At 67.4% G+C, this 53,903-nt stretch carries 56 protein-coding genes (1 of these 56 running past the window's edge); 25 read left to right on the top strand and 31 right to left on the bottom strand.

Annotated elements, in window-relative coordinates; all coding sequences use genetic code 11:
- Nucleotides 1-115: 115 nt before the first annotated feature.
- The 4 genes from Q0053_RS06555 to Q0053_RS06540 all read right to left on the bottom strand — a co-directional run bounded on the left by Q0053_RS06555 (nucleotide 116) and on the right by Q0053_RS06540 (nucleotide 2,122).
- Entirely contained in the window at nucleotides 116-388 is a 273-nt protein-coding gene (locus Q0053_RS06555; protein ID WP_298097672.1) for a hypothetical protein, read from the bottom strand.
- A 68-nt stretch (nucleotides 389-456) separates the two neighbouring features.
- Nucleotides 457-1,341 (bottom strand): twin-arginine translocase subunit TatC, encoded by an 885-nt coding sequence (gene tatC, locus Q0053_RS06550; protein ID WP_298097670.1) that lies wholly within the window; start codon nucleotides 1,339-1,341, stop codon nucleotides 457-459.
- Nucleotides 1,338-1,874, bottom strand: coding sequence for a Sec-independent protein translocase protein TatB (gene tatB, locus Q0053_RS06545; RefSeq protein WP_298097667.1), 537 nt, complete (start codon nucleotides 1,872-1,874; stop codon nucleotides 1,338-1,340). Before tatB ends, tatC begins: the two co-directional genes overlap by 4 nt.
- Before the next feature lie 29 nt (nucleotides 1,875-1,903).
- Nucleotides 1,904-2,122 (bottom strand): twin-arginine translocase TatA/TatE family subunit, encoded by a 219-nt coding sequence (locus Q0053_RS06540; RefSeq protein WP_298097663.1) that lies wholly within the window; start codon nucleotides 2,120-2,122, stop codon nucleotides 1,904-1,906.
- A gap of 104 nt (nucleotides 2,123-2,226) precedes the next feature.
- Here Q0053_RS06540 and rnhA point away from each other — a divergent pair, with 104 nt between their 5' ends.
- Nucleotides 2,227-2,670 carry a ribonuclease HI gene (gene rnhA / locus Q0053_RS06535; protein ID WP_298097661.1) on the top strand — a complete coding sequence of 148 codons (444 nt, stop codon included), beginning with the start codon at nucleotides 2,227-2,229 and terminating at the stop codon, nucleotides 2,668-2,670.
- On the opposite strand, the gene Q0053_RS06530 is transcribed toward rnhA, so the two are convergent.
- The 3 genes from Q0053_RS06530 to Q0053_RS06520 form a co-directional block, all read right to left on the bottom strand.
- The gene (locus Q0053_RS06530) at nucleotides 2,667-3,125 is read right to left on the bottom strand and encodes an NfeD family protein (RefSeq protein ID WP_298097659.1); all 459 of its coding nucleotides are present in this window, start codon (nucleotides 3,123-3,125) and stop codon (nucleotides 2,667-2,669) included. The two genes, rnhA and Q0053_RS06530, sit on opposite strands and share 4 nt — an antisense overlap.
- Nucleotides 3,126-3,128: 3 nt before the next feature.
- A complete protein-coding gene (locus Q0053_RS06525; RefSeq protein WP_298097656.1) occupies nucleotides 3,129-4,139 on the bottom strand; it encodes an SPFH domain-containing protein in 1,011 nt (336 codons plus the stop codon).
- A gap of 100 nt (nucleotides 4,140-4,239) precedes the next feature.
- Nucleotides 4,240-4,650 (bottom strand): NUDIX hydrolase, encoded by a 411-nt coding sequence (locus Q0053_RS06520; RefSeq protein WP_298097654.1) that lies wholly within the window; start codon nucleotides 4,648-4,650, stop codon nucleotides 4,240-4,242.
- Nucleotides 4,651-4,706: 56 nt separating this feature from the next.
- On the opposite strand from Q0053_RS06520, the gene Q0053_RS06515 reads away from it, so the two are divergent.
- From Q0053_RS06515 to gmk, 9 genes are all read left to right on the top strand, one after another.
- Nucleotides 4,707-6,113 (top strand): FAD-binding oxidoreductase, encoded by a 1,407-nt coding sequence (locus Q0053_RS06515; protein ID WP_298097651.1) that lies wholly within the window; start codon nucleotides 4,707-4,709, stop codon nucleotides 6,111-6,113.
- Between the two features lie 310 nt (nucleotides 6,114-6,423).
- Nucleotides 6,424-7,383, top strand: a complete 960-nt coding sequence (gene fabD / locus Q0053_RS06510) for an ACP S-malonyltransferase (protein WP_298097649.1) — start codon at nucleotides 6,424-6,426, stop codon at nucleotides 7,381-7,383.
- A 157-nt stretch (nucleotides 7,384-7,540) separates the two neighbouring features.
- Entirely contained in the window at nucleotides 7,541-8,281 is a 741-nt protein-coding gene (gene fabG / locus Q0053_RS06505; protein WP_298097645.1) for a 3-oxoacyl-[acyl-carrier-protein] reductase, read from the top strand.
- Nucleotides 8,282-8,440: 159 nt separating this feature from the next.
- Complete coding sequence (locus tag Q0053_RS06500; RefSeq protein ID WP_298097642.1) at nucleotides 8,441-8,641, top strand: hypothetical protein; 201 nt, start codon at nucleotides 8,441-8,443, stop codon at nucleotides 8,639-8,641.
- 149 nt (nucleotides 8,642-8,790) lie between these two features.
- Complete coding sequence (locus tag Q0053_RS06495) at nucleotides 8,791-9,030, top strand: acyl carrier protein (RefSeq protein ID WP_055830235.1); 240 nt, start codon at nucleotides 8,791-8,793, stop codon at nucleotides 9,028-9,030.
- A 107-nt stretch (nucleotides 9,031-9,137) separates the two neighbouring features.
- Nucleotides 9,138-10,418, top strand: coding sequence for a beta-ketoacyl-ACP synthase II (gene fabF, locus Q0053_RS06490; protein WP_298097639.1), 1,281 nt, complete (start codon nucleotides 9,138-9,140; stop codon nucleotides 10,416-10,418).
- Nucleotides 10,418-11,563, top strand: coding sequence for an endolytic transglycosylase MltG (gene mltG, locus Q0053_RS06485; protein WP_298097636.1), 1,146 nt, complete (start codon nucleotides 10,418-10,420; stop codon nucleotides 11,561-11,563). The genes fabF and mltG overlap by 1 nt, the downstream gene beginning before the upstream one ends.
- Nucleotides 11,560-12,444 (top strand): YicC/YloC family endoribonuclease, encoded by an 885-nt coding sequence (locus Q0053_RS06480; RefSeq protein WP_298097633.1) that lies wholly within the window; start codon nucleotides 11,560-11,562, stop codon nucleotides 12,442-12,444. The genes mltG and Q0053_RS06480 overlap by 4 nt, the downstream gene beginning before the upstream one ends.
- The gene (gene gmk, locus Q0053_RS06475; RefSeq protein WP_298097630.1) at nucleotides 12,434-13,075 is read left to right on the top strand and encodes a guanylate kinase; all 642 of its coding nucleotides are present in this window, start codon (nucleotides 12,434-12,436) and stop codon (nucleotides 13,073-13,075) included. Before Q0053_RS06480 ends, gmk begins: the two co-directional genes overlap by 11 nt.
- Before the next feature lie 78 nt (nucleotides 13,076-13,153).
- On the opposite strand, the gene Q0053_RS06470 is transcribed toward gmk, so the two are convergent.
- The 8 genes from Q0053_RS06470 to Q0053_RS06435 form a co-directional block, all read right to left on the bottom strand.
- On the bottom strand, nucleotides 13,154-14,485 hold the full coding sequence (locus Q0053_RS06470) for a terminase family protein (protein WP_298097628.1): 1,332 nt from the start codon (nucleotides 14,483-14,485) through the stop codon (nucleotides 13,154-13,156).
- Complete coding sequence (locus Q0053_RS06465) at nucleotides 14,482-15,009, bottom strand: hypothetical protein (RefSeq protein WP_298097626.1); 528 nt, start codon at nucleotides 15,007-15,009, stop codon at nucleotides 14,482-14,484. Before Q0053_RS06465 ends, Q0053_RS06470 begins: the two co-directional genes overlap by 4 nt.
- Before the next feature lie 275 nt (nucleotides 15,010-15,284).
- On the bottom strand, nucleotides 15,285-16,166 hold the full coding sequence (rsmA, locus tag Q0053_RS06460; RefSeq protein ID WP_298097623.1) for a 16S rRNA (adenine(1518)-N(6)/adenine(1519)-N(6))-dimethyltransferase RsmA: 882 nt from the start codon (nucleotides 16,164-16,166) through the stop codon (nucleotides 15,285-15,287).
- Between the two features lie 140 nt (nucleotides 16,167-16,306).
- Nucleotides 16,307-17,308, bottom strand: a complete 1,002-nt coding sequence (gene pdxA / locus Q0053_RS06455; protein ID WP_298097619.1) for a 4-hydroxythreonine-4-phosphate dehydrogenase PdxA — start codon at nucleotides 17,306-17,308, stop codon at nucleotides 16,307-16,309.
- Nucleotides 17,308-18,645 (bottom strand): peptidylprolyl isomerase, encoded by a 1,338-nt coding sequence (locus Q0053_RS06450; RefSeq protein WP_298097616.1) that lies wholly within the window; start codon nucleotides 18,643-18,645, stop codon nucleotides 17,308-17,310. The genes pdxA and Q0053_RS06450 overlap by 1 nt, the downstream gene beginning before the upstream one ends.
- A gap of 99 nt (nucleotides 18,646-18,744) precedes the next feature.
- On the bottom strand, nucleotides 18,745-21,174 hold the full coding sequence (locus Q0053_RS06445) for an LPS assembly protein LptD (RefSeq protein ID WP_298097614.1): 2,430 nt from the start codon (nucleotides 21,172-21,174) through the stop codon (nucleotides 18,745-18,747).
- A gap of 58 nt (nucleotides 21,175-21,232) precedes the next feature.
- Nucleotides 21,233-22,363, bottom strand: coding sequence for an LPS export ABC transporter permease LptG (gene lptG, locus Q0053_RS06440; RefSeq protein WP_298097611.1), 1,131 nt, complete (start codon nucleotides 22,361-22,363; stop codon nucleotides 21,233-21,235).
- Complete coding sequence (locus Q0053_RS06435; RefSeq protein ID WP_298097608.1) at nucleotides 22,360-23,427, bottom strand: LptF/LptG family permease; 1,068 nt, start codon at nucleotides 23,425-23,427, stop codon at nucleotides 22,360-22,362. The genes lptG and Q0053_RS06435 overlap by 4 nt, the downstream gene beginning before the upstream one ends.
- Nucleotides 23,428-23,627: 200 nt before the next feature.
- Here Q0053_RS06435 and Q0053_RS06430 point away from each other — a divergent pair, with 200 nt between their 5' ends.
- The 4 genes from Q0053_RS06430 to Q0053_RS06415 are packed head-to-tail and all read left to right on the top strand — an operon-like array spanning nucleotide 23,628 to nucleotide 27,661.
- On the top strand, nucleotides 23,628-25,103 hold the full coding sequence (locus Q0053_RS06430) for a leucyl aminopeptidase (protein ID WP_298097606.1): 1,476 nt from the start codon (nucleotides 23,628-23,630) through the stop codon (nucleotides 25,101-25,103).
- Nucleotides 25,104-25,125: 22 nt separating this feature from the next.
- Nucleotides 25,126-25,587 (top strand): DNA polymerase III subunit chi, encoded by a 462-nt coding sequence (locus Q0053_RS06425; RefSeq protein ID WP_298097602.1) that lies wholly within the window; start codon nucleotides 25,126-25,128, stop codon nucleotides 25,585-25,587.
- Between the two features lie 5 nt (nucleotides 25,588-25,592).
- Complete coding sequence (locus Q0053_RS06420) at nucleotides 25,593-25,898, top strand: hypothetical protein (protein WP_298097599.1); 306 nt, start codon at nucleotides 25,593-25,595, stop codon at nucleotides 25,896-25,898.
- 8 nt (nucleotides 25,899-25,906) lie between these two features.
- Nucleotides 25,907-27,661, top strand: coding sequence for a hypothetical protein (locus tag Q0053_RS06415; RefSeq protein WP_298097596.1), 1,755 nt, complete (start codon nucleotides 25,907-25,909; stop codon nucleotides 27,659-27,661).
- Nucleotides 27,662-27,667: 6 nt separating this feature from the next.
- Here Q0053_RS06415 and panC read toward each other — a convergent pair whose 3' ends face one another.
- On the bottom strand, nucleotides 27,668-28,540 hold the full coding sequence (gene panC / locus Q0053_RS06410; protein WP_298097593.1) for a pantoate--beta-alanine ligase: 873 nt from the start codon (nucleotides 28,538-28,540) through the stop codon (nucleotides 27,668-27,670).
- 75 nt (nucleotides 28,541-28,615) lie between these two features.
- Between panC and Q0053_RS06405 the strand changes: the two genes are divergently transcribed.
- From Q0053_RS06405 to Q0053_RS06395, 3 genes are all read left to right on the top strand, one after another.
- Nucleotides 28,616-29,266, top strand: coding sequence for an SPOR domain-containing protein (locus Q0053_RS06405; protein WP_298097591.1), 651 nt, complete (start codon nucleotides 28,616-28,618; stop codon nucleotides 29,264-29,266).
- Between the two features lie 117 nt (nucleotides 29,267-29,383).
- Nucleotides 29,384-30,223: a division plane positioning ATPase MipZ gene (locus Q0053_RS06400; protein WP_298097588.1), complete on the top strand. Its 840-nt coding sequence runs from the start codon at nucleotides 29,384-29,386 to the stop codon at nucleotides 30,221-30,223.
- 4 nt (nucleotides 30,224-30,227) lie between these two features.
- Complete coding sequence (locus Q0053_RS06395) at nucleotides 30,228-30,647, top strand: molecular chaperone DnaJ (protein WP_298097586.1); 420 nt, start codon at nucleotides 30,228-30,230, stop codon at nucleotides 30,645-30,647.
- Here Q0053_RS06395 and topA read toward each other — a convergent pair.
- The 7 genes from topA to ruvX form a co-directional block, all read right to left on the bottom strand.
- Nucleotides 30,644-33,253, bottom strand: coding sequence for a type I DNA topoisomerase (gene topA / locus Q0053_RS06390; RefSeq protein WP_298097583.1), 2,610 nt, complete (start codon nucleotides 33,251-33,253; stop codon nucleotides 30,644-30,646). The genes Q0053_RS06395 and topA overlap by 4 nt on opposite strands.
- Before the next feature lie 81 nt (nucleotides 33,254-33,334).
- Nucleotides 33,335-34,426, bottom strand: a complete 1,092-nt coding sequence (gene dprA / locus Q0053_RS06385) for a DNA-processing protein DprA (RefSeq protein ID WP_298097580.1) — start codon at nucleotides 34,424-34,426, stop codon at nucleotides 33,335-33,337.
- Nucleotides 34,423-35,064, bottom strand: a complete 642-nt coding sequence (plsY, locus tag Q0053_RS06380) for a glycerol-3-phosphate 1-O-acyltransferase PlsY (protein WP_298097577.1) — start codon at nucleotides 35,062-35,064, stop codon at nucleotides 34,423-34,425. Before plsY ends, dprA begins: the two co-directional genes overlap by 4 nt.
- 15 nt (nucleotides 35,065-35,079) lie before the next feature.
- Nucleotides 35,080-36,381, bottom strand: coding sequence for a dihydroorotase (gene pyrC, locus Q0053_RS06375; protein WP_298097574.1), 1,302 nt, complete (start codon nucleotides 36,379-36,381; stop codon nucleotides 35,080-35,082).
- Complete coding sequence (locus Q0053_RS06370) at nucleotides 36,378-37,361, bottom strand: aspartate carbamoyltransferase catalytic subunit (RefSeq protein WP_298097571.1); 984 nt, start codon at nucleotides 37,359-37,361, stop codon at nucleotides 36,378-36,380. The genes pyrC and Q0053_RS06370 overlap by 4 nt, the downstream gene beginning before the upstream one ends.
- Before the next feature lie 62 nt (nucleotides 37,362-37,423).
- Nucleotides 37,424-38,344, bottom strand: a complete 921-nt coding sequence (locus Q0053_RS06365; RefSeq protein ID WP_298097568.1) for an AEC family transporter — start codon at nucleotides 38,342-38,344, stop codon at nucleotides 37,424-37,426.
- Complete coding sequence (gene ruvX, locus Q0053_RS06360) at nucleotides 38,341-38,805, bottom strand: Holliday junction resolvase RuvX (RefSeq protein WP_298097565.1); 465 nt, start codon at nucleotides 38,803-38,805, stop codon at nucleotides 38,341-38,343. Before ruvX ends, Q0053_RS06365 begins: the two co-directional genes overlap by 4 nt.
- A 73-nt stretch (nucleotides 38,806-38,878) precedes the next feature.
- Between ruvX and Q0053_RS06355 the strand changes: the two genes are divergently transcribed.
- From Q0053_RS06355 to gatA, 3 genes are all read left to right on the top strand, one after another.
- A complete protein-coding gene (locus Q0053_RS06355; protein WP_298097562.1) occupies nucleotides 38,879-39,043 on the top strand; it encodes a hypothetical protein in 165 nt (54 codons plus the stop codon).
- 85 nt (nucleotides 39,044-39,128) lie between these two features.
- Nucleotides 39,129-39,416 carry an Asp-tRNA(Asn)/Glu-tRNA(Gln) amidotransferase subunit GatC gene (gene gatC / locus Q0053_RS06350; RefSeq protein ID WP_298097559.1) on the top strand — a complete coding sequence of 96 codons (288 nt, stop codon included), beginning with the start codon at nucleotides 39,129-39,131 and terminating at the stop codon, nucleotides 39,414-39,416.
- 1 nt (nucleotide 39,417) lies between these two features.
- Nucleotides 39,418-40,896 (top strand): Asp-tRNA(Asn)/Glu-tRNA(Gln) amidotransferase subunit GatA, encoded by a 1,479-nt coding sequence (gene gatA / locus Q0053_RS06345; protein WP_298097557.1) that lies wholly within the window; start codon nucleotides 39,418-39,420, stop codon nucleotides 40,894-40,896.
- Nucleotides 40,897-40,938: 42 nt separating this feature from the next.
- Here gatA and Q0053_RS06340 read toward each other — a convergent pair whose 3' ends face one another.
- Nucleotides 40,939-41,265, bottom strand: a complete 327-nt coding sequence (locus Q0053_RS06340; protein ID WP_298097554.1) for a hypothetical protein — start codon at nucleotides 41,263-41,265, stop codon at nucleotides 40,939-40,941.
- A 97-nt stretch (nucleotides 41,266-41,362) separates the two neighbouring features.
- Here Q0053_RS06340 and gatB point away from each other — a divergent pair, with 97 nt between their 5' ends.
- Together gatB and Q0053_RS06330 are read left to right on the top strand one after the other, a co-directional pair.
- The gene (gene gatB / locus Q0053_RS06335) at nucleotides 41,363-42,868 is read left to right on the top strand and encodes an Asp-tRNA(Asn)/Glu-tRNA(Gln) amidotransferase subunit GatB (protein WP_298097551.1); all 1,506 of its coding nucleotides are present in this window, start codon (nucleotides 41,363-41,365) and stop codon (nucleotides 42,866-42,868) included.
- A 4-nt stretch (nucleotides 42,869-42,872) separates the two neighbouring features.
- On the top strand, nucleotides 42,873-43,202 hold the full coding sequence (locus Q0053_RS06330) for a hypothetical protein (RefSeq protein WP_298097548.1): 330 nt from the start codon (nucleotides 42,873-42,875) through the stop codon (nucleotides 43,200-43,202).
- 207 nt (nucleotides 43,203-43,409) lie between these two features.
- On the opposite strand, the gene Q0053_RS06325 is transcribed toward Q0053_RS06330, so the two are convergent.
- Nucleotides 43,410-44,093 carry a chromosomal replication initiator DnaA gene (locus Q0053_RS06325; protein ID WP_298097545.1) on the bottom strand — a complete coding sequence of 228 codons (684 nt, stop codon included), beginning with the start codon at nucleotides 44,091-44,093 and terminating at the stop codon, nucleotides 43,410-43,412.
- 387 nt (nucleotides 44,094-44,480) lie between these two features.
- On the opposite strand from Q0053_RS06325, the gene aspS reads away from it, so the two are divergent.
- Nucleotides 44,481-46,262 (top strand): aspartate--tRNA ligase, encoded by a 1,782-nt coding sequence (aspS, locus tag Q0053_RS06320; RefSeq protein ID WP_298097542.1) that lies wholly within the window; start codon nucleotides 44,481-44,483, stop codon nucleotides 46,260-46,262.
- Between the two features lie 9 nt (nucleotides 46,263-46,271).
- On the opposite strand, the gene Q0053_RS06315 is transcribed toward aspS, so the two are convergent.
- From Q0053_RS06315 to Q0053_RS06305, 3 genes are all read right to left on the bottom strand, one after another.
- A complete protein-coding gene (locus Q0053_RS06315) occupies nucleotides 46,272-47,189 on the bottom strand; it encodes a pentapeptide repeat-containing protein (protein ID WP_298097539.1) in 918 nt (305 codons plus the stop codon).
- A gap of 36 nt (nucleotides 47,190-47,225) precedes the next feature.
- On the bottom strand, nucleotides 47,226-47,735 hold the full coding sequence (locus tag Q0053_RS06310) for a pentapeptide repeat-containing protein (protein WP_298097536.1): 510 nt from the start codon (nucleotides 47,733-47,735) through the stop codon (nucleotides 47,226-47,228).
- A gap of 64 nt (nucleotides 47,736-47,799) precedes the next feature.
- Nucleotides 47,800-50,205, bottom strand: a complete 2,406-nt coding sequence (locus Q0053_RS06305; protein WP_298097533.1) for a TSCPD domain-containing protein — start codon at nucleotides 50,203-50,205, stop codon at nucleotides 47,800-47,802.
- A gap of 207 nt (nucleotides 50,206-50,412) precedes the next feature.
- Between Q0053_RS06305 and Q0053_RS06300 the strand changes: the two genes are divergently transcribed.
- The gene (locus Q0053_RS06300; protein WP_298097692.1) at nucleotides 50,413-50,805 is read left to right on the top strand and encodes an NADH:ubiquinone oxidoreductase subunit NDUFA12; all 393 of its coding nucleotides are present in this window, start codon (nucleotides 50,413-50,415) and stop codon (nucleotides 50,803-50,805) included.
- Nucleotides 50,802-51,452 (top strand): DUF2155 domain-containing protein, encoded by a 651-nt coding sequence (locus Q0053_RS06295; RefSeq protein ID WP_298097531.1) that lies wholly within the window; start codon nucleotides 50,802-50,804, stop codon nucleotides 51,450-51,452. Before Q0053_RS06300 ends, Q0053_RS06295 begins: the two co-directional genes overlap by 4 nt.
- Here the strand turns inward: Q0053_RS06295 and aat are convergent.
- The 3 genes in view from aat to accB are tightly spaced (at most 7 nt apart) and all read right to left on the bottom strand, a layout consistent with a single transcriptional unit that may run on beyond the window.
- Nucleotides 51,419-52,114 carry a leucyl/phenylalanyl-tRNA--protein transferase gene (gene aat, locus Q0053_RS06290; RefSeq protein WP_298097689.1) on the bottom strand — a complete coding sequence of 232 codons (696 nt, stop codon included), beginning with the start codon at nucleotides 52,112-52,114 and terminating at the stop codon, nucleotides 51,419-51,421. The genes Q0053_RS06295 and aat overlap by 34 nt on opposite strands.
- Nucleotides 52,111-53,463, bottom strand: coding sequence for an acetyl-CoA carboxylase biotin carboxylase subunit (gene accC, locus Q0053_RS06285; RefSeq protein ID WP_298097527.1), 1,353 nt, complete (start codon nucleotides 53,461-53,463; stop codon nucleotides 52,111-52,113). Before accC ends, aat begins: the two co-directional genes overlap by 4 nt.
- Nucleotides 53,464-53,470: 7 nt before the next feature.
- Nucleotides 53,471-53,903 carry the 3' portion of an acetyl-CoA carboxylase biotin carboxyl carrier protein gene (gene accB, locus Q0053_RS06280; protein WP_298097526.1) on the bottom strand. Its footprint extends 86 nt past the window's final position, so only the last 433 of its 519 coding nucleotides appear in the window; its start codon lies off the right edge, out of view; its stop codon occupies nucleotides 53,471-53,473.

The raw sequence follows: 53,903 nt of genomic DNA, 5'->3' as shown, positions 1-53,903 counted from the left end.
TGCCGGGAAGGATCGACACACGCGGCAACCGCACGGTCCCGTCGTGTCCGTTGTGACCGCGTTGTGCTCGCCGTGATGAACCTTTCGGCCCGCTCCAACTGAGCCGACGAACGGTCTAGCGTTCGGTCGTCTCGACCTCGAGGCCATTCGCGTCGGCGCGGACGGTCGTGGAGTCGCCTTCGCGGCGGTCGCCCTCGATGACCACCGGCGGCGAAGGGACAGCGACCTCGCGCTCGATCACGATCGGGTCGGAGGGGACCTCGCGGGTCTCGATGATGGTCGTATCCGTGGCGCGGTCGACGGTGTTGTCTGCCGGCGTACAGGCCACGCCGGCGAAGGCGATGACACCGAGGGCGGTGAGGCTGAAGAGGCGATGGGCGGTGATCATGCTCGGACTCCTGGGGGGAATCCGATGCAAACGGCCAGGCTCTGACGAGGTTCCGGTGGGGCCTCGGCTCAGGCCAGCCCCTCGGCTGCATCCGCCTTCTTGCGCCGCAGCTCGATCAGCCGCACGCACCAGATCGAGAGCTCGTAGAGCAGCACCAGGGGTATGGCGAGCATGATCTGGCTGATCGGATCGGGCGGTGTCACCACGGCGGCGACCACGACCACAGCCATGATGGCGTAGCGGCGACCCTCTGCCATGATCCGTGAGGAGATGATGCCGGCGAGGCCGAGCAGGGTCATCACCACCGGCAGCTGGAAGCACAGGCCGAACGCCAGGATCAGGGCCGTGACCAGGTTCAGATAGTCCGACACCTTTGGCAGCAGGGCCGCCGAGACGCCGCCACCGGTGATCTGCTGGCTCAGCGAGAACCACATGACGAACGGCAGCATGACGAAATACACCAGCGCCGCGCCGAGGGTGAACAGCAGGGGTGCGGCCAGCAGGAAGGGCAGGAAGGCGCCCTTTTCGTTCCGGTAGAGGCCCGGGGCCACGAACCGGTAGAGCTGCCAGGCCAGCACCGGAAACGCCAGGACGATGGCCCCGAAACCGGCCAGCTTCATCTTGGTGAACAGGATTTCCAGCGGCGCTGTATAGATCAGATTGACCGTCTGCCCGTCGACGCCGGGCAGGGGGATCAGCCCCGCCGTGCCCATGATCAGGTCCAGTGGCGAGACGTGGCCATGGGCTCCCACCGACTGGTGAAAGGCCGCCGCCGCCGCAAACGGCTTGACGAGGAAAATGTACAGCGGCTCGGCAAAGGCGAAGCAGAGAAAGAAGGCGAGGACAAAGGCGACCACGCAGATCACCAGTCGCCCGCGCAGTTCGATCAGATGATCCATCAGAGGCGCGCGCGAGGCCTCGATCTCGTCCTCATCCGTATCGAGCCGGGTCACGACTTGACCGCCGTCTTGCGCGGCGCGCGCGGTTTGGAGGCAGTTGTCGCCTTCGCATCGGTCCCGGTCGAACGGGCCTTGGCGCGAGGCTTGGCCGGGGATGCCTCCTCAGCGGGGATGTCGGGTTTGGCCCCCGGCTTCTTCTGCCGGATCGGCTCGGCCTCAAGGGGCGTCATCACCGGCGGGTTGTCGGGCCATTCGTCCGGCGCGGCCAGCATGACGGGCTGGTCCAGCGGCCGGTTCAGGTCGTCGCGGATTTCACGAAAGGCGGCGTCGGCCTCGGCCCCCAGCGGGACCATGCCCTGACCGGTCCGAAGCGCCTGGACCTCCTTGCGCAGCTCGTCCAGCTCGGACTGGCGCGCCATCTCGTCGAAGCTCGAGCGGAACTCATGGGCCATGGCGCGGGCACGGGCCATCACCTTGCCGATCTTGCGCATCAGCAACGGCAAATCCCTTGGCCCCACCACAAGCAGGGCCACGATGCCGATCACGAGGATTTCAAGGCCACCGATACCGGGGGCGAGGCCACCCATCCGTCAGGTCTCCGACGTCAATGCGGGGCTTACGATTTCAGATCTTCTTTTTCGGCATTGGTGCGGGGCAGGGCACCGGCGCGCTCGTCCGACGGCTTGTCCGAATCCGTATCCTTCAGACCGTCCTTGAACGCCTTGATGCCCTTGGCCGCGTCGCCCATCAGGCCCGACAGCTTGCCGCGCCCGCCGAACAGCAGCAGGGCGACAACGGCGACCAGGGCCCAGTGCCAGATGCTCATAGTACCCACGAACCGTCTCCTCGTTCGGGCCCATGCGCGGCCCGTTCAAACACTTGCATCGCATATAGGCGGTTCGGTGGCGCGACGCCAAGTGAACCTGTTAGGAGGCGCGCATGAGTCACGTGATCATCCACACCGACGGTGCCTGCAAGGGCAATCCCGGCCCCGGCGGCTGGGGCGCGATCCTCCAGACCGGCGGCGGTCACGAGAAGGAGCTGTGGGGCGGCGAGCCCCTGACCACCAACAACCGGATGGAGCTGATGGGGGCGATCAGCGCGCTCGAGGCCCTGACCCGGCCGTGCCGTGTCGATCTGCACACCGACAGCCGCTACGTCATGGACGGCATCACCAAATGGATCGGCCCGTGGAAGGCGCGCGGCTGGAAGACGGCCGAGAAGAAGCCCGTCAAGAACGAGGACCTGTGGAAACGCCTCGACGCCGCCCGCGCCCGTCACGAGGTCAAATGGCACTGGGTCAAGGGCCACGCCGGCCATGAGCTGAACGAGCGCGCCGACCAACTGGCCAATCGCGGGATCGAGGACATGCGGGCAGGTTAGGCCGCCCGCACCTTCAGCTTAGGTCCGTCCATCCCCTCGACGATCACGCTGTCGCCCTCTGCCGGGGTCGCGCCCTCGATCTCGGCGACCCATTCGGCACCCGAGACGAAGACCCGGCCACGGCCGTCGACGAAGGCCTGGACCACCTGGGCCCGCTGGCCGATCAGACGGGTGTCGCGGGCGTTGATGTCCGGCGCATCCGATGGATTGACCTTCTGGATCAAACGCCGCGACAGCAGGGTCGTGGCGACGGTCAGGGCGGCGAACAGGGCGACCTCCCCGGTAAGGTCGAGGGGCAGGCCGAGTGCCGTGACCACGGCGACCACCCCGGCGGAAACTGCAGGCCACAGCAGCCATTCCGTCGAGAAGGCCGCCTCGGTCGCCAGCAGGACAACGCCCAGGGCCAGCCAGATCCAGAACGGCTGGGCCGCGTGCAGGTTAGTCAGGGCTTCCATGGATCAGGTGCTCGGAACGGAGGGACGCGGCGGGCGGGGCGGGGTGGTGCGGGGCGGCGCGGGCGGCGGCGACGGGGCGTCGCGACGCACGTCGCTGCGGCCCTGCTGTTGCTCCTTGGCCAGGCCGACCAGTTCACCCAGGCCGGCGATGGTACCGACCAGGCCGGACATCTCCGCCGGGACGATGACCGTCTTGGCTGTCGGATTGCGGGCCAGTTCGGCGAAGGCCTCGACGTATTTCTGGGCCACGAAATAGTTGATGGCATTGACGTCGCCGGCCGCGATGGCCTGGGACACCATGGCGGTCGCCTTGGCCTCGGCCTCGGCTTCGCGCTCGCGCGCCTCGGCGTCGCGGAAGGCGGCTTCGCGGCGGCCTTCGGCTTCGAGGATGGCCGCCTGTTTGGCCCCTTCGGCGCGGGCGATGGCGGCCTGTTTCTCGCCGTCGGCCTCGGTGATGACGGCGCGGCGTTCGCGCTCGGCCTTCATCTGACGCGCCATGGCGTTGGTGATGTCGGCGGGCGGGGTCAGGTCCTTGATCTCGATCCGGTTGACCTTGACGCCCCAGGGCTCGGTCGCCGCATCGATCACGGTCAGCAGGCGCGAGTTGATCGAGTCCCGCTGGAACAGGACCTCGTCCAGCTCCATCGAGCCGACCACGGTGCGCAGATTGGTCGAGCACAGCTGGGTGATGGCATAGGGCAGGTTCTCGATCCGGTAGGCGGCGGCCGAGGCCTCCATCACCTGGATGAAGACGATGGCATCGACCTTCACCATGGCGTTGTCCTTGGTGATGACCTCCTGCTGGGGCACGTCCAGGACCTGCTCCATCATGTTCATGCGGCGGCCGATCCGCTCAACGAAGGGCGTCAGTATGCTGATGCCGGGGGTGAGGGTCCGGGTGTATTTGCCGAATCGCTCGACCGTCATCTCGCGCCCCTGGGGCACGATCTTGACCACGCTGAACAGCAGCACGAAGGCCAGTGCCACCAATGCAGCCGTGAATAGAACCGACATATTGCTGATATCTCCCTGTCCGGTACAGGTTAGCACCCTGTGACCGGTACGCCACAGAAACCGGTCGCCCGGCTGATGACAACCGCGTCATCCGCGCCCTTCAGCGACCGGCGGCGGCCAGCCGGATGATGCGCCGGGTCTCCGACCATTCGATCAGGCTATCGACCTCATCCAGCGCCACGAACCGGGCCTCGAGGGCGTCGTCCCCGGCGACCGGTTCGCCGGACACCCACCGCGCGGCATAATCGATCAGGACATAGTGGCGGCCCGCCTCGGGAAAGAGCCCGTCGACGACGTCGATCAGGCCCGTGATCTCGGCCTCAACGCCGGTCTCCTCGCCCAACTCCCGCAAGGCGGCGTCGACCGCCCTTTCGCCGGGCTCGATCCGGCCGCCGGGCAGGCTCCATTCGCCCTGACGCGGCGGCGTCCCGCGCCGGATCAGCAGCACCGAATCACCGCGCAGACAGACGACGCCGACGGCGGGGACGGGGGTGGGCAGAAGACCGGTCATCCGACCAGCGTGGCTTGGCCCTTTCGCCGCGTCCATGACTTTGAGACAAGGCCTCTATGACCGCTCCTTCGCCTGCCGCCCTCGCCGCCCTCAAATCCGCCCTCGGCGCCGGCGGCTGGACCGAGGATCCCGCTGAGATCGCCCCCTGGCTGACGGAGTGGCGTAACCGCTGGCATGGCCATTCGCCGCTGATGCTGACGCCCCGCTCGACCGCCCAGGTCGCCGCCGCCGTCCGCGTCTGCGCCGAACACCGCATTGCCATCGTGCCCCAGGGGGGCGACACCGGCCTCGTGGGGGGCCAGATCCCCTATGGCGAGGTCCTGCTCTCGACCCGCAAGCTGCGCGCCGTGCGCGATGTGACCCCGCTGGACGATGCCATGACCGTCGAGGCCGGGGTCACCCTGCTGGAGGCCCAACAGGCCGCCGCCGCCGCCGACCGGCTGTTTCCGCTCAGCCTCGCCGCCGAGGGCACGGCCACCATCGGCGGCGTCATCTCGACCAATGCCGGCGGCACCGCCGTGCTCCGCTACGGCATGATGCGCGATCTGGTGCTGGGCATAGAGGCGGTGATGCCGGACGGCGAGGTCTTCAACGGCCTCAAACGGCTGCGCAAGGACAACACCGGCTATGACCTCAAACAGCTGCTGATCGGGGCTGAGGGCACCCTGGGCGTGGTCACCGCCGCGACGCTGAAACTGTTCCCCGTCATGCGCAGCCGGGCCACGGCCATGGTCGGGCTGGACCGCCCCGCCGCTGCGATCGAACTGCTGGCCCGCGCCAAGGGCGAGACCGGCGGCGGGGTCGAGGCCTTTGAGCTGATGAAACGCATCGGCATGGCGTTCGTGCTGCGCAACATCCCGGATACGCGCGAGCCGCTGGACTCGACGCCGCCCTGGTATGTCCTGATCGAACTGGTCTCGGGCGAGCCCGGCGCGGCCGATGCGGCCATGGAGCGGCTGCTGACCCACGCCTTCGAGACCGGCCTGATCAACGACGCCGCCATCGCCCAGAACGACGCCCAGCGCGCCGCCTTCTGGAAGGTGCGCGAGGAACAGTCGGCTGCCCAGAAGCCCGAGGGCGGCGGCTGGAAACACGATGTCTCGGTCCCGCTCTCCCGCATCGCCGACTTCCTCGACGAGGCCACGGCCGCCGTCGAACGCTTTCATCCCGGAGCGCGGGTCAGCGCCTTCGGCCATGTCGGCGACGGCAATCTCCACTATGACGTCCTGTGTCCTCCGGGCGGCGACCTGAAGGGGTTTCTGGCCCGCTGGGAGCAGGGCTCCCAGATCGTCCACGACATCGTCGCCCGCTACGACGGCTCGATCAGCGCGGAACACGGCCTCGGCCGCCTCAAGACCGACGAGGCGCGCCGCTACAAGTCACCGCTGGAAATCCGCACCATGCAGGCCGTCCGGCACGCCATCGACCCGCACCGGATCATGAATCCGGCGGTGCTGTTTTAAGGGCCATATCCGCCTCTGGCACCCTGCGTCGGCCGCCCGGGTTCATCACAACGACCACAACGAAGAGTCACAAGGGACACGACGGGAGCGTGTCCACGTCAGCCCCCGCGGGCCCTTGCCCGCAATCTGAATCGCTTGCGTCTCCCGGGCGGGAGCCGCGGGCCCGCCGGACCCGTCGTGTTCGTTGTGAATCCGTTGTGGTCGTTGTGATGAACCTCCCTCGGCCTGCTTTCCCCAGCGGGCGCGGCTTGCCCCCTCCGCCTGATCGTCCTACCCCTCCGGCTCGATTCAACACCGCCGGAGACCCGTCATGACCCTCGCCCTCTTGTTCCCCGGACAGGGCAGCCAGTCGGTCGGCATGGGGGTAGCGCTCGCCGACGCCTTTGCCTCGGCGCGCGAGGTCTATGCCGAGGTCGATGAGGCGCTGGGCCAGAAGCTGTCGGTGCTGATGCGCGAGGGACCCGAAGACCAGCTGACCCTGACCGAGAACGCCCAGCCCGCCCTGATGGCGGTGTCGCTGGCCGCTGTCCGCGTCCTGAAGGTCGAGTTCGGCGTCGACGTGACCCGCGCTGCCTTCGTCGCCGGCCATTCGCTCGGCGAATACTCCGCCCTGTGTGCCGCCGGCTATTTCTCGCTCAGCACCACGGCGGGACTGCTGCAGCTGCGCGGTCAGGCCATGCAGCGCGCCGTGCCCGTCGGCATGGGTGCCATGGCCTCGCTGATCGGGCCGAAGACCGACCTGGCCCTGGCCGAGGCCGCCGCTGCCGCGGGTTCCGAGGTCGGCGTCTGCGTCGTCGCCAATGACAACAACGCCGGCAACATCGTCATCTCGGGCGACAAGGCCGCCGTGGACCGCGCCATCGAGAAAGCCAAGGAACTGGGCGCGCGCGCCATCCCGCTGAATGTTTCCGCCCCCTTCCACAGCCCGCTCATGGAGCCCGCTGCCGCCGAGATGGATGCGGTCCTTGCTGAAGTCAGCGTCGAACCGCTCCGCGTGCCCCTGGTGGCCAATGTGACGGCCCGGCCTGTGAGCGGCGACTGGAATGAGCTCAAATGGGATATCCGCCGCCTTCTGGTCGAACAGGTCACCGGCCGGGTCCGCTGGCGCGAGAGCATGGAATGGATGGCCGGGGAGGGCGGCATCACCCGCTTCGTCGAGATCGGCTCCGGCAAGGTCCTGACCGGCATGGCCAAACGCATCGCGCCCGACGCGGAGAGCCTGGCGCTGAACACGCCGGAAGACCTGGAAACGTTCGCGAAGAGTTTTTGATACCCCGCCGTCATCCTCGGGCTTGACCCGAGGATCAGCGGTCTGGGCAAGCTGTGCGCCCGGGACGACCCCCAAACCGCGTTCAACTCACTGGCTGGGCGCACCTGATAGTCTGATCCTCGGGTCAAGCCCGAGGATGACGGAAGAAGAGGCAACGATGTTCAATCTCAACGGCAAGACTGCCCTGGTGACCGGCGCCACCGGCGGCATCGGCGGGGCCATCGCCCGGGCCCTGCACGCCCAGGGCGCGACCGTCGTCCTGTCCGGCACCCGCGAAGCCGTGCTGCAGGAACTGGCCGGGGAGCTCGGCGAGCGCGCCTTCGCCGCCGCCGCCAACCTGTCGGACGCTGAATCGGTTGACGGCCTGATCGCTCGCGCCGAGGAGGCCGCGGGAAGTTCGCTCGACATCCTCGTCGCCAATGCCGGCATCACGAAAGACGGCGTGTTGATCCGGATGAAGGACGAGGACTTCCAGGACGTGATCCGGGTCAATCTCGAAAGCTATTTCCGCCTCTCGCGCGCCGCGATGAAGGGGATGATGAAGCGCCGCTCGGGCCGGATCATCGGCATCACCTCGGTGGTCGGCGTCACCGGCAACCCGGGCCAGACCAACTATGCGGCGTCCAAGGCCGGGATGATCGGCTTCTCCAAATCGCTGGCGCAGGAGGTCGGCTCGCGCGGGATCACGGTGAACTGCATCGCGCCGGGCTTTATCGCCTCGCCGATGACCGACGTCCTGAACGACACGCAGCGGGAGACCATCCTGAAGGGCGTTCCGGCCGGCCGGCTCGGCACGGGCGACGAGATCGCCGCCGCCGCCGTCTATCTGTCCTCGGACGAGGCTGCCTATGTCACGGGCCAGACCCTGCATGTGAACGGCGGCATGGCGATGGTTTGACCCCGTTTGATCCGCTCATCCCCGCGAACGCGGGGACCCAGTCCTTTGGGTGATGTGGTCGGATTCCTTGGGCGTCAGCAGGTTGTCCTGAAACACCGGCGTCAAGCTGGACAGAACTGGGTCCCCGCGTTCGCGGGGATGAGCGGAAAGAAGAGGCCAATGATCATCCTTCGCATCATCGCCACCATCCTCAGCGGACCCTTGCTCCTGATCGGGATCATCTGGGTGCTGCAGGGGCTCAACGTCCTGCCGGGCAGTTTCATGACCGGGCAGATCATCTGGGCGATCTACGGCGCGCCCATGGCCGTGGTGGGTGCGGGGCTGGTCTGGTGGGTCAACCGGAGCGGTCAAACCCGGTAACGGGCTATTTCCCGCCTGCGCCGGCGTGCTAAAGCCTCTTTACCCGGTCGGGGTGAGTCTGCGTTCAAGGCTTGCGTCGCCGTCGCCGTCGTCATACGGCAGGATTTGAGACAACAGCCGCTGCGGCGGCCCTGAAAGCAGAGACACCCATGTCCGACACCCTGGAACGCGTCCGCAAGATCGTCATCGACCACCTGGACGCCGATCCGGAAAAGGTCGTTGAAAAGGCCAGCTTCATCGACGACCTGGGCGCTGACTCGCTCGACAACGTCGAACTGGTCATGGCCTTCGAGGAAGAATTCGACATCGAAATCCCGGACGACGCCGCCGAACACATCCAGACGGTCGGCGATGCCGTGAAATTCATCGATGAGAAGCTGGCCGGCTGATCGCCGCCCTTTTCGAACGGCATTGATGGCCGCCGCGGCGGACCCCTAGCGGGGCCGCCCGGCGGCCATTACTGTTTGCGGTCAGGATTCTGTTGCGAGGAGCGCTCATGCGCCGTGTCGTCGTCACCGGCCTCGGTCTGCTCACCCCGCTCGGCTGGGGCGTGGAGCACAACTGGAAGGGCATCCTCGAGGGGCGTTCGGGCATCGGTCCGATCACCAATTTCGACACCGAGGGCTATGGCTGCACCATTGCGGGTGAAATCCCGTGTGTGGACGGTCGCGGCGGCGGGGCCCCGGGCCAGCCGGGCGTGTTCGACCACGAACTGGTCATGTCGCCCAAGGACCGCAAACGGGTCGACGACTTCATCGTCTATGCCATTGCCGCCGCGGACGAGGCCCTGGCCGACGCCGGCTGGAAGCCCGAGACCGAGGAACAGCGCGAGCGCACCGGCGTCATGGTCGGCTCCGGCATCGGCGGCCTCGGCCCCATCGCCGACACCGCCATCATCCTCAAGGAGCAGGGGCCGCGCCGGGTCAGCCCCTTCTTCATCCCCTCGGCCCTGATCAATCTGACCTCGGGACAAATCTCCATCCGGCACGGGCTGAAGGGTCCGAATCACTCGGTCGTCACCGCCTGCGCCACGGGGGCCCATGCCATCGGCGATGCAGCCCGGATGATCATGATGGACGACGCCGACGTCATGGTCGCGGGCGGAGCCGAGAGCTCCATCGTACCCATCGGCATCGCCGGCTTTCTCGCCTGCAAGGCCCTGTGCACCGCCTCGAATGATGCGCCCGAAAAGGCCTCGAGGCCCTGGGACCGGGACCGCTCCGGCTTCGTCATGGGCGAGGGCGCCGGCATCGTGGTGCTGGAAGAATACGAACACGCCAGGGCCCGGGGGGCCACCATCTATGCCGAGGTTGTCGGCTACGGCATGAGCGGCGACGCCTACCACATCACCGCCCCGGCCGAGGACGGGGACGGCGGTTATCGCGCCATGCAGATGGCGGTGAAGCGGGCGGGGATCACCGCTGCCGACATCGACTATGTCAACGCCCACGGCACCTCGACCATGGCTGACTGGATCGAGGCCGGCGCGATCGAGAAGCTGATGGGCGACCACGCCCCCAACGTCGCCCTGTCCTCGACCAAGTCCATGACCGGCCACCTGCTGGGGGCCGCCGGAGCCATCGAGGCCATCTTCTGCATCCTGGCCATCCGCGACCAGATCGCCCCGCCGACCATCAATCTGGATAATCCCGAGCGCGAGACCGCCCTGAACCTGGTGCGCGACAAGGGGCAGCCGATGGAGATCGATGTGGCCATGTCCAACAGCTTTGGCTTCGGCGGCACCAATGCCTCGGTCATCTTCCGGAAGATCGGCTGATGGCGTTTGAGCCGCATTCCGGGCGCAAGACCGCCTTTCTGGCCGCTACGGCCACCTTCAGCACCTTCCTGATCATCGCCCTCGTGGCGGCATGGAGCGTCTTCTATGCGCCCGGCCCGGCCGCCCGCGAGGGGGAAACGACCATCGTCAGCCTGCCCAGTGGTGCCGGGGTCAGTGCCATCGCGGCGACCCTGAAGTCGGCCGGCGTGATCCGTTCGACCGACATGTTCAAGGCCGCCGCCACCCTGACCGGAGCCGACCGCAAGCTGCGCGCCGGCGAGTATGAGGTGCCCAGCAAGACCTCTCTGCGCTCCATTCTCGTCCTGCTGGTCGAGGGCCGGGTGGTCCGCCATTACGTCACCCTGCCGGAAGGCTGGTCTTCGGCCCAGGCGGTCGAGATCCTGAACAAACAGGCCATTCTGACCGGGACGATCGAGGCTGTTCCCGAAGAGGCCAGTCTCTGGCCCGACACCTATGAGATCAGCCGCGGCGAGACCCGCGCCTCGGTCATCGCCCGCATGCGTCGCGCCCGCGACGAAAATCTCGCCCGTCTCTGGGCGGCCCGAAGCTCTGCCACGGTCGTCCGTACGCCTGAGGAGGCCATGATCCTGGCCTCCATCGTCGAGAAGGAGACCGGACTCGCCGCTGAACGCCCGCGGGTCGCGGCCGTCTTCACCAACCGTCTGCGCTCCGGCATGCGGCTGGAGAGCGATCCCACCATCGAATACGGCCTGACCAAGGGGGTGCCGCTGCGCCGGGGTCTCAGGCGGTCCGAGCTGGACCGGCCCAATGCCTGGAACACCTATCAGATCGACGGCTTGCCGCCGACGGCGATCTCAAATCCGGGCCGCGACGCCGTCGCCGCCGTGCTCAATCCGCCCTCGACCAGCGACATCTTCTTCGTCGCCGACGGCTCGGGCGGCCACGCCTTCGCCCGGACCTATGAAGAGCATCGCGCCAACGTCGCTCGCTGGCGGGCCATCGAGCGTCAGCGCGCGGGCTTGCCGCCGGAAGCGCCGGCACCGGTCGCCTCGGCTACGGCCGAAGCCGGGACAACCTCCGGAGCCGCCGCCGTGCCGCCCGGCGTGACGGTCCCGCCGGGGGCAAAGGTCATCCGCATCCCCGCTCCGGCCCCCGCCGGATGAGCGCCATTTCCGGCATGACCGGCTTCGGCCGGGCCGACGGTGCCCATGGCGACTGGACCTGGTCGGTCGAGGCCCGTTCGGTCAATGGCCGCAATCTGGAGGTTCGTTTCCGCGGCCCACCAGGGTTCGACGGTCTAGAGCGCCACGCCAAGGCGGCCGCCCAGGCCCGGCTCAGTCGCGGCCAGGTCACCCTCGGTATCCAGGGCAAGCGTGCCGACCCCGGCGCCGCGGCGCTCAAGGTCAATCAGGACATCCTCGCCCGCTATCTGAACCTGGCCAACCAACTGGCGGAGGAGGGGGCCACCCCGCCATCGGCCCACGGCCTGCTGTCGCTACGCGGTGTGCTGGAGGCCCCGGAGGAGGTCGACGACCCCGAAGCCCGCGCCGCCGTCGAGACCGCCATGGCGGCTTCGATCGATCGGGCTCTCGATGCCCTGAAGGTTTCCCGCGACCGCGAGGGCTCCCAGCTCCTGCCGGTCGTCACCGACTTCATCGACCGGATCGCCGCCCTGACCGCAGCGGCCGAGACGGAAGCGGCCGCCCAGGCCGCCGCCATCCGCGAGCGTTTCGCCCGCCGCATGACCGAGCTGGCTCCGGACGCGCCGGGCCTCGAGGAACGGATCTTCCTTGAGGCGGCGTCACTGGCGACCAAGGCTGATGTGCGCGAGGAGCTGGATCGACTGACCGCCCACGTCGCCTCGGCCCGCACCCTGTTGCAGCAACCCCCCGCCGGCCGGAAACTCGACTTTCTGATGCAGGAATTCATGAGGGAGGCGAATACCCTCTGCTCGAAATCCGCTACGACCGCGCTCACCGGAATCGGCCTCGAGCTCAAGGCCGTGATCGAACAGCTGCGCGAACAGGTCCAGAATGTCGAGTGAACGCCATCCCCGTCGCGGTGTGATGCTGATCGTGGCCAGTCCCTCGGGGGCGGGCAAGACCAGTCTGTGCCGCCGCCTTATGGCCGACCATGGCGGTCTGGAGCTGTCCATCTCCATGACCACCCGCGGCATCCGCCCGGGCGAGGTGGCCGACCGCGACTATCATTTCGTCGACGCCGAGGCGTTCCAGCGGCTGATTGATGCCGACGCCTTCCTCGAATGGGCCGACGTCCACGGTGCCCGCTACGGCAGTCCGCGCGCACCGATCGAGCGCGCCCTCTCGGAGGGGCGCGACGTCCTGTTCGACATCGACTGGCAGGGGGCCCGCGACATCGCCCGGAAATGCCCGGAGGACGCCGTCCGCGTTTTCATCCTGCCGCCCAGCCTCGAGGAACTTCGCCGCCGCCTGGTCACCCGTTCGCAGGACGCCGACGAGGTGATCGAACGCCGGATCCAGAATGCCAAGGGCGAGATCGAGCACTGCGGCGAGTTCGACTATGTCTTCGTCAACGACGACTTCGACCGCAGCTATGCCGAACTGGCGCACATCTATCACGCCGAGCGCAGCCGCCGGTTCCGCAACATCTGGGTGGAAGCCTACAAGAACACCCTGCTGGACGAGGTGGTCTGAGCGGCTTGATGCCGTCATCTCCGGGTCAAGCCCCAGGCTGACGGCGTTTGGGGGCGGAGGGCGCTACACCCCACCCCCTCACACCACCCTCACCCTCGGCCCCAAACCGCCTCCGTCGATCAGCAGATCCGTTACCGCCCAGACCAGCGCATCCGCCCGGTCCGGCGATCCGCCGTCGTCGTCGCCCAGCCCCATCAACGCCTCCTCCAGTGCGCCCAGATCGGCGCAATGCCGGACGCGTCCCTGCTCGTACAGGGCCGCCACCGGCTCGGCCCGCGTCCGCTTGCCGAACCGGGCATGGACCCGCTTCACCGGGCAGCCGACTCCCGCCGATTTCAGCACCGCCTCGACCATCTCCCCGCCCTGATTGGCCTCTGCCACCACCCGCGCGGCATCGAATGTCTCGACCGCCCGCGCCACCACGCCGGCCCAGCCCTGCGGCGACTTTCCCCGGACCGTCCGGTCGGCCAGCACCCAGGCCATCCCGTCCTTCCGCCCGACGACCACAATCCCGCAGGCGTCGCCGCCCGCCGAGCAGGGCGGATCGACCGCGACAACGACCCGGTCCAGCCGGCCAGGCGCCGCACCCCGCGAAGCCACGATCATCTCCATCGTGAACAGCGCCCCATCCCCCTCGACCACCCGCCCTTCCAGCTCCTGTGCGGCCAGCCGTGTCCCGCCGTACAATGCCTCCAGCCCCTCCAGAAACGCCGGGGCCAGATGGGCCGCATTGATCCGCGTCGGCAGGTCCGACCGTGTGAGTCCTGGTTGTTTCAGCAGTCGGCGCAATGCCGCCGTGGGCTTCGGCGTCGTGGTCACCACCAGACGCGGCCGGTCCCCCAGCCGCAACCCCATCCGCAACAGGGCCAGCGTGGCCTCCGGTTTCCGCCACGCGCACCATTCGTCCGCCCACGCCGCCCCGAACTGCGGCCCGCGCAGCGACTCCGGGTCCTCGGCCGAGAAGGCCATGGCCACCGCCCCGTTAGGCCAGACCAACCTGCGCCGGCTGGCCTCCCAGCGCGGCCGCCCGCCCAGACCGTAGCGAGGCAGGGCCCGCACCCCCGACGCTCCCTCGATCATGACCTCGCGCACGTCATGCAGGCTCTGCCCGACCAGGGCGATGCGGCCGGTCCCCTTGGCACCCTCCCGCGCCCGGTCCGCGATCCATTCCGCGCCCGCCCGGGTCTTGCCCCCGCCGCGCCCGCCCAGCACCAGCCAGGTCGTCCAGTCGTCGTGCGGCGGCCTCTGTCCCGGGTGCGCCGCCAACGTCCAGTCCGCCGCCAACAACCTCCGCTCGGCCGGAGACAGGCGGTCCAGCCGCGCTTCCGTTTCCTTCTCCCAATGGGAGAAGGTGCCCCGCAGGGGCGGATGAGGGTCGACTGCGTCCGCGGTGGCCCAGCCGACCCTCACCCTCCCACGCCTCCGGCGCGGGTCCCTCCCTCTCCCACCGGGAGAGGGGTCTTGTCCGCGCCGATACCCAGCACCTTCCGCCTCACCGCCTCGAACGCCGACTCGTCCGGCTCCTCCGCCTCAGCGGGCTCTTCCCCCAGCCTTGCCGCCGCCCGTCCCATCACATCGGCTACCCGCGCGGCCTCGCCCGCCAACCCCATCCTGCCCCCGCGCAACAGCGTGACTGCCTCGTTCAGCGCCAGCCGCGCCGCCTCCCGCGGCTTCAAATCCCCGTCCAGCGGCCCCGCGATCATCTCCGCCGGCCCCGCGTCCGGCGGCCCAGGCGCCATGGCCTCGGCCAGCGCCCGCTTGGTCCAGCCCTGCCGCCCCGCCCGTGCCCGGATCGCCGCTTCGGTCACGTCGAACACCGCGGCCAGCCTCGGCGCGCTCTCGCCCGCCAGATACCGCTCCCGGATCAGGGTCCAGGTCCGCCTGCTGCGGATCTTGTAGTTTCGGCGGGGTCGGAGCGCGTCTGTCTGTTTCATCCCGACAGGATCGCTCCGCCGCTTCCTGAGGCGGGTTTGGGACGCTGGAGCTGGACGAAAGCCGTGTTCGATCAGGCGGTTAGCGCTCGGAATTGTGGTGGCCGCCACCGAAAGGCCAGCAATTGTCTAGGGTGTATCCTATGTCGCGGAAGTCGAGGGCGGGATGTCGAGGTTGTCCTGGGCGGTTTGTCTTGGTCTGGAGCCTGTACCGCGACCGACATCTCACACCGTTCCCTCTCGCTCGGAGAGGGAGACAGCAAACGACTGCCGCCGGCTCAGGTCCGCTTGCGCCGCATGAGGGTGACCCCGTCCCCGTCTGACCCGGGCGGCTCAAGGGGTTGGCCGAGAACCGCGCGTGCGAGCCGCAGGAAGCCGGCGCCATCGACGACCTCTGCCCGGACATCGGGCTCCAGCCCGGCCGCTTCGCAAAGGTCCGCGCCGCCCAGCGTCTTCAGGCTGGACCGCAGCATCTTCCTACGCTGACCGAAGGCCGCTGCCGTGACCCGTTCCAGGGCGGTCAACAGGGCCCGTTCCGGTCGATCCTCACGCGGAACCAGATGGACCACGGCGCTGGCGACCTTGGGCGGCGGGGTGAAGGCGGCGGCGGGCAGGTGCATGACCAGCCGGGTCTCGCAAACCGCCTGCGCAATGACCGCGAGCCGCCCATAGGCATCGTCTCCGGGCGCGGCGACGATCCGCTCGGCCACCTCTTTCTGGAACATCAGGGTCAGGGCGTGCGGGGTCCAGGGCCCGGTCAGCCATTTGATCAGCAGGGGCGTGCCGACATTGTAGGGCAGGTTGGACACCACATGCGCCGGTCCTTCGACCAGCTCGACCTCGCGGACCTTGAGAGCGTCGGCCTCGACGGTGACCAGTCGCCCGGTTCCATCGTCCAGTTCCGCCAGCAGGGGCAGGAAGCGCGGGTCCTTCTCGACCAGCACCACCCGGCCCGCATCGCTCTCCAGCAGGGCGCGCGTCAGTCCGCCGGGACCGGGGCCGACCTCGATCACGGCCCGACCCTCGAACGGCCCCGCCAGCCGGACGATCTTCCGGGTGATGTTCAGATCCAGCAGGAAATGCTGGCCAAAGCTCTTCTTCGCCAGCAGGCCGTGGGCGTCGAGCGTTTCGCGAAGGGAGGGGAGGTCGGTGGGGTTCACCGGTGTGTCATAGCCGGTAGAAGTGGTTAGTGGTTAGTGGTTAGTGGTTAGTGATTGCGGCCTCGACGCTTGCGGAAGGGCGGCGCGGACCGTGCCATGGCCCCGGCGTCCGCCAGCCACTAACCACTAACCACCAACCACTAACCACGCCTCGCCGCCGCCATCTCCCCCGCAAGCCGCACCGCAGCGATCAGGCTGTCGGCCCGCGCCACCCCCTTGCCGGCAATATCGAAGCCGGTGCCGTGGTCGGGTGAGGTGCGGATCACCGGCAGCCCCAGGGTCGTGTTGACCCCGCCCCAGAAGTCCAGCGTCTTGACCGGTATCAGGGCCTGGTCGTGATACAGGCACAGGACGGCGTTATAGGTCGCGCGGGCCTCGTCGTGGAACAGGGTGTCGGCCGGCCGGGGGTCACTGATGTCGATCCCTTCAGCGCGCAGGGCGGCTGCCGCCGGTATCAGGACCTCGATTTCCTCGAGCCCGATCGAACCGCTCTCGCCAGCGTGCGGGTTGAGCGCCGCAAGGGCAAGCCGCGGCGCGGCGATGCCGAAATCGCGCTTCATCGACTCATGCACGACGCGGGCGGTGCGGCAGACCCGCTCAGCCGTGACCAGTTCCGGGACCTCGGACAGGGGCGTATGGATGGTCACCAGACAGGCGCGCAGGTCCCTGGCGGTCAGCATCATCACTGGCCCGCGGGTTCCGCTGAACGGGACGTCAGCCGTCAGTTCGGCGATGAATTCCGTATGGCCGGGGAAGCGGAAGCCCGCGGCGTAGAGCGGGGCCTTGGCGATCGGGGCGGTGACGACCCCCGAGGCTTCACCCGACAGGGCCAGATTGACAGCCTGTTCGATCCAGTCGGCCACGGCCCCGGCGTTGACCGGTTCGGGACGGCCGGGAATGACGGATGCGGGCAGGGGGTGGTCGAGGACGGGAATGGCCCGGCGGAACACATCCGTAGCGTCAGCGGCGGAAAGGACCGGTTCGACCGGCTGGCCCTGCAGTCGCAGCAAGGCGGCGTCGCCGATGACGACGAAGGACGGCCCTTCGAGCTTCAGCGCCGCCCAGGCTTTTGCGATGACTTCCGGCCCCACGCCTGCCGGATCACCCATGGAAAGGGCCAGCGGCGCCGGGCCGGCGCTCATCATTTCATCTCGATCAGGGCGTCCTCCCGCAGGTCGCGCATATAGCGGCGGCCAAGCGTGGCGAGGTTCTGACGGAACAGGCTGTTCTCGACTTCCTGAGGGTTGGGCGCTTCCGCCCCGCCGACCCGGCGACCACAGACGCCCAGCAGGTGGACGCCCAGCGGGGTGCGTACCGGCGTGCTGACAGACCCGACTTCAGCGGATCGGGCGACCTGCTGGAACTGCGGGGCGAGGTTCTGCACATCGGCCTCACCCAGATCTGCGCCCAACAGCCCCTGCTCGGATGTCGCCCGGGCCAGCATGGTGTCGCAGGTCAGCTGCGGCCGCAGGGTCTCAAGTCGCTGGGTCGCTGCGGCGACCTCGGTTTCGGTGGCCGTGTCCGGCAGCTCGACCATGACCTGCTTGATCTGCACCAGACTGGCCGACGCCCCGTCCCGCTTGTCGCGCATATAGACGATGTAAACGCCGCCCTCGACCGGGATGGGGCGGGACAGCTGGCCCACAGCAAGCTGGTCCAGCGCCTGCTGCAGGGCAGGCTGCATCGTACCTTCAACGACCCAACCCGCATCGCCCCCACGTGTAGCCGAAGGTGCGGCAGAGAACTGCTGGGCCACGGCCTGGAAGGGCGCGCCCTGCACCATCTGCTGAACCAGCTGGTTGGCACCGTTCAGCGCGGCCTGTTGGCCTCCAACACGGGCGGACTCGATATAGATCTCGCCGATCAGATACTGTTTCTTGGTGGCAGCCTCGGCCACCTGCCGCATGGCCGCTGCCACGGCGGCGCGGCTCACGCGCGCGCGGCTCTGGAACCGGCCGCCGACCAGTTGGGACCAGCCGAGCTGGGTCCGCAGCTGCTCGCGCAGGGTGCTGGGGCGAATGCCACCCTGGGCAAGGAATTCAACATAGGCGGTGGGCGTGGCACCCACTTCCTGCGCCATGGCCGTGATCTCGGCCTGGACCTGTTCGTCGTCGACGACGAGGTCCTCATATTTGGTCAGTTCCTGCGCCTGCAGCCGCTCATCAATCAGGGCATTCAGGGCCTGCTGCTGGATGGCGGGGATATTCTCCGGCGTCGGCTGGACCTGGGTCATGGCGATCAACAGCAGCATCCGCTGCCTCAGGTCGAAGCCGGTGATGACGCTGTCGTTGACCGTGGCCAGGATGCCATCGGATAGTTGGAAGGCCGGTGCGGCCGGCGGTGGGACCGGCGCGGCCTCAGCCGCCGGATTCAGATTACCCGCGGCGGCCGGCTGGGCCGGTGGCGCGGTCTGCGCCATGGCTGAACCGGCCAGGAGGGCGGCGATCGCCACGCCCGTCATGTAACGCTGCAAACCCATGTCAGTCCTGGTTCCTCAAGCGGCGCTGGTCCGGCTTTTTTGCCGAATTTTCGAACCGCGCGCCCCTGGGGCGCACGGCCGTCAGCGCCCGTCGCTGCGTCAATACCCTGTACCGCCGAAAGTGGCGAGGTTTAGGCGCACAAAGACGCCTTCCGACGGTCCGGTCGGGCGGACGCGGGTGTTGTCGCGCCGGAAGCCGATCTCGAACCGGAAGCAGTCGTCATCGAACAACAGGGCGACTTCCGATCGGGTGATGATGTCCCGCTCCAGATCGGCGATCCCGGATACCGTCACGCCCCAATTGCCATAGACGAACTGCTGACCCGAAAACTGCACGAATTCGTAGTTCCGGTTCAGCGGTCCGGCCACAGGGTTCGAACGGTCGATGATGTAGCTTACGGTCGCCAGGTTGCGGCGGCCCCAGCGCCCGTCAAGCGCCGTCTCTGCTCGCCGGACCTCACCCGAATCGTCGAGCGTGGCGTGACCCCAGCCGCGGATGCGGTCCGATGGGGAGAAACTGCCCTGCACGACCCAGTCAGACGTCCGGGACGCCAGGCCCGTCGGATCATAGAGCCGTCCGGGCATATCGGGTGCGGGCGTCAGGAAGGCGGGCTCCGCCTGCGAGCGATAGCTGCGGCCGATGAACAGGCTGGCCTGTCGCCCTCCGGCCCAGCGCAGGGTGGCGCGCGTGCCGAGCGACACGCGGAACCCGCCCTCATACTGGTCGTAGCCCGGAAAGCGGTCGGTCCGGAACAGTGAACTCTCGTCCAGCTCAAGGGTCTGGCTGTCCTCGACCGGAATGCGTGGGTCGAGGTCCGAGGCGGTCGACGCGGACAGCTGCAACATGGGTTCGAGGATCAGATCGGCCTCGGGGCCCATGCGACGAAACAGGGGGTAGTTGATGTCCAGGCCCGCCATGGCCCGGCCGCGGGAGATGATGCCTTCCTCCACGCCGGGCAAGGGTGGCAGGTCTTCAACGGAATAGAGGTCGGCGCGAACGTCCGCGAAGGGCTCCCAGCGCACCCCGAGCGGAGAAATCAGGGTCCGTCGCCATTCGGCCTGGCCCGAGATCCGTCGGCTGTCGACCCCGGGCAGGCCGGCTGACGCGACCGCAGGGATGATCGCCGGACGCAACACCGGGCCACCGACATAGTCGCCGCGAAACAGTGCGACAGCCGATCCCCGCAGCCGAAGCCGTCCTCCGAGCACCGGTCCCGCCGGCTCCCAGCGGGCCTCGACCAGGGGCCCCACCACCGGCAGGGCTCCGTCAGCCTCAAACTCGTTCAGTGCCGGCGTGACGGCATCGAACCGGGTCACGCGCAGACTCTGCAGGCCGAAGGCCGCAACCGAGAGGTAAGACCGCGCGGTTTGCCTTTCGGCATACAACTGGCTGATCAGCCGCCGCTGATCCCCATAATAGAGTCCGTTGTCCTGATAGGGATCACGGATGTCATATCGGTCGAACAGGGTCTTGTCCGATACGCGCTCGATCGTGAAACCCCAGCGCCAGGGGCCCTGCGGATCGAAACGGCCGTGGCCCAGAAAATAGCTCCGGCTGGTTCGGTCGCCGTATTTGACGTTGCTCTCCGCATCGCCGTCGTTGTCGAGGTCGAAATCCCCGAAGCTGCGATCGTAGGTATAGCCGCCGCGGGCCACGACCGTTCCGTCCACGAACCGGCGACGCCATTGCAGGTTCATCAGGGGCGCGACATCGGTGTTGAACTGTGGGCTGAACAGCCAGTCCTCGGAGGGCGAAATGACCCGTAGATAAGGGATCTCCAGGCTCACGCCCCGGCCTTCGTCATAGCTCGGGGTCGGCACGAGAAAGCCGGAGGCCCGTTCGACGGTCGGATCAGGATGGGCGAAGGCCGGCAGGTAGAAGACCGGCACCCCGCCGACCTGGAACACGGCGTTGCGGTACAGGACGGCCCGCAGATCCTCGTCCTGGACCACCGTTTCCGCCTGGATCGCGATGCTGGGCACCTTCGGGTTCCCCTCGGCATCGCAGATGGGGCAGGGCGTGAAGAGGGCGTAGTTGAGCTGGTTGACGTTCTCACTGCGGCGCACCGCCGTTGCCGCCATCAGGCTCGCGCCGTTGCTGAAGCGGGTGGCAAAATCCACGGCCGCCCCGGCCTTCAGATCGGCATCAAGCTCGAGATGGCTGGCGAAAACGACATTGCCTGCGGGGTCGCTGAACTCAACCTGCCGGTTCGCAGAGGCGATCCCCAGTCCCAGATCATAACTGACAGTCCCGGCCCGCAGGGTCGCGTTACGGAACCGGGCCAGAACGCGGTCGGCACCGGCGCTGTCAGCGGTGATGACATCGCCGTTGCGGACGGTGGAGTCCGCCTCGATATAGACGGCGTCCGGGGTCAGTCCGTCAGCGCCGACCCCGGTCGTGCCGCCGGCGGCCGGGGCCACCTGCGCTAGGGCGCTTCCGGCCAGGCAGGTCCATGCAACGGCAGCCACACCGGACAGAAGCCGGTAGCGCAAGGCTCCCAAATCGGGCGCGCGGCGGACACGCTGCATACAGGAAATCACTCTGAAGGGCCTCGGATCCGGCCAGCCGGGGGGCTTGCCGGACCGATTAGCCGTCTTCGGTATAGAACAGCAAGGTGAAGGCGGCGAGCGCCGTCAGCAAGGGCGGTAGCCACGCCGCCAGCCAGGGCGGGATCACTTCCGCCGAGCCGAAGGCGGACGCCGCCTGGTTGACGAAGAAGAAGGCGAATCCCAGCACCACGGCCGCCACGCTCATCCGCGCCAGATCGCCGAGGCGCATCAGGCGCAGGGAAAAAGCTGCGGCCAGAATCGACATGGCTGCAAACATCAACGGCGTCGCCAGCAGTTGCTGCAGCCGCAGGCGATAGGCGGTCGAGGAGAAGCCCGCAGCCTCGATCCGGTCGATCTGGGCCGGCAAGGACCAGAACGAGGTCGCCTGCGGTCGGGCAAAGCGTTCGAAGGCCTCTTCATCGGCCAGGCTGGAAGGAAGATCCAGCGTGGCATAGCGCACGGCGCGCTGGCCGATCTCCGCGCCCACGGCGTTGACCAGCCGCCAGCTTCCGTTCGACAGGGACGCCGAGTCCGCATCGATCCGCTCCGAGAAGGTCCGCATCCCTTCGGCGTCGTTGGTGTAGATAAAGAAGGTGACGTCCAGCAGCCGGGCGTTGGAACGGTCCTGACGCTCGGCACGGATCACCATCTGGCGCGTATCGTCGCCCTCGCGGATCCAGACCGTCGGGGGGGCTTCCACGCCGGCCGCTGAACCCGACAGCCGCGTCCGCTCGCGCTGGAACAGGCCATCGGCCGAAGCGGCCAAGGGTCCGAGGGCTGTGACGGTGACCAGGCCGAATAACAGGGCAGCGCCTGCGGCCGGCAGTACGAATCGCCAGGCCGAAACCCCTGCCGCCCGCATGGCGATCAGTTCGCTTCGCCGGTTCAGGCCGACGAAGGCCGCGAGGGTGCCGAACAGGAAGACGAACGGCAGCAGCTGGATGATCACCTGAGGCGACTTCAGCAGCATCAGGCCGAAGATCCGGGCACCCGACAGATCGACGTCCGAGCCGACGCCCCGCGATATCTCGACGAAGTCGATCAGCATGATCAGCGCGGCGATGACGCCCAGGGCGATCCCCAGCGACCGGGCCTGCTGCACCAGCACATAGCGTTCGATCTGGCCAAGCCTCAGCCAGGACAGGACCGGCAGGGTACGACCGGTCATGCGAAACGCCCTTTCAAACGCCCGAACAGCCCGCCGACGGCTCGCGGCCGTGGCTTCAGAGCGCGGAACAGCAGTCTCAGGGCGATCGCAGTGGCCATGATCGGCAGCAGATACTGGAACACGTTCAGCCAGCTGTTCCAGGCGCTGGCCGAAACGATGCCGTAGCCGGCGACCCGCACCAGCAGGAACGCGCCTGCCGCTTTGGCGATTCGCAAGCCATAGCCGGTGCGGCTGAAGGGCCCGCCCATGATGGCCGTCAGCGCCATGGCCATGGCCATCAGGGCATACAGGGGGGCGGACAGTCGCAGATGGCCCTCGGCCATCAGCTCGCCCGCCGGGCCGACCTGCTCCAGGTCACGCGGTGACGGATTGAACAACTGGGTCAGATAGAGGTCGGTCGGCTTGTAACGAACCCTGTCGGTTACCTCGGTATATCGAGCCAGCGGCACGTCGTTGCGGCCGAACGAAATATACTCGAGCACCCCCCTCGAGGAATAACGCTGCCAGGATCCGTTCAGCAGCGTGAGATAGGGCTGGCCGTCGATGCGGCTGAACCGTGCCTCGGCCGCGTCCCAGGTCGTAACCCGGTCTCCGTCCTCCAGATAGACAAACAGGTTCTTGAGCAGGCCGTTCTGCTCGATCTGCTGGACATAGACGGTCAGGCCATTCGGTCCCTGGACAAACCGCCCCTCCTCAACCAGCAGGGCCGCCAGGTCGGTCCGGACGGCGAAGGCCTCGGCCCGCGCCTGCCGTTGAGCCCACGGCTGACCGACCGTCGTGACGACAAGGGTGAGGACGGCCGCAATCAGGGCGATCCACACGGCCGGGCGAATCGCCGACCACCGCGTGACACCCGAAGCGAAGACGGCCGTCAGTTCCTGCTCGCGCTGCAGACGGGTCAGCGCAATCAGGGCCCCCACGAACAGGCCGATCGGAATGATGACCGCCAGCAACTGCGGCACGGCCAGCAGGGTCAGCTTGACCATCACCCACACGCTCTGGCCCCGCTCGACAATGATTTCCAGCTGATCGAGGCTCTGGCTCAGAATGCCGATCGCGGCCAAGGCAGCGCACGCGCCGACGACGGGACGTGCGATCTGCCGGAAAAGATAGCCTTGAATCAGGGTCATATGCGGCAGGAAATCGCCGGTTGCAGGCGGCGGGGAGGGAGAGCATCTAATACACACCCGAACGCGTAGTTGGAACTGCGCGCACTTGCACCATCGATACAGAGCCGGGGCGTATCGCCCGGCGGGAGTTGTGAATGAAGATCGAGTTCGTCGCGTCCGCGGACGCCGCTGAGGTTCTGGCTGTCATGGTCCACGAGGGGCGGGCCCTCGCAGGCGAAGGCCCCCGGCTCGACACAGCAACGTCCGGCGCGCTTTCGAAGGCGATGACCGCCAGCCGCTTTACGGGCGCATCGAACAGCACCCTCACCGTCGCCGCGCCCGCGGGTGTCGACGCCGCGACCATCCTGCTCAGTGGTGCGGGTGACATCGCCAAATTCGACGATCTGGCGCTCGAGGCCGCTGCGGGGGCTGCCTATCATGCCGTCAAGCTGTCGGGCGCGAAGACCCTGACCATCGACGCCTCGCACCTTTCGGCCGATCAGGCCGCCCGCGCGGCATTCGCGGCCCGTCTGGCCAGCTACCGGTTCCTGAAATACCGCACCACGCTCAAGCCCGAGAAGACGCCGTCGATCGAGACGATCCGGGTCGTCACGGGCGATGTGAAGGCGGCCGAGGCTGCCTGGGCCACCCATGCCGCCGTCGCTTCGGCGGTCGAGTTCGCGCGTGACCTCGTCGCCGAACCCGCCAACGTTCTCTACCCCGAAGAATATGCGAAGCGGGTGAAGGCGCTCGAAAGTCTCGGCCTCGAGGTCGAGGTCCTGGGCGAGAAGGAGCTCGAGACGCTCGGCTTCCGCACCTTGCTCGGCGTCGGCCAGGGGAGTGTGCGCGACAGTCAGGTCGTCATCATGAAGTGGAACGGCGGCCAGAAGGACGAGCAGCCGATCGCCTTCGTCGGCAAGGGCGTGACCTTCGACACCGGCGGCATCTCGATCAAGCCGGCCGACGGCATGGAAGAGATGAAGTGGGACATGGGCGGCTCGGCCGCCGTCGTCGGCCTGATGCACGCGCTGGCCGGCCGGAAGGCCAAGGTCAATGCGATCGGCGTCATCGGCCTGGTCGAGAACATGCCCGATGGAAATGCCCAGCGTCCGGGCGATGTCGTCATGTCGCTGTCGGGTCAGTCGGTCGAGATCCTCAACACCGACGCCGAGGGCCGCCTCGTCCTGGCTGACTGCCTCTGGTACACCCAGGAGCGGTTCAAGCCGAAATTCATGCTCGATCTGGCCACCCTGACGGGCGCGATGATCGTGGCGCTCGGGCTCGAATACGCCGGGGTGTTCTCCAACTCCGACGAACTGGCGAACAACTTCCTCGCCGCGGGTCCCAAGGTCGGCGAGAACGCCTGGCGGATGCCGATCCCGGCCTTCTACGAGCGCCATATCGACACGCCGATCGCTGATGTGAAGAACACCGGCAACGGCCGCGCCGGCGGCTCGATCACCGCCGCCCTGTTCCTGCAGCGCTTCACCAACGGTGTGCCCTGGGCTCATATCGACATCGCCCCGACTGCCTGGGTCAAGGACAGCCGTAATCCGACCGTGCCCGACGGCGCCGTCGGCTGGGGCGTCCGCACGCTCGACCGGATGGTCGCCGACAGCTACGAGTCTTAAGTCTCTGGGAAGGTGGAGCCGGGTGTCTGACGTCAGTCCCGAAATCTGGTTCTACCACCTCGAGCGGTCGACCCTCGAACAGGTGCTGCCCGGCCTGATGGAAAAGACGCGCGAGCGGGGTTGGCGGGCGCTTGTGCGGGCCGCCGATCCCGGTTTGCTCGGCGATATCGATGAACGGCTGTGGACGTATCGCGATGACAGCTTCCTGGCCCACGGCCGGGACTCAGGCCCCGAGGCGGCAAGACAGCCGATCCTCCTGACCGAAGGGCTGGAGAACCCGAACGCGGCTCAGGCCCTGTTCATTGTGGACGGCTCAGACCTTGGCGACATGAAAGGCATGGAGCGATGCTTCATCATCTTCGACGGACGGGACGAGGCCGCGCTGGCGGGTGCGCGGGTTCGGTGGAAGACCCTGAAAGAGGCGGGTGCGGCGCTGGCCTACTGGAAACAGTCGCCGGAAGGACGCTGGGAAAAGGCGGCCTGATCGCCTTGCTGGCGCTGGCGGCCTGCTCGACGCCGGCTCCGGACGTGCCGGCTCCGCAGACCATCGAGGAGGTCCGGGTCGAGCCGCCGGCCCGGTCGAGCCCGCCGGGCCCGACAGTCGACATATGCCGGGCGGGTGAGCTGCAATGGCTGGTCGGAAAACCGAGGACGCAGATCCCGGTGCCAGTGAATGTTGTGAACCGGCGCGTCACCTGTACGACCTGTCCGATCACACAGGATTTCGTACCCGGTCGCCTGAACATCTTCTTCAATGATCAGAGCGGCCTCGTTGAGCAGGTCCGCTGCGGCTGAGACCGATCTTGGCGATCGCGCCCTTTCAGGCCAAGGTGGCCGCGAGGGCAGGGGAGGCCCCGATCATGCGCTCAATCCTGCTGGCCGGCGTCGCCCTGACGGTTTCGCTCATCGGCCCCGCCGCTGTTGCTGACGCGACCGCCGAACGGGCCATGCTTGACCGGATCGAGCGGCCCCAGGTCTGTGGCCCCGCCGTTTCGGCCAATACGGGGACGCCGGTCGCCGACATGGTCATGGTCGACGGCTTCGGAACCGGAGGCTTTGCGGTCGATACGGCCGTTCCTGAAGCCCAGGCCTGGTTCAATCACGGCGTCCGGCTGCGCTGGGCCTTTGAGCACAAGGAGTCGGTCCGGGCCTTCCGCAAGGCGCGGCTGCTGGACCCGGGCTGTGGCATGTGCGCCTGGGGCGAGGCCTGGGCCCTTGGCCCCAATCTGAACGGCGGGGGCAACGACGACGACAGCCAGGCCGCCGCCCTGAGGGCCGCGCGCGACGCCCGTCGACTGGCGCGGCGCGCCACACCGATGCAGCGTCAGATGATCGACGCCCTGGTCCAGCGCTACGGCGGGGTCAGGGACTCCCGCAGCCGTCGCTTTGCCCAGGCCATGGACCGGATCGCCCGCAGCCATCCGGCGGATATCACGGTCGCGGCCATCACGGCTGACGCCTGGATGCTCAAGGCCGACGAATGGTGGGATGAAGACGGCAAGGCCAAGGACCCCGGCATCACCCGGGCCATGGGTCTTCTCGAACAAGCGCTGGCGACATCGCCGGACGATCCCGGTGCCATCCACCTCTACATTCACCTGACCGAATGGTCGGACGATCCGCACAAGGCCATTCCCTATGGGGAGCGTCTGGCCCGGCTGGCACCCGGGGCCAGCCATCTGGTGCATATGCCGTCGCACACCTTCTATCGGGTCGGCCGCTATCGGGACGCCATGATGTCCAACGTCAATGCTGTAGCGCTGGACCGGGCCTACGACCGGCTCGCGCGGCCCCCCGGCGGGGTGCCCGGCATGCCGCTGCACGGCCACAACATCCATTTCGGCATGGGCGGGGCCCTGATGGCCGGCGGGGCCGAGGAGGGGCTGAAGCTCGCAGAGTGGTTCCTCGCCACCTACCCCGACATTCCGGCCGACAACATGTGGCGGCAGATGGTCGCCAACAATGCCTATGCCAACTACGGGCGGTTTGGTTCGGCTGAGCAGGTCGCGTCTCTGCCCGAACCCGCCGCGACCCATCCGATGTTGGTTGTCAGCTGGCACTATGCGCGCGGCGAGGCGGCGGCACGGGCCGGTGATGCTGCGGCCGTGCGGGCCGAGGCCGAGGCGATCAAGGCCGTGCGCGCAAACCCGTTCTTCGCCTCGGGACCGATGGCGGCCGAGCGGCGCGACTTCACCGAACTGTCCCAGCGCGTGCTTGAAGGCCGTGCGGCGATGATCGCGGGCGACGCCGATGCGGCTGTCACGGCCTTCACCCGTGCAGCGGCGATTCAGGGGCAGGGCGAGGAGGGCGGCGACCCGCCCATCATCTGGTACCCGACCCGTCGCAGCCTCGCCGCGGCCCTGCTGATGAAGGGCGACGCTGCCGGTGCCCGTGCCAAGGTGCTGGAGCTGATCGAGGACTGGCCCAACGACCCCTACAGCTATTTCGTGCTGGCCGAGGCCGAAGCCGCCCTCGGAAATGCGACCGCCTCGGCCGAGGCCCGTCGCCGGTCGCGGATCGAATGGATCGGCGGAGACATGGATCTGAAACTGGCCTGAGCCGGATCAGGCCGGGGCGGCTACGGCCATATTGTCGATCAAACGGGTCCGCCCCAGCCAGGCGGCGGCCAGAATCCGGGCCGGCGCATCCACAACGCCGTTCCGGAAGGCCCCGAGATCGTCCGTGCGCCGGATCGCCACATAGTCGATGCGCTCGAACCCGGCCTTGAGCAGGGCGGCATGCGCGTCGCGCTCAACCGCGGCGAGGGGGCGCCGGGCGGCCGCCTGGTCCGCGGCCTCCGCCAACACCCCGTTCAGTCGCCGGGCGACTGCAAGTTCGGCCTCTCCCAGATAGGCATTGCGCGACGACAGGGCCAGGCCGTGGTCGTCCCGCATGGTCGGAGAGCCGACGATGACGGTGGGAATATCCAGATCGCGGACCAGCCGTCGCACGACCATCAACTGCTGCCAGTCCTTCTCGCCGAACACGGCCACATCCGCCTGGACCTGGTTCAGCAGCTTGGTGACCACCAGGGCCACGCCGCCGAACATTTGTGGCCGGAAGGCACCTTCCAGTCCCTCGGCCGGCCCCCCGACGTTGATGGTGGTGGTCGCCCCGGCCGGATACATTTCTTCCACTGACGGCGCGAACAGCAGATCACAACCCGCCCCGGCCAGAAGCTCCGCGTCCCGTGCCTCCTGCCTCGGATAGGTTCCAAGGTCCTCATGGGCGGCGAACTGGGTCGGGTTGACGAAGATACTGGCGACGACCCTGTCCGCGCGCTGTCCGGCCTCCCGTACCAGCGTCAGATGACCTGCGTGCAGGGCACCCATGGTCGGTACAAAACCGACGGTGAGTCCCTGCCGTCGCCAAACGGTCAGTGCCTCGCGCAATGCCGCGATGCTGCGGACCACCGGAAGGACGCCAGTCTCGGTCATGATGAACGGATTAACCCTTTGGCTTAAGCCTGATTGTGAACCGTGCGGCAGAACTTGCCGTGCCAGTATCGGCTTATGAAGCCCAGCCTCATCACTCGTCCAGTCGCGGTGCTCGCCGCGGCCCTCGGCCTGAATGCCTGTGGCATGGTCGACAGCGATCCACACCGTTTCGAGAACCTGGCCAACACCGTGGCCGCCATCGACGTCGAGGGCGGCCGCACTGCGACGGCCCCGCAACGGACTGCCGCCGGTGCCGGATTGCGCCCGGCCCTTCGTGTCGAGGTCATGGACCCCCACGCCCTCTGGGATGCCCGCGAGGGTCTGGAAGGGGCCGTCGAACAGACGGCTCCGCGAGTGGTTGCGGCCGCCGCGCCCATCGTGGCGGACGCTGCAGTGCGCCAGGTCTCGGCCAGGATCGATGCCGCTTCGTCGGACGCCGGCCTGCGACCGGCCATCGCGAGGGCTCGCCCGCCCGCCCAACGGCCCGATCGGGGTCTTGTCCAGCTCGGGGCATACTCAAGTGAAGCTGCCGCCCGCTCGGCCTGGTCCCGCCTGAAGTCCGGCGAGGCTGCCCGGGCGCTGGACGGCCTGTCACCGGTCTATGAGAGCGTCGAGCTCGGTGGACGCCGCCTGGTACGGCTCAAGGTGGCCGCTCCCGCCGCCGGAGCCGCCGCTGTCTGCGCCGCTGCCCGGGTTGATGACCCGTGGTGCAATCGCCTCCTCTGATCGACGCATCCACAGGCCTCGTCCATCCTTCCGTTGACGTCCGCCGCCATGGACGCGATTCTGCCCGACTGATGCCGCGCGTCTGAGTCGTCGGTCGTCTGAGGGGCGAGAACATCCATGGCTGACCCTGCGGTCATCGTCGTCGGCAACGAAAAGGGCGGGGCGGGCAAATCCACCCTCGCCATCCACATCGTCTGCGGCCTGCTCCACGCCGGCCGGCGTGTGGCGATCATTGATCTGGACCTGCGGCAACGCTCGATGTCCCGGTTCTTTGCCAATCGGGCGGCCTGGATGACCGGCAACCATCAGGTCCTGCCGATGCCGGTCGAGCCCGACATGGGCGACGGCAAGGCCTTGGCCCGGGCCGACGAGCAGGATCAGCTGGCCCGCTTCCAGACGGCGTTCGCCCAGGCCCGGACCGAGGCGGATGTCATCCTGATCGACACGCCCGGCGGCGACACCCTTCTGTCGCGCACCGCCCATGGCCTGGCCGACCAGATCGTGACGCCGATGAACGACAGCTTTGTCGATTTCGACCTGCTGGGTCAGATCGATCCGGTCACGCTCGACCTGCTCAAGCCCTCGATCTATTCCGAGAGTGTCTGGGAGGCCCGCAAGCACCGGGCGATCACCGAGGGCCGTCAGGCCAGCATCGACTGGATCGTCGTGGTCAACCGTATGGCCGTTGCCGCTGCCCGCAACCGCCAGCGGCTTGAGGACCGGATGGAGAAGCTGTCGCGCCGGGTCGGCTTCCGCATCGGGCCCGGCCTGCGCGACCGGGTCATCTACCGCGAGCTCTTCCCGTTCGGCCTGACCGTGGCCGACCTGTCCAATGAGGTCCGGCCGGTCGCCGTCTCCCTCGCCCATGTCGCGGCGCGGCAGGAGATGCGCAGTCTCATGCTGGCCCTCGGGCTGGACGGCAGCGCGCTGGACGCCCCGCTGGACGCGGCGGCATGAGGTCTTGACCCTTATCTGGCTGGCCCTTGCCGCGATCGCAGTCTGGGCACTGGTTCGGCTGGGCCGCCAGGGCGAGCGACGGGGTCAGGGCCACTGGCGCGTCACCGCGACACTGTTCAGCGCTGTCATGATCGCCGGAGCGGTGCTGCTCGCCGCCCGCGGTGCCTGGCTCCCGGCCGTGGCCCTGGCCGGAGCCGGGGTCTGGCTGACCCTGTCCTCACGTCAACGTGCGCCGGCCCCCCGGTCCGAGGCGATGAGCCCGGCCGAAGCCCGCGCCCTCCTCGGCGTCACGGCCGAGGCGACGCCCCAGGAGATCAACGCCGCCTGGAAGCGTCTGATGGCCCGCGCGCACCCCGACCAGGGGGGCACGGAAGGCCTGGCGTCCCGGCTCAATGCGGCGCGCGACCGGCTGTTGAAGCCCTAGGTTTTGGCCGGCTTCTTCGCCGGAGCCTTTTTCTTCGCTGCAGGCTTCTTCGCCGCCGCCTTCGGAGCGGCCTTCTTCGCCGCGGGGGCCTTCTTGCCCTTGGCCGGCGCGGCCGCGGCACGTGCGGCCAGAAGCGGCAGGGCGATCTCCATCGTCATGTCCTCGGGCGCAGTCCCCTTGGGCAAGGTGGCGTTGATCTTGCCGGACTTCACATAGGGGCCGAACCGGCCGGCCATGACATGCACCGGCTCGCCCGATTCCGGGTGGGCACCGAGGTCCTTCAGCGGCGCGGTCGCCGCGCCCCGGCCCGCGAACTTGCCTGCCCGTTTCTCGGCGAGGATCACAACGGCTCGGTTCAGGCCGATGTCGAAAACCTCATCGATGTCAGCGACATTGGCATAGGTCCCGGCGTGCAGCACGAAGGGTCCATAGCGACCGAGACCTGCCGAGATCGGCTTGCCGTCTTCCGGATGGATGCCGACCTCGCGCGGCAGGGCCAGCAGACGTAGGGCCTGTTCCAGCACCAGCGTCGCCGGCGACCAGCCCTTGGGCAGGGAGGACCGCTTCGGCTTCTCCTCGCCGGCCACTGTCGTTTCCACATAGGGGCCGAACCGGCCGATCTTCAGCGCCACCGGCGCGCCGGTCACGGGATCGACGCCCAGGTCACGATCGCCGCCGTCCTCGACGCCCGTCGCGGCCCCGAAGCCGCGCGTATAGCGGCACTCCGGATAGTTGGAGCAGCCGATGAAGGACGACTTCATCTTGAAGCTGGCCTTCAAATGCAGCCGGCCCTGTTTGCACAGCGGGCACAGCCGGGCGTCCGCCCCGTCACCCTTGTCGGGGAACAGGAAGGGCCCGATCGCCGTGTCCAGCTCGTCGATGACGCCCTGCCGCGCGGTGACCGCGTCCGTCGCCGGCTTCAGCTGGCTCCAGAAGTCGCGCAGCACGACCTTCCAGTCGAGATCCCCGGCCGAAACCTCATCAAGCCGGGTCTCCAGCGCGGCGGTGAAGTCATACTGCACCCACCGGGTGAAGAACTGTTCGAGGAAGGCCGTGACCAGCCGCCCGTTGTCCTCGGGAATGAACCGGTTCTTGTCCATGCGGACATATTCGCGGTCGCGCAGGGTGGTCAGGATCGAGGCATAGGTCGACGGCCGGCCGATGCCGAGCTCTTCCAGCTTCTTGACCAGGGTCGCTTCCGAGAAACGCGGGGGCGGTTCGGTGAAATGCTGGTCGGTACGGATGGCCTCGACCTTGGCGACCGCGCCTTCCTTCAGCGCGGGCAGGCGGGTGGTGTCGTCCTCGTCATCGGCACCGTCCTTCGGCTTGTCGTCGCGCCCCTCTTCGTAAACCGCGATGAAGCCGTCGAAGGCCACGACCTGGCCGGTGGCCCGCAGGCCGGTCTGGCCGTCCGGTGTCTCGACGTCGACCGTGGTCCGGTCCAGCCGGGCGGACTCCATCTGGCTGGCGATCATCCGTTTCCAGATCAGCTCATACAGCCGCGACAGGTCGCCCTCGAGCCGCAGGCTGTCGGGGTGGCGCGTCAGATTGGTCGGCCGGATCGCTTCGTGCGCTTCCTGGGCGTTCTTGACCTTGGTCTTGTAGTATCGGGGTTGTTCCGGAACATAGGCCGGGCCGAACCGGTCGGCGATGACCTCCCGGGCCTGGGCGATGCCCTCCGGGCTGACCGACAGGCCGTCCGTCCGCATGTAGGTAATCAGGCCGCCGGTATCGTCGACGCCTTCATACAGTTTCTGCGCCGCCTGCATGGTGCGCTGGGCGGTAAAGCCCAGCTTGCGCGCGGCCTCCTGCTGCAGGGTCGAGGTGGTGAAGGGCGGCGAGGGGCTGCGCTTGACCGGCTTCTTCTCGATCGACCTGATCGTGAAACTGCCGGCCTTGATGGCATCGCGCGCAGCGCTGGCCATGGCCTCGGAGGTGATGTCCAGCCGCTGCACCCGCTTGCCGGCGTGTTTGACCAGCCGGGTCGTGAAGGGCGGGCTGTCAGCGGCCAGATCGGCCTCGACCGACCAGTATTCCTGGGGCCGGAACGCCTCGATCTCCATCTCGCGGTCGACGACGATCCGCAGGGCGACCGACTGCACCCGACCCGCCGACCGCGCACCCGGCAGTTTGCGCCACAGCACCGGCGACAGGGTGAAGCCCACCAGATAGTCCAGCGCGCGACGGGCCAGATAGGCCTCGACCAGCTCCATATCCAGCTGGCGCGGATTGGCCATGGCCTCCAGCACAGCGGACTTGGTGATGGCGTTGAAGGTGACCCGTTCGACGGCCGTATCCTTGAGCGCCTTCTTCTTCGTCAGGATCTCCAGCACGTGCCAGCTGATCGCCTCACCCTCGCGGTCGGGGTCGGTCGCGAGGATGACGCGGTCGGCCCTCTTCGCCGCCTCGGCGATCTCCGACATCCGCTTGGAGGCGCGGGCGTCGACTTCCCAGCTCATGGCGAAGTCATCGTCAGGCAGGACCGAGCCGTCCTTCGACGGCAGGTCGCGGACGTGGCCGTAGGACGCCAGGACGGTGAAGTCCGGGCCCAGGTATTTGTTGATGGTCTTGGCCTTTGCGGGGCTCTCGACAACGACGAGGTTCATGCGGGGAGGGGGCCTTGCGCGGGCTCGGAAAGGGGGCGGAACGTGGTTGGCGGGAGGGCTGCTGTCAATCGGCGCTGGAATTCAGGGTGATCCTGTCGCGGCCAGACCGCCGGGCAAAAGCTCGGCGCGGCCCATCAGATGGAGCTCCAGCAGGGCCGCTGCCACGGTCCCGATCGGTAGTCCCAGCGCGCGGGCCAGCTCGTCGCGGGGTGTCGGGGTGGGGGACAGGAGGGCCGCGACCTGTTCGATCACCGCGGCCTCGACGTCGTCGGGCGCGCCGTCGAAGGGATTGGCGGGTGAAGGTTCGCGCAGGGTCCGCAGGGTGTTGAACGCCCGCTCCACGTCCTCCAGCCCCTCGCACAGTATGGCGCCCTGCCGCAGCAATTCGTTCGGTCCCTGTGACCGGGGGTCGAGCGGCGAGCCGGGGACGGCGAAGACGTCCCGGCCCTGTTCGCCGGCCAACCGGGCGGTGATCAGCGATCCGGACTTCAGTTCCGCCTCGACGACGATCACACCACGCGACAGGCCTGAGATGATGCGGTTGCGACGTGGGAAGTCCTTCGCCTGTGCCCGGGCTCCGATCCGGCTCTCGGAGACCACACAGCCGCGATCGACGATTTGCGCATAGAGGTCGGCATTGTCGGGCGGATAGATGTCGTCCACCCCGCCGCCCAGCACGGCCACGGTTCCGGTCGGCAAGGCCCCGGCATGGGCTGCGGCGTCGATGCCGCGCGCCAGCCCCGAGACCACGACATGACCGGCCTCACCCAGCTGCTGCGACAGGCCGCGGGCGATCCTCTGTCCGCCCGCCGAGGCGATTCGCGCGCCGACCACGGCGATACAGGGGCGGGCCATCAGACTCGCGTCCCCGAGCGCCCACAGCAGCGGCGGAGGCGGATCGACGGCCGCCAGCATGTCAGGATAGTCGGCGTCGCCCAGCACGATCAGCCGTGCCCCGATCCGTTCGCCTGCCTCCATTTCGACGGAGATATCGTCGACCGGCGGTATCGTGTGCCCATGGGTGCCACCGCGTCTTGTCAGGTCGGGCAGGGCCTCAAGGGCCCGCCCGGCAGAGCCGAACCGTTCCAGCAGTTGGCGAAAGGTCACCGGACCGATCTGGTCGGTCCGCGCCAGACGCAGGCGCGCGAAACGCTCTGCGTCCGTCAGGGTCACCGCGCCTTCGCTCCTATTCGCGGCTCGGTCCCTTTCAGGATGCGGGCGATGTTCTCGTGGTGGCGGATCCAGATCAGGAACGCGGACGCCAACGCCAGGGCCAGCACCGGGCCCGACGCCGGCAGTCCTGCCAGCGGCAGGGGCAGCAGGGCCAGCAGCGGCGAGGCCAGGGCTGCGACGAGGGCAGCGAAAGAGGACATGCGGAACAGGACCGCCACGATCAGCCAGGTCGCTATGGCCATCAGGCCAAGGGGCCAGGCCGCAGCGAGCAGCAAGCCCATGAAGGTGGCCACACCCTTGCCGCCCTTGAAGCCGAGCCAGACGGGGAACAGGTGGCCGAGGAAGGCCGCACCGCCCGCGACGGCGGCTATGGCCGGCACGCCGGGGAACAACGCCTGGGCGATCAGGAAAGCCGCCGCGCCCTTGCCGGCGTCGAGGATCAGGGTCGCGAGGGCCAGATCCTTGCGTCCGGTCCGCAGGACATTGGTCGCGCCGATATTGCCCGAGCCGATGCTGCGCACATCCTCGCCCGTCACCAGCCGGGTCAGGATCACGCCGAAGGGAATGGAGCCCAGCAGGTATCCGCCGACCGCGGCGAGCGCGAGCGTTCCCAAGGTTGGGCCGACCAGATCCTGCAAGTGATTCGCTCCCTCTTAGCGTGTGTCGTGTACGATGCGGCCGCCGACGACGGTGAGCAAGACCTTGCCCTGCAATCGCCGTCCGTCGAACGGCGAGTTCTTCGACTTGCTCTTCAGCGCGTCCGCCTCGACCACCACCGGCGCGCCGGGATCGAACAGGATCAGGTCCGCCGGTGCTCCGACCGCCAGCACGCCGGCGTCCAGACCCAGCAGGGTCGCCGGCCCCTGTGTCAGCGGGCGCAGGATGTCGAGCAACGCCAGCCCGTCTTCATGATGCAGGGTCAGGGCCGCCGGCAGCAGGGTCTCCAGCCCGACCGCGCCGGGCGTCGCCTCGGCGAAGGGTCGGCGCTTGTCCTCGGCCGGGGCCGGCGCATGGGCGCTGGTGATGGCGTCGATCAGGCCGTCACGCACCGCCTCGATCAGCGCCTGCCGGTCGCTCTCGGGCCGCAGCGGCGGATCGAGCCGGTAGAAGGTGCGGTAGTCGCCGATGTCGATCTCGTTGAAGCACAGGTGGTTGATCGACACCGAGGCGGCGACCTCAAGCCCCCGGGCCCGGGCCCGCGCCAGCGTCTCCAGAGCGCCCTCGGTCGAGATCTGGTCGACGAGGAATCGCGCCCCGGTCTGTTCGACCAGCGCCAGATCGCGCTCGAGCTGGATACGCTCGGCGATGGCGGGGGCCGAGGACAGTCCCAGCCGGGTGGCCAGTTCGCCCGAGGTCGCCACCGCGCCCTCGCTCAGCCACGGATCGGCGGGGCGGCAGGAAATCAGGGCGTTGAAGGCGGCGGCGTAGCTCATCACCCGTTGCAGGGTGCGGGTGTTGGCGATGACCCGGTCCACGTCGGTGAAATACAGGGCACCCGCCTCATCCATCAGGCCGAGCTCGGCCATGTGGACGCCGTCCCGCGCCTTCGTCGCCGCACCCGCCGCGCGCACATTGACCAGACCGAGGGCCGCGCCGCGTCGCAGGATGAACTCGATCATGGCCGGGTCGTCGATCGCCGGGTCGGTGTCGGGCTGGATGACGATGGTGGTCACACCACCCGCCGCCGCCGACAGACTGGCCGACTTCAGCGTCTCCTTCGGCTCGGCACCCGGCTCGCCGGTCTTGACCCGGATGTCGATCAGGCCGGGTGACAGGCACAGACCCCCGGCGTCGACGACCGTAACGCCGGCCGGCGCGACCGCGCCGCCGCCATGGATGACCTCGATGATCCGCCCGTCCTCGACCAGCACCGCGCCCGGACCGTCGTAGTCCGTGGCCGGGTCCAGCAGCCGCGCGTTCAGGATGGCCAGGGTATTGGAAGCGCGCGCGCTCATGACGTCGCTCCATCCAGCCGCGCCGACAGGGCGGCCAGCACGGCCATCCGTGCCGCCACGCCCATCTCCACCTGATCCTGGATCAGGGAAACGGTCAGATCATCGGCGACGTCGGAATCAATCTCGACGCCCCGGTTCATCGGTCCGGGGTGCATCACCTTCGCGCCCGAATTGGCCCAGGACAGCTTTTCTCGGTCCAGACCCCAGAAGCGGAAATACTCGCGGGTCGAGGGCACCAGCGCGCCTTCCATCCGCTCCAGCTGCAGCCGCAGCATCATCACGACGTCGCAGCCCCTCAGGCCTTCGCGCATGTCGTGGAAGACTTCACAGCCCCACCGGTCGGCGTCGCCCGGCACCAGGGTCGGCGGCCCGATCAGCCGCACCCGCGCGCCCATCATCGACAGCATCGAGACATTGGACCGCGCCACCCGGCTGTGGGCGATGTCACCGCAGATGGCGACGGTCAGTCCGCCGACATCGCCGAACGCGCGGCGCAGGCTCAGCAGGTCCAGCAGGGCCTGGGTCGGGTGCTCATGCCGCCCGTCGCCGGCGTTGACCACGGCACATCCGACCTTCTGCGACAGCAGGGCCGCGGCACCCGAGGCCCCGTGGCGGACCACCAGCACGTCGGGTTTCATGGCGTTCAGCGTCGCGGCCGTGTCGATCAGGGTCTCGCCCTTTGCCGTGGACGAGTTGCGGGGGCTCAGCGCCGTCACATCGGCACCCAGCCGCTTGGCGGCGATCTCGAACGAGGCGCTGGTGCGGGTCGAGTTCTCGAAGAACAGGTTCATGACCGTGCGGCCGCGCATCAAGTCCAATGACTTGGACGACTGGCGATTGAAGTCGACGAAGGCGTCGGCCAGATCGAGCAGGGGCGGGGTAGTCGCGGCGTTCAGGTCGCCGGCTGACAGGAAATGGCTGCGCGGAAACGGCGCCAGCCGCTCGAGAATCAGTTCGGTGAGTGCGGCAGGCTGGCTCATCGAGGCCCGCCTATAGGGCCGTGTGCGACGGAACGGAAGCCGCCCATGTTCAGTTCCTGTGTTCAGATGTAGTTGAACACCGCCAGCAGGACCGGAATGGTCAGGGCGCTGACTACCGTGGTCAGGGCGACGACCCCCGCCATCAGGGGCGCATCGCCGCCCATCTGCCGTGCCATGACATAGCTCGCTGCTGCACCGGGCGAGGCCCCCGCCAGCAGGGCCAGCCCCTGCGCCATCCGGTCCCCGCCCAACATCCCGGTCAGCCAGTACATCCCGACCGGCAGGATGATCAGCTTGATCACGGTCACGGTTAGCATCAGCAGGGGTCGCGACGCGGCATAGCGGAAACTCAGGCCGGCCCCGGCCGTGATCAGACCCAGGGCGATCGCGCCCGGCCCCATCAGGTCGAACACGCCCATCAGAAGATCCGGTTTCGGTACACCGGTCAGATTGAGCGCCGCGCCGGACCCGCACGCCCAGATGATCGGATTGCGCGCCAGCGACGACAGGGCCAGCCGCCAGCCTCCGCCCTGGCCCGCGCCCCATCGCGCGAGCACCAGCACACAGACGACGTTCAGCGCCGGCGCCAGCACGCCGAAGGCCACGGCCGCAATCCCCAGCCCCCGCTCGCCGAACACCGCGCCTGCGACCGGCAGGAAGACGAAGCCGTTCCACCGGATCACGCCCTGGAAGACGCTGGTGAAGGCGGGATCACTGATCCGCAGCATCGGCTTGGCCAGCACCGTCAGCAGGGCCACGCTTAGGGCCACGGCTACGGTCGCCGCCGCCACGGGGCCGGCCGCACCCCCGGCAAAATCCGCGCGCCAGACCGCCGGGATCAGGAAGGCCGGATAGAAGACGAAATAGGTCAGCCGCTCGACCGCCCGCCAGCCGTCATCGTCCAGGAAGCTCCGCCATTTCAGCCCCCAGCCGAGGGCGATCATGGCGAAGACCGGGACAATGCCGGTGAGCAGGGCGGTCATGGCCTCAGCCGGTCCAGTGCGCCCTGCAGAATCCAGGCGGCAGCGGTGCGGTCGACCACATTGGCGCGGCGCTTCCGGTTCAGGTCCAGATCCTCGATCAGGAATCGCTCGACCGCGCTGGTGGACAGCCGCTCGTCCTGGAAGGCGCAGGGCACGCCGCGGATACGCTGCAGATTGCGGGCGAAGGCCCGACAGGACTGGGCCCGCGGCCCTTCGCTGCCGTCCATGTTCAACGGCAGGCCTATGACCAGCCCCGACGCCTTGCGCCCGTCCATCAGCCTGAGAACAGCGTTGGCGTCGTCGGTGAATTTCGTCTTGCGGACCAGCGACAGCGGGCTGGCGATCATCCGCGTCGTGTCGCTGATCGCTACGCCGATGGTCTTCTCACCCAGATCCAGCCCCAGCCAAGGGGTGCCCGGCGGGGTCGAGGCGGCGAGGTCTTCGAGCGATAGAACTGTCACGCTGTGGCGGTAGGACTGGCGAGCCGCCCTGTCAAAGTGCAAGCTGCGGTAACCTTGATACGAGACTCATCCGATGAAGCCAGTGACCTTTCTCGTCGTCCTGCTCGGTTTGACCGCCTGTGACCCCCAGGTCGAGAGCCGCAAGGCCGCCCTGCCTGTCCAACAGGCCGCACCGGCCGCTTATGCCCCCCCGACCGCCACCGGTCCGGCCACTGTGACGATCGCGCCCGCGCCTTAGCGTCAGAATCCTTGTGAAACCGGGACTGGAACGCTAATCCCGCCCGTTCTGGTTTCGGCCAGCGTTCAATAATGTGGAGGGCCGCATGGCCATCGACGCCGCGACCGTGCGCCGTGTGGCGCACCTCGCCCGCATCAAGACCCCGGAAGACCGGCTGGAGCCGCTCGCCGCCGAGCTGAACGGTATCCTTGCCTGGATCGAACAGCTCAATGAGGTTGACGTCGCCGGCGTCGAGCCCATGACCTCCAATGTGGCCCAGCCGATGCGTCTGCGCGACGACGTCGTCACCGACGGCGACAAGGTCGCTGACGTCCTGGGCAATGCCCCGCGCGCCGCTGATGGCTTCTTCGTCGTGCCCAAGGTGGTCGAATAGAATGTCCGACCTGACCCAACTCACGCTCAAGGCCGCCCTCGACGGCCTCAAGGCCCGTGACTTCTCGTCCGAGGAAATCACCAGGGCGTTCGTCGCCAGTATCGACGCCGCCAATCCGCGCCTGAACGCCTTCGTCGTCCAGACCACGGACAAGGCGATCGAGATGGCCCGCGCCTCCGACGCCCGTCTGGCCAGGGGGGAGGGCGGTGCCCTCGAAGGTGCCCCGCTGGGCATCAAGGACCTGTTCTGCACCGACGGCGTCCAGACCACCGCCGGCTCCAACATGCTCCGCGGCTTCGTCCCGCCGTATGAGTCCACCGTCACCGCCAACCTCTGGCGCGACGGCGCCGTCATGCTGGGCAAGCTCAACATGGACGAGTTCGCCATGGGCTCGTCGAACGAGACCAGCGCCTTCGGTCCGGTCGTGAACCCCTGGAAGTCAACGACGTCCAACGCTGACCTGACCCCGGGCGGCAGCTCGGGTGGTTCGGCCTCCGCCGTCGCCGGCGACCTCTGCCTCGCTGCCACCGCCTCGGACACCGGCGGCTCGATCCGCCAGCCCGCCGCCTTCACCGGCACGGTCGGGATCAAGCCCACCTACGGACGCGCCAGTCGCTTCGGCATGGTCGCCTTCGCCAGTTCGCTGGACCAGGCCGGCCCGATCACGAAGACGGTCGAGGACGCCGCCATCCTGCTGCGTTCGATGTGCTCGTATGATCCGAAGGACGCCACCAGCCTCGACGTCGAAACGCCCGACTGGACCCGGTCCCTGAACAAGGGCGTCAAGGGGCTGCGCATCGGTGTGCCGAAGGAATATGTCGTCGACGGCATGCCCGCCGAGATCCAGGCCCTGTGGGACCAGGGCGTCGCCTGGCTCAAGGCCGGCGGGGCCGAGATCGTCGAGATCAGCCTGCCGCACACCAAATACGCCCTGCCGGCCTATTACATCATCGCCCCCGCCGAGGCCTCGTCCAACCTGGCCCGCTACGACGGCATGCGTTTCGGCCACCGCGCCGAGGGGACGACCTCACTGGCCGACCTGTATGAGACCAGCCGTGCCGAGGGCTTCGGCAAGGAGGTCCAGCGCCGCCTGACCATCGGGGCCTATGTGCTCTCGGCCGGCTTCTATGACGCCTACTACGTCCGCGCCCTCAAGGTCCGTCGTCGCATCGCCATGGATTTCGACGCCGTCTGGGACAAGGTCGACGCCATTCTGACGCCCTCCACCCCTTCGGCGGCCTTCGCCCTCGGGGACAAGCAGATCGATCCGCTGCAGATGTATCTGAACGACATCTTCACCGTCACCGCCAACCTCGCCGGCCTGCCGGGGATCTCCGTCCCCGCCGGCCTCGACAAGGGCGGGCTGCCGCTGGGTCTTCAGGTCATCGGCAAGGCGCTGGACGAGGCGACCGTCTTCCAGGTCGCAAGCGCGCTGGAAGACGCGGCCGGGTTTGTGGCCCGGCCGGAGAAGTGGTGGTGAGGAAAAGGTCCCTCTCCCCGCAAGGAGAGGGATCCGGAAGCCCTAGGTGGCCGGCAGGGCCTTCAGGTCGGCATCGATCGCGGCGATGAGTTCCGGTGTCAGGACGCCGTTCGACGCCGGAGCTACCTGGGCCAGCGTCATGTCCTGAAACTGCGGCAAGGCAGGGTGTTGTGAAATGCCGGGCAGATGCTTTTCCAGCACGGCGCGGGTCTGCGCGTTGGCGATCAGGTCCTTGATCGGGCTGGCGATCGTCGGCCGGGCAGCGGCCGGAGCCGGCGCGGCCGGGGGCGGCGTCTGGGTCTGGGCGAGGGCAGTGCCCGCGACGGCGGCGAGGGCGATCGAGGCGAGGGCAGCGGCGAGTTTTGACATGGTTTCCTCCGGGATTGAGGCACCAGCTAAGCGTCTTTTCGTGACGCTCTCAAGACCGGAACTTTCCTCAAGGCCGACTGGACGCTAGGACAGGCCCATGACCGACACAGCGACCTCTCTGTCCAAACTCATCCAGGGCCGCACCGGCGCCTGGGAAATCGTCATGGGCCTGGAAATCCACGCCCAGGTGGCCTCCAAGGCCAAGCTGTTCTCGGGCGCTGCCGTCGGCTTCGGCGCAGGCCCGAACGAGCAGGTGTCGCTGGTCGACGCCGGCTTCCCCGGCATGCTGCCGACCCTGAACAGCCACTGCGTCGAACAGGCGGTCCGTACCGGCCTGGGCCTCAATGCGCAGATCAACAGGCGCAGCCAGTTTGACCGGAAGAACTATTTCTACCCCGACCTGCCCACCGGCTATCAGATCAGCCAGCTCTATTTCCCGATCGTCGGCGAGGGCGTCGTCGAGGTCGAGGCCGAGGACGGCTCCTTCTTCAACGTCGGCATCGAGCGCCTGCATCTGGAACAGGATGCGGGCAAGCTGATCCACGACCTGTCGCCGACCGAGAGCTATGTCGACCTGAACCGCGCCGGCACGGCCCTGATGGAGATCGTGTCGCGTCCGGACATCCGTTCGCCCGAAGAAGCCGTGGCTTACGTCAAGAAGATCCGGACCATCCTGATCTATCTCGGCACCTGCGACGGCGACATGGAGAAGGGCAATCTCCGCGCTGATGTGAACGTCTCGGTCTGTCGCGAGGGCCAGTATGCGAAGTTCAAGGCGACCGGCGACTTCAGCCATCTGGGCACCCGCTGTGAGATCAAGAACGTCAATTCGTTCCGCTTCATCTCCCAGGCCATCAACTATGAGGCCCGGCGCCAGATCGAGATCCTGGAGGACGGCGGCAAGGTGACCCAGGAGACCCGCCTCTACGACCCCACAGCCGGCGAGACCCGTTCGATGCGGTCCAAGGAAGAGGCGATGGACTATCGCTATTTCCCGGACCCCGACCTGCTGCCCCTGGAGCTGGAGCAGGCCTGGATCGACGACATCAAGGCCAATCTGCCTGAGCTGCCCGACGCCAAGCGCCGCCGCCTGATGGCCGACTACGGCCTGTCGCAATACGACGCCGTGGTCCTGATCTCGGAACAGGCCAAGGCCGACTATTTCGAGGCCGCCGCCAAGGGCCGGGATGCCAAATTGGTGTCGAACTGGGTGACCAATGAGCTGTCGGCCCGTCTCGCCGCGGACCACCTCGACTTTGACCAGAGCCCGGTCCCGGCCGCCCATGTCGCCCAGCTGGTCGAACTGATCGAGGCCAATGTCATTTCGTCGAAGATCGCCAAGGAAGTCTTTGACCACGTCTGGAACGGCGAAGGCTCGCCCGCCGAGGTCGTCGAAAAGCACGGCCTGAAACAGGTCACTGACACCGGGGCGATCGAGCGGGCCATCGACGAGATCATCGCCGCCAACCCCGACAAGGCCGCCGGCGTCGCCGAAAAGCCCCAGTCGCTGGGCTGGTTCGTCGGCCAGGTCATGAAGGCCACCGGCGGCAAGGCCAATCCCGCCGCGGTCAACGACATCCTGAAGGCCAAGCTGGGGCTGTGACCCAATGCCGATGTTCGACAACGTTCAGATTCGCTCGACTCCCGTTACGGACGCGGCAGGCTACGGCGGGGCCGAGGGTGTTGTGTTCGGCTTGACAACCGTAAGCCTGACGAACGTCGAGGTCATCGGTGATGCGGAAGACGACTGCGCCATCAATGTCGACTTCGACCGAACGCTTCCGTCAGCCTGGTTTCAGCCGTCGCTGGTTGAAGTCACGGGTCAGTCTGAATCAACGATTTCGATAGGTGGGGCAGAATTCCAGAGGCCTGACGGGGGCGGTGAATGGATCCAGGTCAGGACGCGGCCTTGGTGGAGGTTCTGGTCGCGCCAGTGAGCAGGTCGCTGACGCCGTGCTTTGTCGCCGGCCGCCAATGTCTAGGCCGTCATCCTCGGGCTTGACCCGAGGATCAGACCGTCCGGTGCTGCGTAGTCGGGCTTGGAGTCGCTGTCGCGTGGGCATTCTCAATCGCCCAGCCTCGCCCGTCTTTTGATCCTCGGGTCAAGCCCGAGGATGACGGGGAGACTGGGCGAGCCCGGAAGTCTACTCAAACAGCTCCCCGCTCGCCTCCGCCCCCTCCACAACCTCCCGCGCCAGTGCCCGGGTCACCGGCCTGTGCAGGTCATCCAGCCGCTCGACCACATCCGCCGCCGCCGCGGCCGACCGGTCGATACGGCGCACAAGATAGGGCACGACATCCTTCTGCGGACGAATGCCGCGCTCGGCGAACCGCGCGGCCAGCATGGCCGACAGGACCGCATCGTCGGGAACCTCCATCGGCACACTGATGACCGCATCCAGCCGCGAGCGCAGGTCGGGCAGGGTGGCCTCCCAGCTGGACGGCGCCGACCGCGCCACCATCAACAGGGCCCCGCCCGGTGACTGGGCCAGGTTGATCAGGTGGAACAGGGTCTCGTCGTCCACGTCCCGGGCCGGGTCCAGCAGCACCGGCCGCCCCTCCAGCCCCAGCGGATCGATCAGCGCGGCCTCGGCGCCCTGGATGGCCACTGCCCCGACCCGTTCGGCCCAGATCTGTCCCAGCCGGCTCTTGCCGCAACCGGCCGGCCCGCAGATCGCCATCACCCCGCCGATCAGATTGGGCCAGTCCGCCAGCGCCTCGACCGCCGCCCGGTTGCAGTCCGACACGACGAAACCCTCGGCCCCCTCGGGCAGGTCGCGCTGCAGCGGCAATCGCATCTGGTCGGCGGGCGAGGGGCGGGCGGTCATCGGCTCCCTCATAGCAGACGGGGGACGGGACGGCTCGCACGCCCGTGGACAAGGTCACGCGCCTGTGGACGCGCGGGCTGTCTTCCCGACCCCGATCTTCAGCGTCTTCCCGACCCCCGATGCTGCCGTCTTACCCCATCAATCGGTCCAGCCCGGGCCCGAACAGCGCCTGCGTCCGTTCCTGACGCAGGGTTCGGCTAGCCTCGGTTGATCAACAGCGCGGCGAAGGGGCGAATGTATCGACAAGACAGCTTTTCTGGATTTTCGGACGGGTCGTGTCTTTTGACCCCTGTCAGGCCGCAAACCTTGACTTTCCGGGGCGATGATGCGCCCTTCCGCCCTCCCGAATTGCGCCGTTTGCGGCCTGTAATCCAAGACGAACCGACCATGCACGCCTACCGCTCCCACACCTGCGGCGCCCTCCGTCTGGCCGATGCCGGATCCAGCGTCCGCCTCTCCGGCTGGGTCCACCGCAAGCGCGACCACGGCGGCCTGTTGTTCATCGACCTGCGCGACCACTACGGCCTGACGCAGTTGGTGCTGCACCCCGAGACGCCGGGCTTCGAGGCCGTCGAACGCCTGCGCGCCGAGAGCGTCATCCGCGTCGACGGCGAGGTCGTGGCCCGCGAGGCCTCGGTCGTGAACGCCAACCTGCCGACCGGCGAGGTCGAGCTGCGCGTCACCGGCGTCGAGGTCCTGTCCGAAGCCGCCGAACTGCCCCTGCCGGTCTTCGGCGAGCCCGAATATCCCGAGGAAATTCGCCTCAAGCACCGCTACCTCGATCTGCGTCGCGAGACCCTGCACAAGAACATCGTGCTGCGCTCGCGTGTGATCTCCTCGATCCGCCAGCGCATGGTTCAGCAGGGCTTTCTCGAATACCAGACCCCCATCCTGACGGCCTCGTCGCCCGAAGGCGCCCGCGACTTCCTCGTTCCGTCGCGCCTGCATCCGGGCAAATTCTACGCCCTGCCGCAGGCCCCGCAGCAGTTCAAACAGCTCCTGATGGTCTCTGGCTTCGACCGCTATTTCCAGATCGCCCCCTGTTTCCGCGACGAGGACCTGCGCGCTGACCGGTCGCTGGAGTTCTACCAGCTCGACGTCGAGATGAGCTTCGTCACGCAAGAGGATGTTTTCGCGGCCATCGAGCCCGTCATGCATGGTGTGTTCGAGGAGTTTGCCGACGGCAAGACGGTCGACCCCTATCCCTTCGTCCGTATCCCGTATCGGGAGGCCATCTCCCTGTTCGGCACCGACAAGCCGGACCTGCGCAACCCGATCGAGATGAAGGACGTCTCGGACCATTTCCGCGACGGCGGCTTCGGCCTGTTCAACAAGATCCTCGGGGCAGACGCGAAGAACGCTGTCTGGGCCATTCCCGCCCCGACCGGCGGCTCGCGCGCCTTCTGCGACCGGATGAACAGTTGGGCCCAGGGCGAGGGCCAGCCGGGCCTCGGCTACATCTTCTGGTCCGAGGACCAGGGAAGCTGGGGCGGTCCGATCGCCAAGAACCTCGGTGCCGAGGCGACCGACGCCCTGATGAAGTCCCTGGCCATGGGCAAGGGTGACGCCGCCTTCTTCGCCGCCGGCGATCCGTCGGTCTTCTACAAATTCGCCGGAAACGCCCGCACCAAACTGGGCCAGGACCTGAACCTGATTTCGGACGACGAGTTCAAATTCTGCTGGATCGTCGACTTCCCGATGTTCGAGTGGAGCGAGGAAGAAAAGAAGGTCGACTTCTCGCACAACCCCTTCTCGATGCCGCAGGGCGAGATGGAGGCCCTGACCACCAAGGACCCGCTCGATATCCTCGCCTACCAATACGACATCGTCTGCAATGGCTATGAGCTCTGCTCCGGCGCGATCCGGAACCACAAGGCCGACATCATGCTCAAGGCCTTCGAGATCGCGGGCTATGACGCCTCGGTCGTCGAGGACCAGTTCGGCGGCATGCTCAACGCCTTCCGCTATGGCGCGCCGCCGCACGGCGGTCTGGCCCCCGGCATCGACCGGATCGTCATGCTGCTGGCCAACCAGGTCGCGATCCGCGAGGTCATCGCCTTCCCGCTGAACCAGCAGGGTCAGGATCTGCTGATGAGCGCGCCGTCCGATGCGGCCGAGCGGCAGTACAAGGAGCTACACATTCGCGCGGCCCTGCCGCTGAAGGTCTGACGCCGGAAATCAGCGGTCGCTGCTACTGACGACCGTGTTTCGCGAGCGGGGCGGTACCGGTGGTGTCGGCGCTGCAGGCGGGGCGACCCGCACAATGCTGACGCCGCGGCAGACCCGGACGGTCAGTCGGCCGGGCAGGCGGGTCGCCGCGTCGCCGCAGGCACGGCTGATCTGCGACTGGCTCAGGCCCTCGGCTCCGGACAGGTCCGCACCCCGGATGTCGGTCCGGGCCATGGAAGCTCCTTCGAAGTCTGCACCGCCGAACCGGCCTCCGGTCAGGCGGGCCCCGTTCAGGATCGCATTGCTGAAGTCGGCCGAGCGGAAATCCCCGTTTGTCAGGTCGGACATGGCGATTTCCGCGTCGGAGAAGTCCGCCGATCGGGCATTCACGTTGGCCAGAGTGACGGCGTTCAACTCGGCCGCGCTGAGGTCTGCGCCGGTCAGGACCGCGCTGTTCAGATTGGCTCCATCCAGAGCAGCCCCTGTGAGATCTGCTCCCGCAAGACGCACCCGCACGAGGGTCGCGCCGATGACTTCTGCGCCCGTCAGGTCCGAACCCGAGAAATTGGCCCCGGTGAAATTTGCTCCGACCATCTCTGCGCCCGACAGGTCAGCCCGGCTGAAGTCGCTGCCGGAGAAGTTCGACCCGGTCAACTCGGCGCCCCGCAGATTGGCACCGACCAGGGTGGCGTTAGTGAAGACTGCGCCGGTAAAGGCCGCGCCGGTGAGATCCCGGCCAGACAGCTCGCAGCGATTGCAGCTGCCACCCAGCGACACCATGCGGGCGACGTCCCGATCCTGGTACTGGAACTGCAGCTGGGTCTCGGCCCCGGCCGGACCCGCCAGAACGACAAAAGCCATCGCCGCGGTGAACGCAAGGCCAGCGGGCTGGAGACGACGGGACAGGGAGGAAGCGGACTGTTTCACGCCTCTTTCATGACCTCAAACCCATGCCAGCCCTACTTAATTCCCTGTAAGGTCCATGGGCCTCTGGCAGAGGGGAATGGACAGGCCGACGGGCAGCCGGGTCGCCTCGTCGCCGCAGGCCTGATCAAGACGATCTTGGGTCAGTCCAGTAGCGCCTCGCATCGACGCGCCCGAGAAATTCACCCCCGAGAGGTTGGCTCCCGAGAAGGACGATCCGTCCAGGTAGGCCCCCACAAAGCTGGCATTGGTCAAGTCAGCACCCGAGAAGTGCGATCCGGAAAAAACGCCGCCATAGGCCTCTACGTCCCGCAGATCCGCGTTGGTGAACCGGGTCCGGTTCATCACCGCGAGGCTCAGGTCTGCCTGCCGCAGTCTTGCCCCGGACAGATTCAGTCCACGGGCTTCCAGGCCCGAAAAAGCGCCCTGGAACAGGTTGCAGCCCGCGCAACTGGATCCCCCGCGCACCCTCGCGATCTGGCTCGCGTTCTGGGCGACCGCAGGCAGGGCGACGGCGGCGAGGGCGGCTACGGTCAGGATCAGTTTCATCGCGGGCTCCGGTCTCGGCCTCAGGTGCGGACAGAACGGTTTCACGATGACACCAAAAAGTTGACTAACCCTGCATCGAAGGGGCTGCCCCGCAGGTATCGCAGATCCAGCCGGCGCCGCGCTGCTGAAGCGAGAAGTCACCACAGGCCGGGCAGGCCACCGCCTCGTTGGCGACAGGGGCTACCATCGGCATCTCCCGCTTCTGACCAAAGGGCAGGACCACCAGATTGTCCGTTGCGGTACCGCGCGCGAAGCCCTTGGAGATGAAACGGGCGGCCGGCACGGCTTCCGGTGTGTTTGCATCGCCTTCCAGTGCGCCCAGACCGTTGCCGCTGAGCGGATCGGGTGCCGCATTGGCCAGCTCATGCCGATCCAGATAGGAGACGCCGAGTTCCCGGAAAATGTAATCGAGGATCGATGTCGCCGACTTGATTGAATCATTCCCCGTGACGGTCCCGGCCGGCTCAAAACGGGTAAAGACGAAGGCATCCACGAACTCTTCCAGCGGAACGCCGTACTGGAGGCCTATCGAGATCGCTATGGCGAAGTTGTTCATGAGTGAGCGGAACGCAGCCCCCTCCTTGTGCATGTCGATGAAGATCTCGCCGAGTTCTCCGTCTTCATATTCGCCGGTGTGGACATAGACCTTGTGCCCACCGACAGCTGCCTTCTGGATGTAGCCCTTGCGGCGGTCGGGCAGTTTGCGGCGCGTGCGGTCTCGCTCGACCACCTTTTCCACGATCCGTTCGACGGCTCTTGCTTCCGGCTCCCAGCGGCGGGGTCTCGATGCCGGCTCGGCCTCGACCAGATCGAGCAGCGGCCCGGAAGGCGGTGCGGCCCTTTTCAGCCGGATGGCGCGCCTGCTTTCCCGTGCGGCGTCTGACATGAGCCGCGCAGCTTGGGCCGGTGTGGTGCGCCAGTCGATGCGGACTGGAGCGATGTCCGGGATCGCACTGATCGTATCCAACCTGGCGCGGAGACCAGCCTCGAAGCTCGCCAAGTCCGCCAGGATCGACTGAAGTCCATCCGGAGCGCCGCTCCAGCCGGCCAGATCACCGTGGCCGAAGGTCCAGGCCTGCGCCAGGGCGATGTCGTTGGCGGAAAAACCCAGCTGAGGCAGGAGTTCGCCGGCTGCGCCATCGAACCCCAGCACATCTCGTAGAAAACCGGCGTCAAGGGTCGGCGACCGGAATGCATCAGCCAGGGTCCCGACCTGAGTGAGGGCCTGTTCCAGCCCGTCGAGCTCTACATCGGTAAAGCCCCTTGCCCGCAAGGCCGAATGATCGATCCCCGGCGCTTCAAAAAGGGTTTGATGTCCGAAAAGCCAACGCTCAGCGGCTTCGACATCGCCGCCCAGATGAGCAATCGCAGCGGCCACCGAGGATCGCAGGCGTTGTGACACGCTTCCATCCGCGGTCTGCCAAGTCTCGAAAACCGAAAGCGGCGTCAGACCCAGCCGGAGACCGGCCTCGCTGTCATCGACGAACAGGGAGACCGTTACATCGCCTGCCGCCGATTGGACGCCTTTCGCAAGTTCATCGACCCAGGAGATCTCGCTTGATGGGGCGCTGCCAAGCACGTGATCGGCCAGTCCTCCGAGCCCTATGGCCACGACCGGATTTCCAGCCCCTGAGAGGGCTGTCGTCCAGAGGTGGACCAGTTCTGAGAGTACGGGTTCAAACTGCGGCCCGACGGCCTGCTTCAGCGCGGAAAGAGAAAGAAGGACCGCCGGGACCCTGGGAGAGCTGGACACGGCCTCGGCAGTTTCCGGGTCGAATACCAAAATCAGGTCACCGTCCAGACCGGCCTCAGCGGCTGCCAGGGCTTCGGGCGCGCCGGAGGCGACCATGGCCCGGTCGGCGAGCGCCAGGAGTGGAGGTGCAGGCAACAGTGGCGGCTGAGCGACGTCGAACCGCTCACCCTGAATGGCCCGAACAATGTCTGGGTCGGCGGCTCCCATGCTTCTTGCGGCAAGGGCAGCCCGCATCAGGGCGGGATTTTTCAGCGGGTCGCCGCAGTCGCTACGCTGGCCTTCACAACGGTACACGGCGTCAGTCACCCGTTGGAGTCCCGCCGCTGCGGCATCAATGGCTCCGGCAGCCAGTCGTTGGCCCCTTCGCAGCGCTGAGGCTGCCCGAAGCCTTCGGGATGCGTCGGGCTCAGACAGATCGGTCACGCTGGCCGAAATCTGCGTTGGGCGTGAGGGTGTGGCCAGTCCCAGCAGCATGGTTGCTGCGAGGCTCTCTGCCTTCGCGGGGTCAAAACGGCGGGCCCAGGCGAGCATGACTTCCACAAGGCCATCATCGCTTTCCCAACGAAGCCCTTCGGCGTCGGCCCAATCCAGCCATGCCTCGACCTGGACATCTGGCCAGCCCTCAGGCGCGCGCACACTGACAATGCGGTTCGCTCGCTCAATCTCACGAACCGGCCGATCCATCGAAGCGGCTTGGAAAGCGAATGGAAAGCGCATGCGGCGGTCCCGTATTTGGCCTGTCTGTCAGGTTAGCGGGCTGTCCGCCTGATCGGCAATAAATCTGGCGTGTCTTTGCTCGGTTACCCCCAAGATGTTGAGGTGAAAGCTGTGTGCGTGGTGCTGGACGCAGGCGTCACCGCTTTCTATGATACGTTCACCAACGCCGGCCTTCGCCGAGCGACCAAGCTTGGGTGGACTTCCGACGTGCTAGGCAGGATTTTCGGCTGGACCAGCGGTGCCACCATCGGCACCTTCTTCACCATTGCCAAGCGTGGCGAGCACGTGGGCACGGATGAGTTCGGGAACCGCTACTATCTGTCGCGCGACCGCTCCAGCTATGATGGTCGGCGTCGTCGTTGGGTGACTTACAATGGCTATGCCGATGCGTCGAAGGTGCCGCCGGACTGGCATGGCTGGCTGCACTATACCTTTGATGAACTGCCGACAGATCAGCCATTGCCGAGACGCAAATGGGAAGAAGATCATCTGCCCAACCTGACCGGCACGCCGATGGCGTGGCGGCCGAAGGGCTCGCTGGTTGCTGATGGCGTCCGGCCACCCGCGACTGGCGACTATCAAGCCTGGCGTCCCGAATGAAACTCCGGGGCGCGATCCTTGGAGGGGTCACGGCTGTAACCCTGTTGGTATCCGGTGCGGTTCTGGCCGCCGTTATCAATGAGTTGCCGCAGGACGCGGTCCCGATCGAGGAGCCAACTGCTGCCTTGAACCGCCAGACCACTGCCCAAACACTGCCGATCGAGTCCGCACCGGAAACGACACCGGGACCTGTGGCACCGGTCGCGGCGAGCCCGGGCACCCCTCAAACCGAGCTCGCGGAGTCTGATCAGAGCCCGGGCGAGGAGGAGCCGGCTGTCGAGGTGCCGGCGACGCGAGCGGATGCCGTCACCGCCCCGTCGCGGCGACAGCGCCGTCGGGTGGCCATCGTCCAGGCAATCGACAAGATCACGGCCGAATCCATGCGGTTCGAGGTTGAGGTTGGGGGTCGCCCGGTCCGTTTCCAGAGGACGCTGATCTTCAGTGCCAGGGCTTGCGAGGTCTCTGCATCGGATGAACAGGTGTCCGATGCTGTCGCCTATCTGGAGGTCAGCCTGCAGTCGCGGGGTGTGATCCAGGTCAGCGAGCCGCGGCAGATTTTCAGGGGGTGGATGTTTGCCTCTTCGCCGGCTGTGAACGGGCTCCAACATCCGATCTATGATGCCTGGATCGTCGGATGCAAGGCGTAGAACAGAGCTTCCGATCCGGTCATGGGATTGAACATTGACCGGACGTTCGGCCTTCGCATGCAGGCTGCATGCAGCAATTCGAGATAGGCCGCCTGCGGGATCTCTATCGCGCCGAACTGGCTAAGGTGCCCGGTCAGGAACTGGGTGTCGAGCAGACGCCAGCCGCCGCGCTTCAGCCGGGCGACCAGATGCACGAGGGCGATTTTCGATGCGTCGCGCTCTCGGCTGAACATGCTTTCGCCGAAGAAGGCCCCGCCGAGGGTGACGCCGTACAGGCCGCCGACGAGGTGCTCATCGCGCCAGACTTCTATGCTGTGGGCCTGGCCGCGGGCGTTCAACTCGATGTACAGGCGGCGGATCGGGGCGTTGATCCAGCTGTCCTCGCGGCCCGGGCCGGAGGCGGCGCAGGCGTCCAGGACGGCGTCGAAGGCGGTGTCGACCCGGACCGTTACGCTGTCGGCGCGGACCGTGCGCCTGAGGCGGGTCGGAACGTGGAACCGGTCCAGCGGGATGATCCCGCGCTGTTCAGGCTCGACCAGGAAGATCCGCGGATCATCGCGGGCCTCGCCCATGGGGAAGACGCCCTTCGCGTAGCAATCCAGCAGCTCGTCGGGGCCGAAGCCGCCGAAGGGCTCGTCGGCGCTGAAACGGGGGTCGCTCAGCCTTCGCCCTTCTGGCGTTTGGCCCAGTTTTCCAGCCAGTGAATGTCATAGTCGCCGGACAGGATGTCGGGCTCCTGCAGCAGCTTCTGGAACAGGGGGATGGTGGTGTCGATGCCGCCGACGACCATCTCGTTCAGGCTGCGCTTCAGGCGGGCGATACATTCCTCGCGATCGCGGCCGTGAACGATGAGCTTGCCGATCAGGCTGTCGTAGTAGGGCGGAATCGAATAGCCCGCGAAGATGGCGCTATCCAGCCGGACGCCGAGGCCGCCGGGGGCGTGGAAGTCGGTTATCGTGCCGGGCGAGGGGGTGAAGGTCTCGGCGTTCTCGGCGTTGATCCGGCATTCGATGGCGTGCCCGGTGAAGGTCACGTCCGACTGTTTGAACGACAGCGGCAGGCCGGCGGCGATGCGGATCTGCTCGCGCACAAGATCAACGCCCGTGATCATTTCCGTCACCGGATGCTCGACTTGCAGTCGGGTGTTCATCTCGATGAAGAAGAACTCGCCGTCCTCCCAGAGGAATTCGATGGTGCCGACGCCGAGGTAGCCGATGGCGGCGATGGCCTTGTTGACGGTCTCGCCGATGGCGACCCGTTCGGCCGCCGACAGGGCCGGTGAGGGGGCCTCTTCGAGGATCTTCTGGTGGCGCCGCTGCAGGGAGCAGTCCCGCTCGCCCAGATGGACGACATTGCCGTGGCTGTCAGCGATAACCTGAAGCTCGATATGGCGCGGCTTCTGGAGATAGCGCTCCATATAGACGGCCCCGTTGCCGAAGGCGGCGGTGGCCTCGGACTGGGCCGTCTGGACGGCCTCGATGAGGTCATCGGCGGTCAGGGCGACCTTCATGCCGCGTCCGCCGCCGCCGGCGGCTGCCTTGACGATCAGGGGGAAGCCGATGGTCTTCGAGGCCGCGATAGCGTCCTCGATGGTCTCGACCTCGCCGGCCGAACCGGGGACGCAGGGGATGCCCGCTTCCAGCACCGTCTGTTTGGCGGTGATCTTGTCACCCATGACCCGGATGTGTTCCGGCCTGGGACCGATGAAGGTCATGCCGTGGGCCTCGACGATCTCGGCGAAGCGGGCGTTCTCGGACAGGAAGCCGTAGCCCGGGTGGATGGCCTGGGCGCCGGTGATCTCCGCGGCCGCGATGATCGAGGGGATGTTCAGATAGCTCTTGGCGGCGGGTGCCGGGCCGATGCAGACGCTCTCGTCGGCCAGGCGGACCCACATGGCCCCGCGGTCAGCCTCGGAGTGCACCGCGACCGTGGAGATGCCCATCTCCTTGCAGGCGCGGTGAATCCGCAGGGCGATTTCGCCGCGGTTGGCGATCAGGACCTTGGTGAACATGGCCGTCTCAGGCCTCGAGCAGGACGAGGGGTTCACCGAACTCGACCGGCTGGGCGTCGCCGACCAGGACTTCGACCACAACGCCGTCGCGGGGGGCCTGGATCGGGTTCATGGTCTTCATGGCCTCGACGATCAACAGGGTCTGGCCCTTCTTGACCTTGTCGCCGACGGCGATGAAGGGCGGGGCTTCGGGCGAGGCCTGCAGGTAGACGGTGCCGACCATGGGTGATTTCACCTCTTCGCCCTGTTTGGCGACGATGGTGGCGGGGTCCGACGGCATGGCGGCCGGCGCGGCGGCGACAGGCGCTGCAGCCGGTGCATGGGCGACGGCGGCCGGTGCGGCGGCATACTGCATGACCGGAGCGGCCACGAGTTCGCGGGCGACGCGGATGCGAAGCTCGCCGCGCTCGACCTCGATCTCCGTCAGGGAGGTGTCGTTG

Source organism: Brevundimonas sp. (genome assembly GCF_027487935.1).
Lineage (GTDB): Bacteria > Pseudomonadota > Alphaproteobacteria > Caulobacterales > Caulobacteraceae > Brevundimonas.
This window is presented reverse-complemented; position numbering and strand designations above follow the sequence as displayed.

Excerpts from the sequence above, each read along its gene's own strand:
- Q0053_RS06555 (WP_298097672.1), bottom strand. The coding sequence starts at position 388 with ATGATCACCGCCCATCGCCTCTTCAGCCTCACCGCCCTCGGTGTCATC.
- tatB (WP_298097667.1), bottom strand. The coding sequence starts at position 1,874 with ATGGGTGGCCTCGCCCCCGGTATCGGTGGCCTTGAAATCCTCGTGATC.
- rnhA (WP_298097661.1), top strand. The coding sequence starts at position 2,227 with ATGAGTCACGTGATCATCCACACCGACGGTGCCTGCAAGGGCAATCCC.
- Q0053_RS06530 (WP_298097659.1), bottom strand. The coding sequence starts at position 3,125 with ATGGAAGCCCTGACTAACCTGCACGCGGCCCAGCCGTTCTGGATCTGG.
- Q0053_RS06525 (WP_298097656.1), bottom strand. The coding sequence starts at position 4,139 with ATGTCGGTTCTATTCACGGCTGCATTGGTGGCACTGGCCTTCGTGCTG.
- Q0053_RS06520 (WP_298097654.1), bottom strand. The coding sequence starts at position 4,650 with ATGACCGGTCTTCTGCCCACCCCCGTCCCCGCCGTCGGCGTCGTCTGT.
- Q0053_RS06515 (WP_298097651.1), top strand. The coding sequence starts at position 4,707 with ATGACCGCTCCTTCGCCTGCCGCCCTCGCCGCCCTCAAATCCGCCCTC.
- fabD (WP_298097649.1), top strand. The coding sequence starts at position 6,424 with ATGACCCTCGCCCTCTTGTTCCCCGGACAGGGCAGCCAGTCGGTCGGC.
- fabG (WP_298097645.1), top strand. The coding sequence starts at position 7,541 with ATGTTCAATCTCAACGGCAAGACTGCCCTGGTGACCGGCGCCACCGGC.
- Q0053_RS06500 (WP_298097642.1), top strand. The coding sequence starts at position 8,441 with ATGATCATCCTTCGCATCATCGCCACCATCCTCAGCGGACCCTTGCTC.
- Q0053_RS06495 (WP_055830235.1), top strand. The coding sequence starts at position 8,791 with ATGTCCGACACCCTGGAACGCGTCCGCAAGATCGTCATCGACCACCTG.
- fabF (WP_298097639.1), top strand. The coding sequence starts at position 9,138 with ATGCGCCGTGTCGTCGTCACCGGCCTCGGTCTGCTCACCCCGCTCGGC.
- mltG (WP_298097636.1), top strand. The coding sequence starts at position 10,418 with ATGGCGTTTGAGCCGCATTCCGGGCGCAAGACCGCCTTTCTGGCCGCT.
- Q0053_RS06480 (WP_298097633.1), top strand. The coding sequence starts at position 11,560 with ATGAGCGCCATTTCCGGCATGACCGGCTTCGGCCGGGCCGACGGTGCC.
- gmk (WP_298097630.1), top strand. The coding sequence starts at position 12,434 with ATGTCGAGTGAACGCCATCCCCGTCGCGGTGTGATGCTGATCGTGGCC.
- Q0053_RS06465 (WP_298097626.1), bottom strand. The coding sequence starts at position 15,009 with ATGAAACAGACAGACGCGCTCCGACCCCGCCGAAACTACAAGATCCGC.
- pdxA (WP_298097619.1), bottom strand. The coding sequence starts at position 17,308 with ATGAGCGCCGGCCCGGCGCCGCTGGCCCTTTCCATGGGTGATCCGGCA.
- Q0053_RS06450 (WP_298097616.1), bottom strand. The coding sequence starts at position 18,645 with ATGGGTTTGCAGCGTTACATGACGGGCGTGGCGATCGCCGCCCTCCTG.
- Q0053_RS06445 (WP_298097614.1), bottom strand. The coding sequence starts at position 21,174 with ATGCAGCGTGTCCGCCGCGCGCCCGATTTGGGAGCCTTGCGCTACCGG.
- lptG (WP_298097611.1), bottom strand. The coding sequence starts at position 22,363 with ATGACCGGTCGTACCCTGCCGGTCCTGTCCTGGCTGAGGCTTGGCCAG.
- Q0053_RS06430 (WP_298097606.1), top strand. The coding sequence starts at position 23,628 with ATGAAGATCGAGTTCGTCGCGTCCGCGGACGCCGCTGAGGTTCTGGCT.
- panC (WP_298097593.1), bottom strand. The coding sequence starts at position 28,540 with ATGACCGAGACTGGCGTCCTTCCGGTGGTCCGCAGCATCGCGGCATTG.
- Q0053_RS06405 (WP_298097591.1), top strand. The coding sequence starts at position 28,616 with ATGAAGCCCAGCCTCATCACTCGTCCAGTCGCGGTGCTCGCCGCGGCC.
- Q0053_RS06400 (WP_298097588.1), top strand. The coding sequence starts at position 29,384 with ATGGCTGACCCTGCGGTCATCGTCGTCGGCAACGAAAAGGGCGGGGCG.
- topA (WP_298097583.1), bottom strand. The coding sequence starts at position 33,253 with ATGAACCTCGTCGTTGTCGAGAGCCCCGCAAAGGCCAAGACCATCAAC.
- pyrC (WP_298097574.1), bottom strand. The coding sequence starts at position 36,381 with ATGAGCGCGCGCGCTTCCAATACCCTGGCCATCCTGAACGCGCGGCTG.
- Q0053_RS06370 (WP_298097571.1), bottom strand. The coding sequence starts at position 37,361 with ATGAGCCAGCCTGCCGCACTCACCGAACTGATTCTCGAGCGGCTGGCG.
- Q0053_RS06365 (WP_298097568.1), bottom strand. The coding sequence starts at position 38,344 with ATGACCGCCCTGCTCACCGGCATTGTCCCGGTCTTCGCCATGATCGCC.
- Q0053_RS06355 (WP_298097562.1), top strand. The coding sequence starts at position 38,879 with ATGAAGCCAGTGACCTTTCTCGTCGTCCTGCTCGGTTTGACCGCCTGT.
- gatC (WP_298097559.1), top strand. The coding sequence starts at position 39,129 with ATGGCCATCGACGCCGCGACCGTGCGCCGTGTGGCGCACCTCGCCCGC.
- gatA (WP_298097557.1), top strand. The coding sequence starts at position 39,418 with ATGTCCGACCTGACCCAACTCACGCTCAAGGCCGCCCTCGACGGCCTC.
- Q0053_RS06340 (WP_298097554.1), bottom strand. The coding sequence starts at position 41,265 with ATGTCAAAACTCGCCGCTGCCCTCGCCTCGATCGCCCTCGCCGCCGTC.
- gatB (WP_298097551.1), top strand. The coding sequence starts at position 41,363 with ATGACCGACACAGCGACCTCTCTGTCCAAACTCATCCAGGGCCGCACC.
- Q0053_RS06330 (WP_298097548.1), top strand. The coding sequence starts at position 42,873 with ATGCCGATGTTCGACAACGTTCAGATTCGCTCGACTCCCGTTACGGAC.
- Q0053_RS06325 (WP_298097545.1), bottom strand. The coding sequence starts at position 44,093 with ATGACCGCCCGCCCCTCGCCCGCCGACCAGATGCGATTGCCGCTGCAG.
- aspS (WP_298097542.1), top strand. The coding sequence starts at position 44,481 with ATGCACGCCTACCGCTCCCACACCTGCGGCGCCCTCCGTCTGGCCGAT.
- Q0053_RS06310 (WP_298097536.1), bottom strand. The coding sequence starts at position 47,735 with ATGAAACTGATCCTGACCGTAGCCGCCCTCGCCGCCGTCGCCCTGCCT.
- Q0053_RS06305 (WP_298097533.1), bottom strand. The coding sequence starts at position 50,205 with ATGCGCTTTCCATTCGCTTTCCAAGCCGCTTCGATGGATCGGCCGGTT.
- Q0053_RS06295 (WP_298097531.1), top strand. The coding sequence starts at position 50,802 with ATGAAACTCCGGGGCGCGATCCTTGGAGGGGTCACGGCTGTAACCCTG.
- accC (WP_298097527.1), bottom strand. The coding sequence starts at position 53,463 with ATGTTCACCAAGGTCCTGATCGCCAACCGCGGCGAAATCGCCCTGCGG.